The following is a 41,650-nucleotide window of genomic DNA, read 5'->3' on the forward strand; positions in this document are numbered from 1 at the left end:
GCCCCGAAAAGACCGCACCACACAAACGCAGAGTCCCCGTCAGCAAACCGACGAGGACTCATGAACGATCGAGGCTAAGGGGAAGATCAGCCGCCTTGAGAATGGTCACGTGCCGGTCCGCGCACCAGACCTGGACGCCCTTATGCGTGCATACAAGATCGAAGATCAGGAGACGCGCGATCGCCTCAATGCTCTGGCTCGAAAGGCCAATCGGCGCCGCCGAGACGGCTGGTGGCACCAATACGGTTCCGTGCTCGGTGACGCCTACCGGGATCAGATCGAGTTGGAAGCCATCTGCGAACGCGTTCGGACGTACGAAGTCCAGCTCGTTCCCGGGCTCTTGCAGACTGCCGAGTACGGGCGCGCAGTGACCGTCGCTTCACGTGCTTGGCGGACCGCCGAGGAGATTGATCAGTTCGTCGAGGTGCGGCTTGCCCGACAGCGACGGCTGACAGACACGGAACCCCTCGAATTCTGGGCGGTGCTGGCCGAAGGGGTTTTGCGCCAGCACGTTGGAGGCCCGTCGGTAATGTGTGCACAACTGGAGCACCTCCTCACGATGGCGGAGCTGCCCCACATCACCGTCCAAGTCATGCCGTACTCGCGCGGTGCGCACTCGGGTATGTTCGGTCCGTACCTGGTGCTGAGCTTCCCGCGGGTCGCCTCGCTCGATCTCGTACTCACAGAGACTCCGACGGGCAACATCTGGGTGGAGCGGGAACACGAAGTCGCTTACTACCGCGCCCTCTTCGACGACGCACGCACTGCTGCGATGCCGCCGACGGAATCGCTCGCGCTGATCGATCGCATCGCGAAGGAGTACCGACCTTGAGTTGTGAAGACCACATACCGACCGCCGTCGCGGAAGCAGTCTGGCGCGCGAGCAGCTACAGCGGTGGGCAGGGCAACTGCGTGGAGATCGCCGACGACTTCCCCGGAGCAGTCCCCGTACGCGACAGTAAGCGCCCAACCGGCCCCGTGCTCGCCTTCAGCCACCACGCTTGGAGCGCCTTTCTCAACCACCTGCGGTGACTCGACCGTACGCGACCACCGTCCCGATTCCGCCTGTCGGGATAACCGCCGATGCCGCCTGCAACGTGCGGATCGGCGAGCCCGGGGCGGGAGATGACTGTCGGCACCGAGAGTGCGTGGGACAGCATTTGGCGGTTGCCCCACCGTGGTTGCGGGTCAGGGGAAGCAAGCGGATTTCCCTGACCGATGAACGACCCGCAGGTACGAATCATGTCTTCTTACGGCTCGTCATCTTGCCCACCGGTCTATTGCATCAGGGAGATGTCGGCTTCGACGGAAACTGCGGAACGGCACTTCCGTCACGGTTATCCGCGCTCATCCGAAATCATCAATTATCGCCTGCGCAGCGGAACCGGAAACCGTGACCACCGAGTCGTGTTCCGCCCCCGCTGTTTCCGGGCTGGTGAACGTGAGGGTACGTGCCGTACCGAGCAGCACGCTACGGTAGTCGTCGGCGAGCTCGACCGCCGCCGTCACCAACTGCACGGTGATGATCGAAGAACTGCGGGTGTCCGGTATCGCCACTGTTCCCTGCCAGATCGTACCCTCCAAGGGTTCCTCCTGGCCTTCAGGAGGGACACCCGGGGCCACTGTCTTACGTACCCGCTCGAACAAGAACCCCGTCCCGATGGGTAGTTCAAAGGGCCGCATGCCGTTGTCGGCACTTCCTCCCGCACTGTCGGTCACCATTCCGGCAAGGGCGAGCTTGGGACTTGCTCCCAGAGACGGAATGGCTGAAATCGTGAGAACCGACAACGAAGGATTCCCACTGGCATCAGGGTGCATGCCGAGCGCGCACGTCGCCACCGGTTGCTTCTGCAGCATCATCACGACCGTGGCATGGAGACGGAATATTTGGTCGGCCCGGTCGCGAACATCATTGGGAAGTGCACTGATTTGTCGGGCTAGTTCTTCCAGTCCCTCAGGCGATGGATTGAGATCCAGTTCCAGATACCCGTGGGGGAGCCCGTACCAGAAAACCGGCTTCGACTCGGTGCTCGCATCGCCGAGGTTGTTGGTCACAGCCGGATACTCCCCGCGAGTTCAGCGATATCAGTGCCGAAGAGTCCAAGCGTGTCCTTCGCGCCGGACAGCGCCACTCCCGCCTTGGTGGACTCTGTGGAGTCGTGGCCGATGCCGTCATCGGGCAGCAACCCGAGAGTCTCTGCTGAGGAGACCGAGTTCGCGGCCGCGTTGACACCGTTGAGGGCCCAGTCGCGCATCTTGGTGGGGCTGGTGGCGACGTCCACGGCCCTGTCCCAGTTGACGGCCTTCACTTCGCTCGCGAAGGAACTGGCCTTGGCACCCAGCGACATGGTCTCACCACTCTCCCTGGCAACCGCAGCCGCCAGGCCCACTTCGCTTCCCGCCCTGGCCAGCACACCGACTCCCGGTACCACCCCGAGGGTGTCGCCGATAGCGGAACCCCAAGCAGTCAGACCTGCCTTCCACCCGTGCTCCCCCATCAGTGAATCTCTGAAGTCCTCACTCGCGAGGTTCTTTCCCAGTGCCGCGGCACTGGCAACGACTGCAATAGCAGCAAAAGCAGGGGCAAGCGGGGTGGGGAAGAGTGCCAGCAGGCCGGCGATGGCACCAATGGTTCCCGCATGGTCCAGCAGGAACTGGCCGACATTCTTGAGTGCGTTCCCGATTCCCTCAAGGGTCTTGCTGAACCACCCGGGTTCCTTTGGCGCGAGTTTGTCGTCTGCCTCGTCGAGCTTGTCGGCGATAGTGTCGGCCCGATCCTTGTGTTCCGTCTCCAGCGCGCGGGCCTTGGCGATGACGTCCTCGTACGCCTCGTTGGCCTTGTTCAGCTGGGTGGTCGCCTCATTCAGGGTGCGCTCGGCCGCGCGCAGGCGTGCCGTCGCGGCGTCGGCCTCATGCTGGCTGGGGAACTCCTGCCCGGCGAGTTGGAGGTCGGGGTGCCGGGCGGCTTCGTCATGCTGCTGCTTCGCCTTCTCCGCAGCGGTCTTCTTCTCCCCCGCGTCCTCGTCGTATTTCTTCGCCAGGTCGCGGTGGGAGGAGAGGTCTCCGTTCCAGACATCGAGCCACGCCGCGGCCTTCTGCAGCGAATGGGCCGCGTTCTTCATGTACTCCGGCAGTTCACCGTCCAGCGCCTCCCGGAAGGCATCCGCCGCGTCTCCCTCCCAGTGGGCGCTCTCACCGAGCAGCCTCTCGACCTGGCGGTGGGAGCTGTCCAGCGAGGCTGCCGCGGCCTTCACCTTCTGCTGCAGCGCGGCAACCTCACCGGGTAGGCCAGGCACCGGGTTCCAGCCGAGGCTCGGATACGGGTTCGCAGCCATCAGTCCTTCCCCCCGCCACCCGAAGTAGATGATTCCGCCATCTGCTTCAAGGTTCTTCCCAGATTCTCCTCGAATTCTTCGTAACTCAGCTTGTTGGCTTTCACGCCCTTACTGATTTCGCCGATCATTTCGCTCAACTGCTCGGAGCCGTACTTCCATCTCTCCTGGAATGTGTCGCACGCTTTATCCAACCGCGGCGTCCCGATCTCGGCGGCGCGGACATGTGAGAGCGCCTTACGGGCTTCGTCGAGGTCCTTCACCGCCTGTTCCAACGTTTTGACGAATCTGTCCAGTTGATCGAGGTCGACCTTGAAGTGGTCCGCCACCGAGCGCCCCCATAGCGACAGAAGAAGGGAAATTCAACGCAAGACGGGCAGATGGATCTTCCCAGGCACTGCCCACCGAGGCGGCAGCTTATATACGAGTAGAGTCTTGTGTCGATTACGCTCAGGCGGCGAGCTCCCGCGGACCCATGCGGCGTGATGTCAACATCCTGTGAGCTCTCGGAACCGTACTAGAGGAGAACCTGTGAACGAGAGCGGTACGGGCGTTCCCTTCGATAAGCGCGAGACGCCAGCGAATCAGGGTAGCGTCAACGTCCCGGCCCCTCCAGGTAAATGTGCCTTCGAACACCCTGGAACACGGGCTGCCTGGGAGAAGGCGTGGCGCAAAGGGAAGGGACGTCTCAGGATCTGGCACTTCTTGTACGCCCTGTCCTGGGTTGCGTACCTGGTGTATTTTCCCAATGCCTCAAGTGCAGACGAGGAGGGAAGGGCTGCCGGAGCAATCGTCCTGGCAACATTTTGCTATCTGGCGCTTGTCTACCTTCATCGCGACCGGACGGCATGCCTGAAGCGCATCCGGCGCGTGCTCGAGAATCATCCGTGGCAGCTCATCCCGGCAGCGCACAGGCCCTCCGGCATCAAGGACGTCATGGGTGTGCCCGTCCAACTGCGGTATCACGAGGGCGAGGAGCTGACCGGTCTTATGTCCGCGAGGAACCCGCTCCACCGACGCCGCTGGCCCGAAGAGCTGGAGCAAGGCGCCTGGTACGCCGGTGGTGTCTGGCAGGAACAGGGCGCCAGCACGAGGGGATTCGGTGTCCTCACCATCCCGGGCGGTGGCGAGCTCATGGAAGTATCGCGCCGGGCGGGGGTGCGGTAAGGCTTTTACGACAAGCTCAGGCCGGGATGGCGTCGTGGGCCGGTTGATCGACGCATGACCGGCGTTGGGCACTCCTGGTCGTATCGCCGCTGTGGTGGCCTGCCTCCGTGGAAAAGTCGCTCGGCGCCGCTGCACGATCGGACCGCTGATTCCGGCCGCCTGGATCGTCCAGAAGGCGCTGAAGGGGGCGACAGGGCTCGTGGTCGCTGTGCCACGCTGCCGTTGACGTTTGTACTGGCGTCCCTGGAGAGCTCGCAACGCGATCGGCTTGCCGTGCCAGGGCGCTGGCGGCTTCGGTCGGCCTGATGAGGGCGGGGTCTTTCGGTCGGCCCTCGCCGCGATGATCCCGGCAGGGCCCTCCGTCAGCGCGCTCTCCGACAGCATCCTGTTTTGGCGTCTTACGGCGTTTCGCCCTGTCCGCGTCCGCCTGATATGTATCGCTCGATGCCGCTCGAGGGCCCCGACTCACGCCCCGCTGCGAAGTACCACCAGCGCCGCGGTGCTCCCCAGAGCGCACGTCAGGGCGAGTGCCAAGAGTTTGCCGCTGCGGCTGCGATAGCTGCGCACGGCCGCCCATACTCCGGTGGCGCCGACGACAGCCAGGGCTCCGGTCGCCACACGCACGGCGACGTCGGAGCCCGGCAGGACGGTCGCTGCGATGCCGCCCAAGGCCACCATCGCGCTGAGGGTGCCGGCGAGCATTGCCGCGTTCCACCAGATGCGAGTTGACAGTCGCTCCCGGCTGCCGTCACCCATGTCATGCATCAGCATATGTGGCAGGCTACGCGACCGCCCGGATCGGCGTAGCCGGCGGGAGGCTCGCTCATTCGGTGCCCCCGCAGTATGCGGCTGGCAGGTTGTGCACCGGTCAGAGTTTCCAGTCGTGGCCACTGTGACGAGTCTGGCGTTGTGCCGTGCCCGAGCGCTCTGCTGCCTCTTGGCGTTCCTGTTCGATCCCGGCGTGCAGCCCTGCTTTCCGCTGAGGCACAGCGACTTGGGTCTCCGGACCGGCGCTCAGGCTACCGACCGGGCGCCAGGCGGTGGCCCGGACCGGCACCTGATGAGAAGTCAGACCTGACGGCGCTTGTTTCCGATGAGATAGGCGAGGCCCCACGCGGCGGCTGCGGCGAGCAGGAGGCCGAGCGGCGAGGACCAGTCGACTCCGCCGTCGATTTCGTTGTTCCACCAGGCCTTGGCCGGGATGAAGGGGTCGGCCTCCATCATGTCCCCGATGGCGCTGGGTGATTGGCTCTCGGCGATGATGAGCGGGACGGCGTTGGTGAAGCCGAAGAAGGCGCCGAGCGCGGCGATGACGGCCCCACCGATATGGGCGCCATTGCTGCGGTGCCCCATGAAGCCGACCAGGCAGCCGACTATGGCTCCGTTGACCAGTGCGTGGGCCAAGTAGAGGGTGTGGGCCGTGGTGAGCGACTGCTCTTTGTACGTGGCCAGGATGAGACCGCTGTAGAGCAGCGAGACGATGACCGAGCTGAAGAACCCGAGGAAGACCGCGCCGACCGGATGACCGCTTGCGTTCGGCTGCTGCCCGAAGGGGGGCGCCTGGAACGGTGGCGCGAGGTGCATCGGATGAATCGGTTGCGCCGGCGGCTGCCCGGGGGTGGGCGGCATTCCCGGGTACGCCGGGGGCTGGCCAGGCGCGGGCGGCGGTCCGAACCCCGGTGGCTGTCCAGGGGCAGGTGGCGGTCCGAACCCCGGTGGCTGTTGCGGCGGGGCGGGCTGGTTGTAGGGGTTGTAGGGGTTGTAGGGATTCTGCGGTGGCTGCGGTGGCTGCGGTGGCTGTGGCGGTTGGAACGGCGGTTGGCTCATTGATTTCCCACGGAGTGAACTGGTAAAGGCAGCAAGCTATCAGTGAGATCAGGAGGGGGCCGTCGGAGCTGGAGCGGGCCGCGTGAAGGGCGCTGAGGGTCATGTTTGGCAGGGCGCGGGCTGCGGTGAGACCCCGTGGCGCGTCGGGTTGTGTCCGGTACGACGCTGTCGCCGGGTGCGTCTAGTGCTGTGACCGCATAGGTTCGCCGGGTCGGCGGTCGTGGCGGTTGCATGTGCGGTGACATCCGATCCGACCGCTGGAGGCGCGGTGGCCGAGCCCGTCCGTGTGCGCAGACTGACCGACCACGAGGGGCAGAAGCTGCAGCAGATCGTGCGCCGGGGCAGCACGAGTTCGGTGCGCTACCGGCGGGCGATGATGCTGCTGGCCTCCGCTGGAGGAAAACGGGTGCCGGTGATCGCACAGCTGGTGCAGGCCGACGAGGACACCGTCCGGGATGTGATCCACGCGTTCAACGAGAAGGGCCTGGCCTGCCTGGACCCTCGGTGGGCGGGAGGCCGTCCCCGCCAACTCAAGTCTGACGAAGAGGACTTCGTCGTCCAGACGGCCACCACCCGCCCGGTCAAGCTCGGCCAGCCTTTTACTCGCTGGTCACTGCGCAAGCTCGTCGCCTACCTGCGCAAAGTCCACGGCCGGGTGATTCGCATCGGCCGTGAGGCGTTACGGTGCCTGCTCGCCCGCCGCGGCGTCACCTTCCAGCGCACCAAGACCTGGAAGGAGTCCCCGGACCCCGAACGGGAGACGAAGCTGGACCGTATCGAGCACGTCCTGGACCGCTTCCCGGACCGGGTATTCGCCTTCGATGAGTTCGGCCCACTCGGGATCCGGCCCATCGGCGGCAGCTGCTGGGCCGAACAGACCCGGCCCGACCGGCTGCCGGCCACCTACCATCGCACCCACGGCGTCCGGTACTTCCATGGCTGCTACTCGGTGGGCGACGACCGTCTGTGGGGCGTGAACCGCCGCAAGAAGGGTGCCGGGAACACGCTGGCCGCGCTGAAATCGATCCGCGCCGCCCGGCCCGACGGCGCACCGATCTACGTGATCCTGGACAACCTGTCCGCCCACAAGGGCGCCGACATCCGCCGCTGGGCAAAGAAGCACAAGGTCGAGCTGTGCTTCACCCCGACCTACGCCTCCTGGGCGAACCCGATCGAGGCGCACTTCGGACCACTGCGGCAGTTCACCATCGCCAACTCCCACCACCCCAACCACACCGTCCAGACCAGGGCCCTGCACTCCTACCTCCGCTGGCGCAACGCCAATGCCCGCCACTGCGACGTCCTGGCCGCCGAACGCAAGGAACGCGCCCGCATCCGCAGCGAGAAAGGCACCCGATGGGGCGGACGCCCCCTCACAACCGCAGCCTGATCCAACCCGGCGAACCTACGCGGTCACAGCACTAGATCGCTGCCGTTGCGGCTCCGTAGGGCGACACGGCGGTCGGCCCACCGGCCGGCCAGGGCGCGGTAACCGTCCCACTTCTGTTATGCGCTGTTGAGCTGTCCACGGACTATCGTCCAGCGTCATGTCGATCACCGGTTGGCGAGCACGGGAGTTCAGCTCCCTGTTGGCCGATCTCGGTGAGGGGTTGGATGATCTGGGGGGTGCCCGAGGGGCAGCCGTTCCTGATCAGTCCGGCGGGCGTGTACGACGTGGCGCTGAACCGGTATTTCTCGGTGTGGCTGGCGTCTTCGCCGTGGAACACCCAGGCCGCCCATGTCCGGGACCTGCGCACGTACTTCGACTTCCTGTGGTTCGCGCGAGGCAGGCGGGACTGGCGTGATGCGCCCATGGACGACCGGGCGGCGTTCGAGTGGTGGGGCGGTCACCTACGACTGCCATGTCTGCCGGCAGCCCTACGAGCGCCCCGACCTGGCCTCCTGCGCCACGCACGACGCGGTAGGACGGCATCATCGCGTCGAAGGCGCCCTTGAACTGCTGAATCGACCCACAAAGCCCTGACCGCACCACACGGGCCTCGACCCGGAATCCTGGGGACAGGGACTGTGCGACGGGGACTCGACGCCACGTAGGTGGGCAATTTCCGGAATCCCAGCAGCACGCGGTGGCGGTAGTCCTCCGGCCGGCCGCCCCACCCGTCCAGTCATGCCGGTATGGGTAGCAACGGCCGGATGACCTGCCATTTGGGGATTCGGGCCATGCTGCAGCCGAGGACTACCCGGATGGTCGCCTGGGCCTGAGGCTGGGGCCGCGCTTCAGCGAGGCAGCAGGACGTCGACCTGCCTGCGGATGTCCTGCACGATCTCCTCGACGCTCAAGGCGATGTTCACGCTCGCCGCCATGCTGAGGAACATCACGGCGGACACGATGTGTGCCAGCGTCGCGGCGTCGCCCTCTGCGACCCGTTCGTCTCGGCGCAGCACGGCGGCGACGGCCTCCTCGGTCTGCGCGACGATGGCGAGTGCTGCGCCGTGCCGGGGCTCCTCGGGGTCGCCGAAGACCATCTCTCGCAGGTAGGTGCGTCCGTTGTCGATCTGGGTGCGGTTGCACTCGACGATCGGCCGGACGATCGCCATCACCGCGTCCAGCACGCCTGGGACGGTCTCGGCGTCCGCCCGGCCCTGCTCAAGTGCTTCGACGTACTTGGCGTTCTGGACAAGGAGGAGGAGTTCGCCCTTGGTCTTGGCATAAAGGAACAGGGTCCCGGTGCCGATGTCGGCCTTGTCGGCGATCTGCTGGGTCGTGACCTCATCGACGCCGTGTTCGGCGAACAGCTCACTGGTGGCAGCGACGATGCGGTCGAGTTTTTCCTGCTTGTTCCGCTCGCGCCGTCCGACCGACTGGGAGGCGACAGACATGGGTGGTGTCCTCATGCGTTCTGTGTCGCCCGTCGCGGTTGCGGCGGGTCAGCTGTGGCCGATGACGGCCTTGCCGCGGATGCCACCCTGGGACAGGGACTGCAGCGCCTGCGGGGTCTGGTCGAAGCCGACCACCTTTCCCACGACCGGACGCACCACGCCCTGGTCGATGAGAGTGGTGATCTGGCGGAGCTGGTCGCCGCTGGCGCGCATGAACAGGAACTCATACGTCACGCCGAGCTTCTTGGCCTGCCTGCGGATCTTGCCGCTCATGCCTGCGACCGCCAGGCGCAGCAGCGGGTTCAGGCCGGCCTCGCGGGCGAACGCGGGGTCCGGGGGGCCGGCGATCCCGATGGCTTTGCCGCCGGGCTTGAGCACCCGCAGGGACTTCTCGAGAGTCTCCCCACCGAGGCTGTCCAGCACCAGGTCGTAGCCGGTCAGAAGCTGCTCGAAGTCCTGGGTGCGGTAGTCGATCACCGTGTCCGCGCCGAGCGCGCGCACGAAGTCCGCGTTGGAACCGCTGGCGGTCGTGGCGACGCTCGCGCCGAGGTGCGCGGCGAGCTGGATCGCGATCGAACCGACCCCGCCGGCCCCGGCGTGGATGAGGACCTTCTGCCCGGGCCGCACCTTTCCGCGCTCCACCAGCGCCTGCCAGGCCGTGAGCGCCGCCAGCGGCAGCGAGCCGGCCTCTTCCATGCTGATCGAGGCGGGCTTGAGCGCCAGGTCGCCCTCCGCGACGGCGATGCGCTCGGCGAACGTGCCGATGCGGTCCTGGTCGGGCCGGGCGTAGACCTCGTCTCCGGGCCTGAAGCCGCGAACCGCCGTCCCGACGCTGATGACGGTGCCCGCGACGTCGTTGCCCAGGATCAGCGGCAGCTTGTAGGGCAGGATCTGCTTGAACTCACCGGCGCGGATCTTCTCATCCAGCGGGTTCAGCCCGGCGGCCTCCACCCGCACAAGCACGTCATGCTCCCCCACGGTGGGCTCGGGGACGTCCGCCTCCTGCAGCGGCTCCTTGTACTTGGTGACGACGAACGCTCGCATGGGGCGCCTCTCCTTGTCTTCATCCTATTTATCCAGGCGTGAGGCCAGATCAGAATCGGTCGGTCCCGGGGCTCCAGTCCCGCTCCACCTGCCCGCAGCCGACCCGGCCGGGGCGGCCGGGGCGGCCGGCGTCAGGCGACGCTCAGGACGATCTTCCCGGTGGTGCGGCCCTGCTCGCCGATCTCGTGCGCCTTCGCGGCCTCGGCCAGCGGGACGACGGTCTCGACCACGGGCGTGAGCGCGCCCCGCTCGGCCAGGGCGGCGATCTCGCGCAGACCCAGGTGGTCGGGCTCGACCAGCATCCACACCGCCCGCACGTGGCCGGGGACGTCGGCGGGGACGTCGTCGGGGCCGGGCAGGGTGATCAGCCGGCCGCCCGGGCGCAGCACCGTCAGGGACCGCTCGGCGTTCTGGCCGCCGAGCCCGTCCAGCACCACGTCCACGTCCCCGACGGCGTCCTCGAAGCGGACCGTGCGGTAGTCGATCACCTCGTCGGCGCCCAGCTGCCGCAGCAGGTCGTGCTTGCCGGCGCTGGCCGTGCCGATGACGTACGCGCCGCGGGCCTTGGCGATCTGCACGGCCAGGTGGCCGACCCCGCCGGCCGCCGCGTGCACCAGCACCCGCTCACCGGCGCGCACCCCGGCGGTGTCCACCAGGGCCTGCCAGGCGGTCAGCGCGGCCAGCGGCAGCGCCGCCGCCTGCACGTGGGTGAGGTTCGCCGGCTTGGGCGCGAGGTGGCGGGCCGGGGCGACGACGTACTCGGCGTAGGCGCCGGCCTGCCGCGGGAACAGCGGCATGCCGTACACCTCGTCCCCGGGGCGGAACATCCCCACGCCCGGTCCGACGGCCTCCACGGTGCCGGAGACGTCCCAGCCGACCGCCGGGACCTCGCCCCACTCGATCAGGGCCCCGCTGGCCCGGGTCTTGAAGTCCACCGGGTTCACACCGGCCGCGTGGACCCGCACCAGGACCTCGTTCAGTCCCGGCTCGGGCCGGGCGACCTCACGCTCCACGAGCACCTCCGGTCCGCCCCACTGCTCCACGACCACCGCACGCATGCTGTCCGCCTCACTCTTTTCCGTCTTGATCGGATACCGGCCGCCCGGGCCCTTCCCGGCGCGACGCAGTCCACGATCCGGCACCCGCCCCCACCATGGTGTTGGCCGTCTGGCCACTATGTGACAGGATCTGGCCATGAGTGAGATGCAGTGGCCGTGCACCGACCCCCGCCCCGACCCGAGCGCCGACGCGGCCGGGCGGCACCGCATCGCCGTCCTCGCCCTGCCCGGCGTCCCGCCCTTCGAACTCGGCATCCCCTCCCGCGTCTTCGGCAGCGTCCTGGACGCCAGCTCACGCCCGCTGTACGAGGTCACCGTCTGCACCGCCGACGGCGCCCCGGTCCTCAGCGACGCCGGGTTCACCGTGCAGCCCGCGGCCGGTCCCGAGGCCCTGGCCGCCGCGGACACCGTGATCGTCCCGCCCACGCACGCCATGCCCGAGCTGGGCCGCGGCGGCCCGCTGCCGCCCGAGGTCACCGCGGCCATCGCCGGCATCCGGCCCGGCACCCGCCTGGTGTCCATCTGCACCGGCTCCTACGTCCTGGCCGCCGCGGGCCTCCTCGACGGCCGGCCCGCCACCACCCACTGGCACCTCGCCCCCGAGTTCCGCCGCGCCTACCCCCGCGTCAAGGTCGACGAGGAGGTCCTTTTCGTCGACGACGGCGACGTCCTGACCTCCGCGGGCGTCGCCGCCGGCGTCGACCTGTGCCTGCACATGATCCGCCGCGACCACGGCGCCGCCGCCGCCAACCGCGCCGCCCGCATGTGCGTCGTCCCGCCCTGGCGGGACGGCGGCCAGGCCCAGTACATCGACCGCCCGGTGCCCGAACCCACCGTCGCCACCACCACCGCCACCCGCGCCTGGGCCCTGGAACACCTCGGCGAACCCCTCTCCCTGAACCGCCTGGCCGAACACGCCCGGATGAGCCTGCGCTCCTTCACCCGCCGCTTCCGCGACGAGGTCGGCATGACCCCCGTGCAGTGGCTCACCGCGCAACGCCTGGAACTGGCCAAGCAGTTGCTGGAGACCACCGACCTGTCCATCGACCTGGTCGCCCACCGCTGTGGCTTCGGCTCCGCCAACTCCCTGCGCGCCCACATGCGCACCGCCTTCGGTGTCTCACCCGCCTCCTACCGCCGCACCTTCCATACCGACGACCTGGTGGAAGCGGGCGTCTGAGGACACATCAGCGCCGCACATACCCGCTCCGCGGGCCGGCCGGGATCCGCCTGATCATCCGCTGCCGGTGCCCCCTCCAGCGGAGGCCAGCAGCATCATCGCCCGCCGGTAGCGCACCGAACTCGTGCTGCCCCGGCGCACGATCTGCTGCAGCTTCTGCCCCTCGTGGTCGGTCAGTCTGCGCACACGGACGGGCTCGGCCACCGCGCCTCCAGCGGTCGGATCGGATGTCACCGCACATGCAACCGCCACGACCGCCGACCCGGCGAACCTATGCGGTCACAGCACTAGCGGATGCGGAGAGCTTTCGCTCCGCGCTCGGTGGCGACGAGGAGGATGCCGTAGGGGGAGAGGTCGGCGGCGGTGAAGGGTGTGTCGGACAGCAGCGTGGCCACGACTACCTCGCTCGCCCGGTCCCAGACGCGCAGGTAGTCGGCGCCGCGGCTCAGTTCCAGTGGGGCGGCAGCGCGCTCGTCCTCGGAGGGGCGCAGGACCTGCGTCAGGTCGGGGACGGTGTCGGTGCCGCCTGCGAGGCTGTGGACGAGCACCGCGGAACGATCCCCCGCGCCGGGCTCGCCGACCGGGTGCGCGCCGGGCGTGCCCGCAGGTACGACGAGGACGGCGACGGGGGTGGCCGGACCCTCAGGACGGGGCAGGCTGCCGACGGTTACGGCGGTGATACCGGGGACGGGCAGGCTCCACACGGTCTGCCAGGGCAGGTTGAGGCCGAGCCGGTGGATGGCGTCGGCGTAGTCGGGCAGGCCGTCCTCGACGAACGCGGTCTCCAGGAGGGCGGCGCGCAGCATGGCGGGTGCCTGGGTGCGGGTCAGCAGGGGGGCCGTACGCAGGTATGTGCGGGCCGGGGCGCCGAGCTCAGCGATCGGGATGGCTTCGACGGCGGCGCGTAGCGGCACCGGGTCGGCGTGTACGAACAGCCCTGGGTCCGTGAGGAGTTGGGGCAGCAGGCCCGCTTCCAGGGTGTGGCCCGCGATGTGGTCGCGTACGTAGGGGTCGGCCTTGCTCCAGGCCTGCTCCGGCACCGCCTCCAGCAGGGCCATCGCGATCTGGGTCTGAGCCGCGCGGACGTTCGGCAGACCGGCACGGATCTCGTCACCGATGGCCGGGTGCAGGAGCTGGAGCAGCGTACGTGTGCCGCCGTCCCCGTCCGACTGAAGCGATTGGACGAACGGTCCTGTCAGCGCGCTGCTGCCCGCGATGACTCCGCTCATGTCCTTGCCCGCAACGGCGTTGACGAGCCGCGCCCAGATGTCGACGGGTAGACCGTCGCCCTCCGCGAGGGCCAGGGGCGCCAGGAGGTGACGCAGTGTCTGCGGGTCGGCTCCGAGGCGGCGGGCGTGCAGGTCGAGTGCCTGGCCGATGGACGAGGGGAGGAGGGCATCGTCGCGCGGGGCGACGGTACCCGGACTCGTCAGGATGCTCTGCACGGCGAGTTCCACGGTGAGCGGACTGGTTCCGGCTCGGCGTCCGACTGCCTCGGCGAGAGACCGTCTCGTCGCGGTGTCGGTGGTGAACGGCATGTCCGGCGCGCCGAGTTGAGGGTTGAGCAGCGCCTCGGCCTGCAGCACCAGGCTCTGCGGGTCTGCCCACTGCGGTGCATCGAGATCGATGACCTGCACGGTGCCGACAGGGAGGCCGGCTGCGAACTCGTCTGCGAGCCGGCGAGGCATCTCCGTGAGCAGGTGGACCGTCTCGATGGCGGCGAGAGGCTTGAGTACCTCTTGCGTGAGCCGGGCCGGTTCGCCCGTAGTGCGTACTGGTCCGGCCCGGTCGACGTCCGGCACTACCACGGTCACGGGGCCCGCGAGGGCGGCCAGCTCGGTGAATACGCTCGATACGTCGTCGGCCTCCAGGCCGAAATGATCGGCGAGAAGCCAGATGACCTGGGCCGCGGTCATCCCGGCCGCCCCCGGCACGGCGGGGGCTGGCCGCTCGGGCGGCACGGTCGACGGGTGGAGGTCGTCCAGGGGGAGCCGCTTGCGGTACTCCGGGTCGCAGAGCATCAGGAACCCGGTGATCAGATGCGATCGACCGCTGCCCGGGTTCCCCGTCAGGACCAGGACGCGCGGGATGCTCGGCCACTCCGCCCGCCAGGCGGCGAGGGCGCGCAGCACTGCCGTGCGGCCGCCTATGTAGGGGTGCGGTGCGTAGCCATCGGGTGCGCCGGCCATGGGTATCAGTCCTGGTTGGGGTGGTGGGGCGGTCGAGGGAGAGCGGTGCGGAGGGGCTTGCCCGGGTGGGCCTGCCCGGCCGTCACGTGTTGCGCGTGCGGTTCTTCCGGTACAGCGCGATGGCCTGCTCGATCGGGTAGTTGGGGACGGTGACGGTTTCACCGGTCTCCTTCGACACCACGATCTTGGCTCCGCCGGGTGGGGCGGGTTGGGGGCGGCCGGTGGGGTCGGTGCGGGGTGGGAAGACTGCGTACACCAGGTAGCCGATGTCGAACTCGTGGACCTGGAGCTCGGCAGGGGTGCCGTCGGGGAGTTTGGGTTGGGCGTAGCGGGTGCGGACGATTTCGATGGCCTGGTCCGGGGTGGTCGGTGGGCCTTGCGGTGCTGGGGCTGGGATGTCCGGAGCCATGTGCTGCCTTTCTGCTGCTTGGCGTGTGTGGCTGGGGCTACGTGCAGAATTCGTTGATCCGCGCGCCGGCGATGAGGTGCTTGGGGAGGTATTCGGACTCGACGGTGATGGTGAAGCCGGCCTGAGCGGCGAGGCAGGTGACGGCCAGTGGGCCCAGGGCGATGAGGCCTTGGGCGGTCAATTCGCGGTCCTCGTTGCGGGTCCAGTAGTCCTTGTGCCATTCCAGGGCCTTGGCCAGTTCGGCGTTGAACTTGTCCTGGTCGCCGCGGGCGAGTTGGGTGAGGAGGTTCATTGGTGGATACATGATTTGGAGGACGCCGTCGCGCGGTGCGTGTCGCAGGGCGGCGGGGTCGGTTCCGTCGACCGCGGCCACCAGTTTGTCGCCGAATTCGGGGCGCTTGAGCCAGTAGGCCTGCAGTGCTTCCGCCCAGTGGTAGATGTACTCGTCGAAGACGCCGTCGGCTTGCCGAAGTTGTGAGGCCGGGAACTGGCACAGTTCGGTCATTCGCTTTTTCTCGCGGCAGACGCAGGCGAGCCAGAAGGCGTTGAGCCAGTTGCCGGCGTGAGCGCGGGGCAGGGCGCCGGCGCGGATGGTCCGCATCTCGTGACCGATGCGGCACTCGATGCTGTCGGTTGTGGCCTGGGCCGACGCGAATAGGGCGGAGCCGACCTGCATGGCGGTGACGCAGGCTTCCCAGGTCTCGAGCTTGTCGGCCTCCGGGTCCAGGACGCAACGCAGGCCGAGGAGGTTTATGGCGTCAGCCAGAACATTTGAGAACCACGAAGGTTCTTTGTGTAGGCCTTCAACGTCCTCCCAGAAGTCCTCGGTATGGGATTCGAGAATCCTCGGAACATTTCGCGTCGGGAATTCATGTCGCGGAATTCGCATCGCTTTCCTTCTCCAACCTCCTTTCTGATGTTGAACTCGTAGACGTTCAGTTCGGCAGGGTGCCGTGGGGGAGCTTGGGCTGAGGACTACGTTGGGAATTCGTTGATCCACGCGCCGGCGATGAGGTGCTTGGGGAGGTATTCGGACTCGACGGTGATGGTGAAGCCGGCCTGGATGGCGAGGCAGGTGAGGGCCAGCGGGCCCAGGGCGATGAGGCCTTGGGCGGTCAATTCGCGGTCCTCGTCGCGGGTCCAGTAGTCCTTGTGCCACTCGATGGCCTTGGCCAGTTCGGCGTTGAACTTGTCCTGGTCGCCGCGTGCCAGCTGGGTCAGGAGATTCATGGGTGGATACATGATCTGGAGGACGCCGTCGCGCGGTGCGTGCTGTAGGACGGCGGGGTCGGTTCCGTCGACCGCGGCGACCAGTTTGTCGCCGAATTCGGGGCGCTTGAGCCAGTAGGCCTGCAGTGCTTCCACCCAGTGGTAGATGTACTCGTCGAAGACGCCGTCGGCTTGCCTGAGTCGTGCGACGGGGAACTGGCACAGTTCCGTCATGCGCTTCTTTTCGCGGCAGACGCAGGCGAGCCAGAAGGCGTTGAGCCAGTTGCCGGCGTGAGCGCGGGGTAGGGCGCCGGCGCGGATGGTCCGCATCTTGTGGTCGATGCGGCATTCGATGCTGTCAGTTGTGGCCTGGGCTGACTCGAAGAGGGCGGAGCCGACCTGCATGGCAGTGACGCAGGCTTCCCAGGTCTCCAGCTTGTCGGCCTCCGGGTCCACGGCGCAATGCGTGCCGAAGATCTGGATAGCAGAAGCCAGAACGTTCGAGAACCCCGACGGTTCGTCCTGTAGATACTGAACCTTGCGCCAGAACCTATTGGCACTGGATTCGAGGACCGACGGGACATTTCGTGTCGGGAATTCATGCCGCGGAATCTGCATCGCTTCTCTTCTCTGCTTCCGTTCTGATGTCGAACTGCTTCATCTCGTAACCCTGGTGCTCGCCTCCGGAGGAGTTTCCCTTGACGAGTATGTACTTGATCCGCGGTGGGTTCGCGTTCAGGGCCTCGTCGAGGGCGTCTGCCAGTTGCCCCTCTGCCTTGGCGGCCGCCAATTCGTCATCTGTCTTGGCACTGAACTCGTTCCGGAGGGCGCGAGTCTCCATCTCATGCAGGATCGTCTCAAAGTACGCGCGAGTGCCCTGACGGACCTTCGGTACGCCAGGACTCGGCGCATCCTGCCCGGCCTGGTCCTCGTTCTGCGCACCGTCACCCTGCTCCTGGCTGGGATCGCCCGGGGCAGCGGTCTGGTCCGAACTCTGCTCCGGCGCGAGCCCTCGCCGGTCGCCGAGCCCGGCTTCCAGTGAGCCCTTGGCCTCCACAACGACGAACTGGGGTGGGTCGGTGCTTGGATCCATCCAGACCTGGTCGAACCGGTTGTTGCCCATGGCTCGATCGTCGACGCGGTGGTAGTCCTCGAAGTGCCGGGGCATCACGTGGAACTCAGCGACCGCCTCGCCGTAGTCCTCACTGGCTCGCGTCATCTTTCCGTGCAGAGGGCTGTGCTTTGCGTCGGCTTCCTCGAACTTCTTCAGGTTCTCGGGCGTCTTGTTCGCTTCATAGGCGTCCTTGGCCGCCTTCCGGTCCTTGTGGGGCTGGCTGTCCGCGTTGATCGCGTCCTGGCGGGCCTTGGCGGCCTCGTCGAGCCGCTCCAGGTTCTCCTTGGAGATCTCCGTGTCCCGCTCACCCGAATCCGCGCCCTCGTCGATGTACGACTCCGGATCGGCGTCCGGTGCGTCGTTGGCCAGCATCCAGGGGGTGTTGGGATCGTTCGTGGGATGCAGCTGGGGGACTGGACGGCCGTCCTCGGCAGGCGCTGTCACACTCCGGCGGTAGCCGCTCCTCGGGTGGTAGTACTTCTCGAACCAGGCTTTGTTCTTCGGGTCGTCCGAATTGGCGCGCGCGAGCATGTCCAGATCGCGCTGCCGACGGCTTTCCTGGTCGTTGGCGTCGGGGGTGCTGCCCGCGGGCTCCGCAGGACCGGAAGGGCGATCCGGGCTCGCCGACTGGGAATTCCGCGTTGGGTTCTCGGCCGCGATGTCGCCGTACAGCGGCTTCTTCCCGTTGACGGAGTCCTTGACATAGCCGGCCGCATCCGCGTTCTTGCCGTCCGGCAGGCTCTCGCGTGTGGGGACCGCGGAGTCCCTGGTCATGTCGGTCGGGCGGTCGCGACGGTCGTCGGCCGGCGACTGATTCGGGTCGTCGGGACGTGTCTGGTCCGGGGTCTCGGACCGGTCCTTGTCCGGCGAATCCGACCGCGGATCATCGACATGACCGGAGTGCGTCTCGTCCGGTCGCGGCGGGGTGTTCGGGCGCTGGCTGTCTGGGCGCTCGTTGGTCTCCGGCCTCTTCTGCGCAGGAGTGTCCCGATGCGGATCCGAGGTGCGGGGATCGGACGTACGCGGATCCGCAGTGCGCGGGTCGGTGGTCCGGGGGTCCGCGGTCTGCTGGTGCGGAGTGGACGTGCGCGGGTCCGTGGGTGTGGTGGTCTGCTGAGGCGCGTCCCGGTTGGTGGTGGGGTCGTTCGGGGTGTCCGTCGCAGTCCGGGTCGGGGGCTTGACCTTGTCCGGCGTGCCGTTGTCGGCGTTGTCGGGTGTGGTGTGGGTGGGCGGCTGCCGGTGTTCCGAGGGGGTCTCGGAGGAGGGCGACTGCTGAGGTTGCGGCTGCTGCCGCGGATCAGCGTTGCTGTCGTCCGGGGAAGGCTGTCGGCTTTCCGGAGTGCCTTGGGAGGGCTCCCGGCCATCAGGCGTGCTGTCCGGTTCGGACGGGTTGTTGGTCTCGGTTCGGGGTCGGCCGTTCTCGTTTGCAGGCTCGCCGTTCGTCGGGTCCGGCGTCGTATTTGTCGGGTCTGGCGACGTGCTCGGGTCGGCCGTCGACGGCTGTGCGGGGTCCGCATTGTTCGGTGCGTCTGGGGTTGCCGGGTCCGCAGACTTGGGGGAGTTGGTTCCCGTGTCCGTGTCGTCGCCCGAGACGTCGCTCTGCGGGTTCTGGTTGTTCTCCGGCTGCGCGTTGTTGTCGGAGTTCTCCGGCTGGGACTCGTCGTTCTGCTGGTTCTGCGACTCGTCGTTCTGGCTCTCGGAGTCGGTGGCGTCCGGCTGGGTGAGGTCTATCGGGTTGCGGTTGGCGTCCAGCGGGATGTGCCAGACGTGTTCCGCGTTGTCGATGTGGAGCGGCTCGTTGCTGACCTCGCCGCTCTGGGTGTCGATCCAGACGATGTTGCCGTCGTGGTTGACGACGTTGAAGGCGTGGCCGCCCCCGCCGGGCCAGTCGACCTGGACGATGGCCGCCGAGCCGGGGCCCGCTTGCTGGAGGACCGACGCGATGTTGTTGGCGGTGTCGGGGTCGTTGCCGGGGCCGGCGTAGGTGTGTGCGGCGCCCGTCCAGCGGATCTGGTTCTCGTTGGCGTTGTCCTCGGGGGACCAGGGGTCGGGGTTGCCGTGTTCGTCGGTGTCGAGGGTGCGGGGGGCGGAGACCTGGGGGTTGCCGTACCAGGTCTCCAGGAAGGAACGGGAGCAGTCGGCGCAGTTGTTGCTGCGGCCGGGGACTTCGTTGCCGCCGTCGTTCTGGAGCTGGGTCCAGGGGCCGAAGGGGTCGGGGAAGCGCTCCGGGGTGCCGTCTTCGTTGTGCGGGACCGCGTCGGCCAGTGCCTGCTGGTCGTCGGGGTCTGGTTCGGAGAGGCCTCCCGGGTAGTGGTCCAGGTCGCCGCGGATGTCCTCCAGACTGTCCTGCTGCGGGTGTTGCTGGTTCTCGGGGGACCCGGTGTCGGCCTGGGGCGAGCCCGGCGGCTGCGGCGTGGCCGGGGTCGCGTGTGACGGTGGCGTCGAGGAACTCGGTGTGGTGATGACGGTGTGGATCGGGACCGCTGTCACCTGCTGTTGCTGTTGATGCTGCGGGTTGGGCGGTGTGTTCTGCGGCGGCGTGTTGGGCTGCGCGGCCGGCTGCTGCGGGGTGTTGGGGGTGTTAGGGGTGTTGGGCGTGCTGCCCGCGGGCTGGTGAGGCGGCCTTGCGGGGGTGGAGCCGGTGCCCGGCTGGTTCTGGGTGCCCGGTGTGCCGGGGGTGCTCGTGACGGCGGTGGGGCCGGGCTGTGTTGAAGCGTTCGGGGTGTTGCTGCTCGGCGTCGAGGCGCGCTCCGGTCCGGCGCTGGACGACGTCGAGGGCGTCGTCGTCGGGGTGCTCGTGGACGGGGTGCTCGTGGACGGTGATGCGGTCCTGGAGGGAGTCGACTGGGCCGGGTTCTGGCTCGGGCTGCTCGTACTCGGGGTCTGGCCCGGGGTGTGGGTACGGGTGCCGCCGGTCGGGTCCGGCGTGTTGCGGGTCGGGGTGCCGTCGCCCGGCGTTGTACCAGGGGTGTTCCGGGGCGGAGTGCGGTCCCCCGGCGTTGTACCAGGAGTGTTCCGGGGCGGAGTGCCGTCGCTCGGGGTCGTACCCGGGGTCCGCTGGGTCGGTATTCGACCGTCCGGCGTGCCAGGCGTACGACCGTCCGCCGGACCGGGAGTGCGGCCGTCCGGCGTCGGGGTCGGGGTGCTCCGGGGCGTCGTAGGCGACGTGGGGCTCGGGGTGGAGGCAGGTCCGGTTCCCGTGGGGGAGGGCGTACCGGCGGAAGGGTTCCTCGCCGCGCCCGAGTTGGGGGTCGGGCCGGTCGGGCTCGTGGCGGAGGGCGTGCTGCCGGACGTACTCCCGGTGTGGTGCGAGCCGGCCGTGCCACCCGCGGTGGAGGACGCCACGGGCGACGTCGGTATGGCCGAGCCGCCATCCGCGCGGCCCCCGGTACCCGCGGGGGACGGGTCGCTCGTCGTCGGCGTGGGAGCCGCGTTGGACTGGGTGGGGACGCTGGCGGCCAGGCTGTCGATCGAGGTGCCGATCGTGCCGCCCCCTGGCGAGGACGACGTAGCGCCGGATGATGCGGGGGTGGGCGCGGACTGGGCGGTCGGTGAGGAGAGGCCGGAGACGGAAGAGCCGCCGCTGCTTCCCGATGGGCCGGACGTGCTCGGACTGCCGGAGGAGCTGTTGGTGTCCGGAGCGCTGGGCGAGGCTCCGCCGGGCGTGGGGTCGTCGAAGTCCGACAAAGACGGCCCTGACAGTGACGGCGTCGGCCTCGAGTACGGCGTGTCCGAGGAAGACGGACTCTCCCCGGAACCGGAACCGGAACCGGAACCCGAGCCGGAGTTGGGGCCGGCACCCACATCCGGTGTGCCGGTGCCTGCGCCGCCGGCGTCGGCGGATATCCCGCCGCCTATGTTCGAGCCGACATCGGTGCCTGTGCTCGTACGCGTAGAGGTGGAGGAGTCCGATCCCGACGAGCTTGAATCCGAAGAGGAGTCGGAACTCCCCGAGTCGGAGTCGCCGCTGTCCCGGCTCCCGCTGCCACCGTCTCCGCCATCGCCATTGCTGCCCGGCATCCCCGACGACCCGTTGTACCCGTCAATGCGGCTGTCGATCGCGTGGTGGGCGCGGTCGCCCGCCTTCTTGCCGAGGCTGTCGCGCACCCCCTCGGCCAGGGTCTGCGGGGTCTGCTTGAGGGCGTCCAGGCCGCCCTGGGCGCCGGCCTTGGCGGTGTGGGCGAGGTCGTACCCCTGCTGGGCGCCGAAGCCGACGTTCACCGTCTGCCGGACGAGGTCGGTGATGATCGCCTCGATCGCCGAGACCGCGGGCTCCTTCATCGCCTCCACGATCGCCTCGACCAAGGCCTGTTTGAGCTCGTCGAGGAGGCGGCGCACGATCAGGCGGGCGGCCTGGGTGGCGCCGAGCGCGCCGACCTCGGACAGGCCGAAGGTGAAGGGCGCGGCGGCCTGGGCGGCGATGATCTGGATGGCCAGGGCGATCAGTTGGGCTATCACCGCCCATTTGGCGAACTCGACGAGGTACGCGCAGGCCTCCATCACGTTCGCGATGATGTGGGCGGCCTGGGCGGCGTTCGCGAGGTAGCCGTCGGAGCCGCCTCCGCCGTCGAACTTGGCGTACGTCTTGCTGAACGCGTCGATCGACTGGCCGGCGTTGTGGGCGGTCACCGTGCGGGCGCTGGCGTTCGCCGAAGTGTGCAGTCCGGTGACGTCGTCGCCGAACTTCCGCCACAGGGCGGCCGAGTCTCTGAGCTTGTCCTCGTCTGCCGTCGGCCAGTTGTAGCCGAGCATCTGGAGAACCCATTCGAGCTCGTCCGGCAGCATCATCGACACAGCAGAAAGCACCCCCGTCAGACAACACGGCCGTACAACTCCCTCACTCATCAAGGGAAACCACATAGCTGTACAGCCGTGCGCACAGCTTACGGACTCACCCGCAGGCAACTTCAGAGGGTTGCTGTCACAAATCTGTTGCAGGTCACCGCTGTTGCCCGGAGCGGCAGCCCGCGGCACGGCTGCCGATGCGGTTGCCGATGTGATGACGTCACGGCGTACGGCCCTGAGTGCGCTGCCGGTGTCTCCAGCGTCGGTTCGGCCAGTGGCCCGCCGCGCGCTCGGAGGCCGACTCCGGCGAGGCTCTGCCAGGGGACGACGTTTTGAATGTTTCCGTTTGCGACCCACAGGCCGGTGTGGTCGACGAGGAGCCTGGTGCGGCGATTCGCCCAGTTGGCGATGAACAGGAACACGCCGAGAAACACCGAGCGCCAACATGAATACGAGGCCCGCGTACGCCGCGACGCTGCGCGAAGTTGACGGGGTGCAGGCCATTCTCCGGCGTCAGCCGGGTCGCCGCCCGGGTCAGACGAATTAGCTGACCAGGAACCCGGGTCAGACGTAGTAATCGACCAGGAACCCGGGGCAGACGAAGTAACTGACCAGGAACCCGGCTCAGACGAAGTAACTGACCAGGAACGACACCCCGGCCCCCACAAGCCCCACCCCGATCATCCCGATCACGACCGGCCGCGTCACTCCCCGCCCCGCCGCCTCCCACGCCGCGTCGAACGAGATACGGCTCCGGCCGAACGGAGCGAAACCGGTGAGGAGACAGAAGGCGCCGAGGCCCGTGAGGAGCCAGCCGCCGAAGAAGGCGCCGAACCAGCGCCATGCCCGGTCCATTCCGGTCTGGACGTAGTCGGCATCCGTCGCGGTGTCCGTCGACGGCGGGTCCGTCTGCTGGACCGACAGTTCGGTGCCCTGCGCAAAGCGTTGCCTGACCTGCACCGCGGCGTTGGCGTCCGTGCTCTTGCCGTCATCGGAGGCGAAGGTGCCCTCGCAGCGGACGGGGCGGCGATTCTTGCGGCTGCTACGGGAGGCGTTGTTCGGGTAGCTCACGTCGCAACGTTCCACCGTCAGGGTGCCGTGCGTGCCCGCCCAACCCGCCGCGTACGCCCCCTCGTACGCGCCGAATCCGCTCAGGGCGAGACCCGCGAGAAGGAAGACCAGCCCGCCCGCGCGCCCGAGGCGGCCGAAGGCCCGTCCGACGAGGCCGGCGAGGGAACGGTCGGTTCCGGTGCCTTTTCCTGTGCCTTGCGTTCGAGCCATGACGATGCGGTCCTTCTCCTCTTCGGCAGTGGGGGTCAGCATGGCATCTGTGCGTGACAGGAGATACTGCGAGTGCCGAGAGGTAACGAGCAGCGAGGAGAAGCGAGATGGCCAGGCAACCCGAGAACTCACCGAACCCGCAGGGCTCTTCGCCGGACCGCGGTGTGCTGGACGAGGCACTCGAACCGGAGCAGATACGTTCTCTGAACTCCGCCCTGCGCAAGCTGTCCGGGACCGACGGCGTCGGCAAGGACATGCAGGAGGCGGCGAAGAAGCTGCTCTCCGGCCGCCTTGCCCTGCGCGACGCCCTGGACGACCCGGCGGTGGCACGCGCCCTGGGTGGAGGCATGGAGTCTCTGCGGGGTAAGTGGGAGGCCCTGTCCGAGGAGGAGCGCGACCAGATCAGGCATGGGGAGACGCCTGCGAGCGGTGGCCCCTCCTCGGGGTCGTCCGAGCCGAGGAACTCGGAGGGGCAGGGCTCGCAGACGGCGAAGAAGAGCCAAGGGCGCCACAGCGGCGGGTTCTCGCTGTACTGACCACGGAGCGCGGCGTACGGACTTTTTCGCGTACGACGCTGATGGCCGGGCCGGCCCGGTACTGGTCGGGTACTAGTCGGCCGACACACCACCGTTGTGCGGCGCAGGTTCCAGGTCGAACTCCCCGTCCCGCGCCCCGAGTACGAACGCCCGCCACTCCGCTTCGGTGTACCGCAGCACGGTGTCGGGATCGAGGGACGAGCGCATGGCCACCGCGCCCTGAGGCAAGTACGCGATCTCGACTCGCTCCTCGTGCGACTCGGTACCGGGCGCGGAGTGCCACTCGACCCCCGAGATGTCGAGGGCATACAGCTCGTCCCGCTCCCGTTCCTTGCGTGCCTTGATGTCCTCGACCTGAGTCTCGACCTCGTTGTCCCGTGCCTCGGTCATGCTGCTGAGCCTCTTCCTGACGTGCGAACGAAGGGTGTGCCTCACCCTACTTGCGCGGGTGGCGCTCACGCTGCGGAAGGGGCAGGTCACTCACAGCCCGCAGACTCGGGTCACCCAACAGCCCCACGGACTCAGATCACCCACAGCCCACGGACTCGGCTCAGGGCTCTTGCCGACGACGCTCATGGTGCACGCCCGTCACCATCTCCACCTGGCCGTCGTACTTGGTCGTCAGGTCCCGCCAGGCGGCGTCCTCGTCGCCCTCGTTCTGCTCGTGCCGCACGCCCATCTCTGTGAAGGCCAGCCCAATCCCCGCGAGTCGTTCCGCCAGGCTGCCCATCGACTGGTACATGCCGTCACGCAGGCCCTCGTAGACGACCCCGAACTTCTCGCCGATGTCGTCGTCGCCCCAGGGCGGAGTGGCACCGCTGCCGCCCTCCAGCGCGGTCAGGCCGGTCTGCAGGGCCTGCACCGCCTTGCTGAAGTCCTGGCCGACCGTGAACATGTTGAAGCCCTCGGTCTTGAGGACCTCAGAATCGGCGCGCAGCCCATCGTTGGCCACAACTGCCCCCCGTGACTCGGCTCTTCTGAAGCAACGTCACCCTAACGGGCGTACGGTGGCCAGAACCAGACCCACCCTCCCTGCACGCACAGCAGAGGGGCGGCACCCACCCGGGTGCCGCCCCTCTCGGCGCTCAACCATGCAGAGATCAGTGCCGCGCAGGCATCCATCCCGTCTGGATCAACTGCCCACCCCGTCGCCGGGTGTGGAAGTGCCCCCGCCCGGGCGGCAGTTGCGACGCCGTGATGTTGCCCAGCAGCGCCCCCTCGGTCCGGTCGCCGGAGAGCACGATGCCCTGGGCGCCGAGCTCACGCAGACGCTGCATCACCGGCTCGTACAGCGACCGGCTGGCACCGCCCGAGGCGCGCGCGATGATGATGCGCAGGCCGACGTCACGGGCGAAGGGCAGGTACTCGAGCAGCGGAGCCAGCGGGTTCATGCCGGTCGCCACCAGGTCGTAGTCGTCGATGATGACGAACGCGTCCGGGCTGTTGTACCAGCTGCGGTTGCGCAGCTGTTCCGGCGTCACGTCCGGGCCCGGCATCCGGCGGCCGAGCGAACCGGCCAGGCCTTCCAGCGTCTCCGTCAGAGCGGGCGCCGACGCGCAGTACCGCGACAGGTGCGACTCGGGCACGCCCTCGAGGTGGGCGCGTCGGTAGTCGCCCATGACGATCTTCGCCTGCTGCGGCGTGTAGCGCTCGGTGATCTGCTTGATGAGCAGTCTCAGCACCGCGGACTTACCGGACTCGCTCTCACCGAACACGATGAAGTGCGGGTCCGTCTCGAAGTCGACGAAGACCGGCGCGAGCGACGACTCGTCGATGCCGATGGCGACACCGCGTTCCGGGTGCTCGAAGCCCTTGGGCAGCCGGTCCCAGGGCAGGAGCGTCGGCAGCAGCCGTACGGACGGAGCGGGGTTGCCCTGCCAGTTCTCGTTGATGCCCCGGACGAGGATCCCCGTCGCCTCCGACAGGTCCTCCGTCTCCGAGGAGCCGTCGACCCGGGGCAGCGCGGTCATGAAGTGCAGCCGGTCCGTCGTCAGACCACGGCCCGGCACGGTGGCGGGCACGTTCTGCGCGACCTTGCGGTCGATCTCCGACTCGGTCGGGTCACCGAGCCGCAGCTCGATGCGGTTCTGCAGCATGTCCTTGAGCGCGGGCCGCACTTCGGTGTAGCGGCTCGCGGTCAGGATCACGTGCACACCGAAGCCGAGGCCACGCGTGGCGATCTCGGTGACGGTGGACTCGAGCAACTCGTAGTCCGTCTTGAAGGTGGCCCAGCCGTCGATGACGAGGAAGACGTCTCCCCAGGGCTGGTCGGGCAGCTGGCCCGCGTTCCGGCGCTGACGGTAGGTCTGGATCGAGTCGACGTTGTTCGTGCGGAAGTACTCCTCGCGGGCGTTGAGGATTCCCTCGACCTCGCTGACCGTACGGCGCACCTTCTCGGCGTCGAGCCGGTTGGCGACCCCGCCGACGTGGGCCAGGTCCTCCATCGCGATCAGACTGCCACCGCCGAAGTCCAGGCAGTAGAACTGTACTTCGGCAGGGGTGTGGGTGAGCGCGAACGACGAGATGAGCGTGCGCAGCAGCGTCGACTTGCCGGACTGCGGACCGCCGATGAACAGACCGTGGCCCGCACCACCCGAGAAGTCCCGGTACAGCACGTCGCGCCGCTGCTCGAACGGCTTGTCGACCAGTCCGACGGGCACGTTGAGCCGCCCGAGTGCCGTGTACTCGGGCGCGGTGAGGCCGCGCTCCGGTGCGACGGCGAGCTGGGGGAGCAGCTGCTCCAGCGAGGGCGCCTCTTCGAGCGGGGGCAGCCATACCTGGTGGGCGGGCGGTCCCTGGTTGACCATCCTGCCGACGAGGACGTCCAGGACGGTGTCGGCGAGCGCGTCGTCGACCCTGTTGTCGACCTCCGGCTCGTCGATCACCGGCTGCGGGGGCAGCGCCACGTGCTGCGCGGTGAAGAGCGCGGGCCGCAGCTGGGTGGAGCGGTGTACTCGGGACGGGCCCTCGCCGTGGTACGGCCCCGACACGTACGCGGCCTTGAAGCGGACCATGGTGTCGGTGTCGTACCGCAGATAGCCGGAGCCGGGGATCGACGGCAGGTGGTAGGCGTCCGGCACACCGATCGCCGTACGGGACTCGGCGGCGGAGAAGGTCCGCAGACCGATCCGGTACGACAGATAGGTGTCCAGGCCGCGGAGCTTGCCCTCCTCCAGGCGCTGCGACGCCAGCAGCAGGTGCACACCCAGCGAACGGCCGATGCGGCCGATCTGGATGAACATGTCGATGAAGTCGGGCTTGGCGGTGAGGAGTTCGGAGAACTCGTCGAGCACGATCACCAGCGAGGCCATCGGCTCGAGCGCGGCGCCCGCGGCCCTGGCCTTCTCGTAGTCGTGCAGGTTGGCGTAGTTACCGGCCGTGCGCAGCAGCTCCTGACGGCGCTGCGTCTCACCCATGATCGAGTCACGCATACGGTCGACGAGGGTGAGGTCGTCGGCGAGGTTGGTGATCACGGCCGCGGTGTGCGGCATGTCCGCCATACCGGCGAAGGTCGCACCGCCCTTGAAGTCCGCGAGGATGAAGTTCAGCGTCTCCGAGGAGTGCGTCACCGCGAGACCGAGCACCAGCGTGCGCAGTACCTCGGACTTGCCGGAGCCGGTCGCGCCGACGCACAGGCCGTGCGGGCCCATGCCCTCCTGCGAGGCCTCCTTGAGGTCCAGCATGACCGGCTCGCCGGCCTCGCCGACACCGATCGGCACGCGCAGCCGTTCGTGCAGGGTGCGTGGACGCCAGGTGCGGGAGACGTCGACGGCACCCGCGTCGCCGATGCCCATGAGATCCGTGAAGTCCAGGTTGGACAGGAGAGGTTCGCCCTCCTCCGCGGAGCCGACCCGGAAGGGGGCCAGCTGCCGGGCCAGGGACTCGGCCTGCGCCGCGCTCAGCACGTCGGGCTTGCCGGTGTACGCGGTCTCGTGGCCGACGAACAGCCGCATCCGGTCCGGCTTGGCGTAGATCGTGAGGCCCGCGCGCAGCTCGTCCTCCAGCTCGCCGGGGGCGATTTCGAGGAAGGTGACACCCTGGAGGCCTTCGGAGCTGGCGAGTTCGGAGTCCGGCGGCACGGTGCCGCCGTCGAGCACCACGATCAGGTGGGGCTGGTCGTAGACCGGGTTGGCTTCCCGGTTCCAGCGCGGCCGGTCGTCCAGCTGGTCCGCCAGAGCCTCTTCCAGCTCTCCGAGGTCGTCGAAGAGGAGTCGGGTCGAGCCCGCTCCGTCCTTGACCTTCGGGTGCTGGCTGTGCGGCAGCCACTTGATCCAGTCCCAATCCGCCGTCGCGGAGGGATGCGCCACCACGGCGACCATCAGGTCCTCGGGCGAATGCAGCGTCGCCAACTGGCACAGGGCCGCACGGGCGTTGGCGTAGACACTGTCGGTCTCTCCGCACACCGTCACGTGGTAGAAGGCGCGCAGCGAGACGGAGACGGGCAGGTCGGACAGACTGCCGTGCGCGTCGAGGAAGGCCTTCATGGCCGCCGCTGTCAGAGGCTCCAGCTCGTCCTTGGGCGCCGTCTCCGGGGCGACGAGCGGAGTGTTCAACTGCTGGATGCCGCGACCGATTCGTACGGAGGCGAAGTCCGCGTCGGTCGGGCGCCGCTCCCACAGCCGCTTGCCGTCGGCCGCCACCGCCCACAGCTGCTCCGGGTCGGGATGCTGGAAGAGCTGGCTCCACCGCTGCAGCTCCGCGGTCTTGTGCACGTCCTTGCGGACCTGTTCGAGATAGCGGAAGTAGTCACGCCGGTCCTGCGCCATCCCCGCGCCGCCGCCCTGCCGGGACTTGGCGAACTGGGCGATGGCCATGGCCAGCGTCGATGCCAGCATCAGCCCGCCGACCACCCTCATGTAGGAGGGCAGGCCCGGCATGAAGAAGAAGCCGACGGAACCCAGCATGCCGAACATCGGCAGCAGGTTCATCAGCATGCCGTCGTCGCCCTCACGTGGGATCTCGGGCGGCGTCTCCAGCTTGACCTCGCCGTCCGGGACAACCGGGGGCACTATCCGCGGTGGCCGTTTGATGATGACGACGCTCACCGATGCACTCATCCTTCGCGATTTGATACGTCTGTTACGTCCTGGCGTCGACGCCCCCGTGTGCTGCGACGTGTACTCGTTCGCTTAGGCGTCAGTGTGTGAGCGTCGATCCTACTGATGCGCCAAGTGCGCCAGCGAGTCAGGAGGATGGAGATGCCGAGGGGGCACGGGGAGGAAACGGGGGAGGTGGGCATCGCGCCCCCCGTTGTCATGGATATGGTGGCGCTCCGCGTTGTACGAACGGCGCGAGGAAGCGTTGTCCAGCAGGGGGAAGTACCAGGTGAGCACGGGGACATCGACGGGTTTCTGCCGAATCACGATCGCAGCGCCGGACAGTCGGGTCGATGTGGCGCTGCCGGAGGATCTGCCGATCCAGGACCTCTTTCCTGAGATCGTCAGGCTCTCGGGCCTGGTCCAGCCGGACACCGATCCCGCCGGCTACCACCTCGTACGCCGCGAGGGCCAAGTCCTCGACGCGAGCCGCTCGTTGCTCGAGCACCGGGTCAGGGACGGCGAGGTGCTGCTGCTGCGCACCTTCGCCGATTCGCTGCCTCCGGCCGTTCACGACGACGTGGTGGACGCGATCGCCGCCGCGGTCAAGCAGGACATCCGCAGCTGGAACGACAACCTGATGCGGGTGGCCGGTCTCGTCTCCGGTGCGCTGCTGCTGACCATGCTCGGCTTCGTCTTCTGGTTCGCGGATCCGGTACGGCACGACATGCACGGCCTTCAGGGCATCCTCGCCGGCGTGGTCGCACTGGCCCTGACAGCACTCGCCGGTGTACGAGCCCGGGTGTACGACGACCGTGGTTCCGCCGTCGCGCTCGGCGTCTCGGCCCTGCCGCACGCGCTCATCGCGGGCTCCGGCGTCATTCCCCAGGACGCGGGCGAAGGCCCCGGCCGGCTCCAGTTCCTCGTCGGCTGTGTCGCCGTACTGCTCCTCTCCGTCGTGCTGATCATGCTGCTGCCGCAGGGAGACGCTCCGTTCGTGGCCGCCGCGCTGGCCGCCGCGATCGGCACGCTCGCCGTGTTCTGCGGTGTGCTCACCGAAGCGAAGCCGCGGGAGATCGCCGCCGGCACCTCGGTCGTCGCCCTGGCAGTCGTCGGTTTCCTGCCCGGCTGGTCGTCCCGCTTCGCCAAGCTGCCGATCGGCTTCCGCAACCCGGAGGACCTGGCCAGGGCCCGCCGCGAGGGCCAGGAGGGCGACCTCGAAGCCGTCGACGTCCAGCGCATCGTCGCCCAGACCAGCCGGGGCCACGAACTGCTGCTCGGACTGGTCGGCGGCTGTGCCGCCGTCATCATCGGCGCGGGTGGCGCGGTGCTCGGTTTCAGCGACGGGGGCTGGGCCCAGCTGCTGGCCCTGTGCACCGGCCTCGCCGCGATGCTGCGGGCGCGTCTCTTCCGGTACACCGCCCAGGTCACCTGCCTGTTCGTGGCCGGCGTCGTCACGCTGGGTCTGCTGATCCTCGGTCTCGCGATTTCACCGCCGGCCGACATCATCATCGAACTGCTTCAGGGCAACTCCGGTCCGGTCGACGTACGGACCCTGTGGCTCGCCGCCTCGGTCGGGGGCGGAGTTCTGGTCCTGATCGCGATCGCTCTGATCGTGCCGCAGAAGGGGCTCTCCCCCTTCTGGGGCCGCATGCTGGATCTCGCGGACTCGCTGGTGCTGCTCTCCCTGATCCCGATCTGCCTGGCCGTCCTCGACGTCTACAGCAAGGTCCGCGGCGGCGTCTGACCGGCGAAGGGCGCCCGTCAAGAGCGCGCTCGTGTGCTGGTACGCTGTGTGACGGCCGTTTGTGTACGCGCCCCCGGAGCAATCTCTCTGGAGGCCGCGCTCAGCGGACCCCGCCTACCGAGTAACGGAAGCTCCCCCGAGACACAGACCGGGGGCACTCGGTGGCCACTCACAGACTACGAGGAGTACGCGTGTCGCTCGACGCCGCTACGAAGAAGCAGATCATCACCGAGTTCGGTCAGAAGGAGGGCGACACCGGCTCCCCCGAGGTCCAGGTCGCCATGCTCTCGCGCCGGATCTCGGACCTGACCGAGCACCTCAAGACCCACAAGCACGACCACCACTCCCGTCGTGGTCTGCTGATCCTGGTCGGTCAGCGTCGCCGCCTGCTGCAGTACCTGGCCAAGAAGGACATCCAGCGCTTCCGTGCGCTGGTCGACCGCCTGGGCATCCGCCGCGGTGCGGCGGGCGCCAAGTAAGACGCCGTGAAGGGAGCGGTTCCCACATCTTGGGGGCCGCTCCTTTTGCTGTACGTGCTGCCGCACCTGCTCGGTATGAGCTCTGTACGTGCGGAGTGTCACTGACGCTTTGTAGTGTGGTAGCACAACGCAAACGCAATACGCATGACACAGCACGTACGACACAGCGTGATGGCGACCTGCCCGCCGGGTAGGGCGCCTCACGACAACGAACGAGGAGAAGCGCACCTCGCCGCCGCCGGTCCTCGGTAGTGGCCCCCGGGGGAATGTGAGCCCGGGTGCTTCGATCGAAGACCGGCCCGCACCAGAAGGAGCGCCTCTCCGCCACCGTCCCCCTGCCACACGGGCAGGACGGGACGAAGACGAGGAGAAAACGCTAGTGGAGAACGAGACCCACTACGCCGAGGCCGTTATCGACAACGGTTCCTTCGGTACCCGCACCATCCGCTTCGAGACGGGCCGCCTGGCCAAGCAGGCCGCCGGCTCCGCCGTGGCGTACCTGGACGACGACACCATGGTGCTGTCGGCCACCAGTGCTTCCAAGAAGCCCAAGGACCAGCTCGACTTCTTCCCCCTCACGGTGGACGTCGAGGAGCGGATGTACGCCGCCGGTAAGATCCCCGGCAGCTTCTTCCGCCGTGAGGGCCGTCCCTCCGAGGACGCCGTTCTCACCTGTCGTCTGATCGACCGCCCGCTGCGCCCGTCCTTCAAGAAGGGCCTGCGCAACGAGATCCAGGTCGTCGCCACGATCATGGCCCTCAACCCCGACCACCTGTACGACGTCGTGGCGATCAACGCCGCCTCCGCGTCCACGCAGCTGGCCGGTCTGCCCTTCTCCGGCCCGGTCGGCGGCGTTCGCGTCGCGCTGATCAACGGCCAGTGGGTCGCGTTCCCGACGCACACCGAGCTCGAGGACGCCGTCTTCGACATGGTCGTCGCCGGTCGTGTCCTGGAGGACGGCGACGTCGCGATCATGATGGTCGAGGCCGAGGCCACCGACAAGACCATCCAGCTGGTCAAGGGCGGCGCCGAGGCGCCCACCGAGGAGGTCGTCGCCGCCGGTCTCGACGCCGCGAAGCCCTTCATCAAGGTCCTGTGCAAGGCGCAGTCGGACCTCGCCGCGAAGGCCGCCAAGCCCACCGCCGAGTTCCCGATCTTCCTCGACTACCAGGACGACGTCCTGGAGGCCCTGACCGCCGCGGTCAAGAGCGAGCTCGCGCAGGCGCTCACCATCGCCGGCAAGCAGGACCGCGAGGCCGAGCTGGACCGCGTCAAGGAGATCGCCGCCGAGAAGCTGCTCCCGCAGTTCGAGGGCCGCGAGAAGGAGATCTCCGCCGCGTACCGCGCGCTGACCAAGAAGCTGGTCCGCGAGCGCGTCATCAAGGACAAGGTCCGCATCGACGGCCGCGGCGTCACGGACATCCGTACGCTCGCCGCCGAGGTCGAGGCCATCCCGCGCGTGCACGGCTCGGCGCTGTTCGAGCGTGGCGAGACCCAGATCCTGGGCGTCACCACCCTCAACATGCTCCGCATGGAGCAGCAGCTGGACACCCTTTCCCCGGTGACCCGCAAGCGCTACATGCACAACTACAACTTCCCGCCGTACTCCGTCGGTGAGACCGGCCGCGTCGGCTCCCCGAAGCGCCGCGAGATCGGCCACGGCGCGCTCGCCGAGCGCGCGATCGTGCCGGTCCTGCCGACCCGCGAGGAGTTCCCCTACGCGATCCGTCAGGTGTCCGAGGCCCTCGGCTCCAACGGCTCGACGTCCATGGGTTCCGTCTGCGCGTCCACCATGTCGCTGCTGAACGCCGGTGTGCCGCTGAAGGCCCCCGTCGCCGGTATCGCCATGGGCCTGATCTCCCAGGAGATCGACGGCCAGACGCACTACGTCGCCCTCACCGACATCCTCGGTGCGGAGGACGCCTTCGGCGACATGGACTTCAAGGTCGCCGGCACCAAGGAGTTCGTGACCGCCCTCCAGCTCGACACCAAGCTGGACGGCATCCCGGCCTCCGTCCTGGCCGCGGCCCTCAAGCAGGCCCGCGACGCCCGCCTCCACATCCTCGACGTGATGATGGAAGCGATCGACACGCCGGACGAGATGTCCCCGAACGCCCCGCGGATCATCACCGTCAAGATCCCCGTGGACAAGATCGGTGAGGTCATCGGCCCCAAGGGCAAGATGATCAACCAGATCCAGGAGGACACCGGCGCCGAGATCACGATCGAGGACGACGGCACCATCTACATCGGTGCCGCCCAGGGCTCGCAGGCCGAGGCCGCCCGCGCCACGATCAACGGCATCGCCAACCCGACCATGCCGGAGGTCGGCGAGCGCTACCTGGGCACCGTCGTGAAGACGACGACCTTCGGCGCGTTCGTGTCGCTGCTCCCGGGCAAGGACGGTCTGCTGCACATCTCGCAGATCCGCAAGCTCGCCGGCGGCAAGCGCGTGGAGAACGTCGAGGACGTGCTCGCCGTGGGTGCCAAGGTCCAGGTCGAGATCGCCGAGATCGACTCCCGCGGCAAGCTCTCCCTGATCCCCGTGGTCGAGGGCGAAGAGGGCACCGCATCTGACAGCGGCTCCGCCGCGGGCGACAAGAAGGACGACACCGACAAGTGACGTCTCGTAGCTCCACGGCGACGGCCCGCACCTCTTCGGAGGCGCGGGCCGTCGCCCGTACCCAAACCCTCATCAAGGGCCAGAACGGCATCGGTACGGTCCGTAAGACCACCCTCCCCGGCGGTCTGCGCATCGTCACCGAGACCCTTCCCTCCGTCCGTTCCGCCACCTTCGGCATCTGGTCGCACGTCGGCTCCCGCGACGAGACCCCGACGTTGAACGGCGCCACGCACTACCTGGAGCACCTGCTCTTCAAGGGCACGTCGCGTCGTAGCGCGCTGGACATCTCCTCGGCGATCGACGCGGTCGGCGGCGAGATGAACGCGTTCACGGCCAAGGAGTACACGTGCTACTACGCGCGCGTGCTCGACACCGACCTCCCGCTCGCCATCGACGTCGTGTGCGACATGCTCACCGGCTCGCTGATCGAGCAGGCCGACGTGGACGCAGAGCGCGGGGTGATCCTCGAAGAGATCGCGATGACCGAGGACGACCCGGGCGACTGCGTGCACGACCTGTTCGCGCACACCATGCTCGGCGACACCCCCCTGGGCCGCCCGGTCCTCGGCACGGTCGACACGGTCAACGCCCTCAGCGCCGACCGCATCCGCCGCTTCTACAAGAAGCACTACGACCCGACGCACCTCGTCGTGACCTGCGCGGGCAACGTCGACCACAACAAGGTCGTACGCCAGGTCCGCGCCGCCTTCGAGAAGGCGGGCGCCCTCAGGGAGACCGCCGTTGAGCCGATAGCCCCGCGCGAGGGCCGCCGCGCCATCCGCACCGCGGGCCGCGTCGAACTGCTCGGCCGCAAGACCGAGCAGGCCCATGTCGTTCTCGGGATGCCGGGCCTGGCCCGCACCGACGAGCGCCGCTGGGCTCTCAGCGTCCTGAACACCGCCCTCGGCGGGGGTATGTCATCCCGCCTGTTCCAGGAGGTCCGCGAGAAGCGCGGCCTGGCCTACAGCGTGTACTCGTACACCTCGGGCTTCGCCGACTGCGGCCTCTTCGGCGTGTACGCGGGCTGCAGGCCGAGCCAGGTCCACGACGTGCTCAAGATCTGCCGCGACGAACTCGACCATGTCGCCGAGCACGGTCTCACGGACGAGGAGATCGGCCGCGCCATCGGCCAGCTCCAGGGCTCCACCGTGCTCGGCCTGGAGGACACCGGCGCGCTGATGAACCGTATCGGCAAGAGCGAACTGTGCTGGGGCGAGCAGTTGTCCGTCGACGACATGCTGGCCCAGATAGCGTCGGTCACCCCGGACGAGGTCCGTTCGGTCGCGGACGACATCCTGGGCGAGCGGCCCTCGTTGTCGGTCATCGGCCCGCTCAAGGACAAGCAGGCGTCCCGTCTGCACGAAGCGGTCGCGTAACACCCGTCTCCTGTTAGGAACCAAGCAATGAGCAAGCTGCGCGTGGCGGTCCTCGGTGCCAAGGGCCGGATCGGAGCCGAGGCGGTACGAGCCGTCGAGGCCGCCGAGGACATGGAGCTGGTGGCCGCGCTGGGCCGGGGCGACAAACTGGAAACGCTGGCCGAGACCGGCGCCCAGGTCGCGGTCGAGCTGACCACGCCGGCCTCGGTGATGGGCAACCTCGACTTCTGCGTCCGGCACGGCATCCACGCCGTCGTCGGCACGACGGGCTGGACCGACGAGCGCCTCGCCCAGCTGAGGAGCTGGCTGGCGCAGTTCCCGGAAACGGGTGTGCTCATCGCTCCGAACTTCTCCATCGGCGCCGTACTGACGATGAAGTTCGCCGAGGTGGCGGCCCCGTACTTCGAGTCCGTCGAGGTCGTCGAACTGCACCACCCGAACAAGGTGGACGCTCCCAGTGGCACCGCCACGCGCACCGCTCAGCTCATCGCCGCGGCCCGGGAGCGCGCGGGCAGCGCCCCGCAGCCCGACGCCACCGTCACCGCGCTGGACGGCGCCCGCGGCGCGAACGTCGACGGTGTCCCGGTGCACGCGGTCCGCCTGCGTGGCCTGCTCGCCCACCAGGAGGTCCTGCTCGGCGGCGAGGGCGAGACCCTCACCATCCGCCACGACTCCCTCCACCACAGCAGCTTCATGCCGGGCATCCTGCTCGGCGCCCGCCGCGTGGTCACGACTCCGGGCCTCACCTTCGGCCTGGAACACTTCCTGGACCTGAACTAAGAGCTATGCGCGCGAAGATCACATACGCCATCACGGCAGCCGTCCTGGTCGCCTACTTCGTGCTGGTCGGCTGGCGCGGAGTCCTGCTCATCCAGACCGGCACGGTCCTCACGATCACCTTCGGCGTCTCCGTCCTCATCCTGCCGGTGATCGGTGTCTGGTTCCTCTGGAAGAACACCCAGTTCGTCCGGAAGGCCAACCGGCTCGCCGCCGAGCTCGAGGCCGAAGGCGGCCTGCCCGTCGACGAGTTGAAGCGCACCCCGGGCGGCCGCATCGACCGCGACTCGGCCGACGAGGTCTTCGTCAGGCGCAAGGCCGAGACCGAGGACGCGCCGGGCGACTGGCGCAGCTGGTTCCGCCTCGCGGTCGCCTACCACGACGCCCGCGACACCCCGCGCGCCCGCAAGGCGATGCAGCGGGCGATCGCTCTGCACGAGGGCAGGTCTCCCGCGGAGGCCTGATACGGCGATACACCGAAGGGGCCGGTCCGCACAGTGCGGACCGGCCCCTTCGGCTTTGACGACCGACGACCGCTGCGGCTCAGCCGCGCCGGTACTCGTCGGCCCACACCTCGATGGAGTCCGCCGCCCGGTCGAAAGCCTCCATGCGCGCCAGGAAGTCGGAGTTGTGTGTGGTGAGCAGCGGCGGCAGGCCGTCCGCCGCACGATCCTTGCGTACGAGGATCAGCGCCTGCCCCTGTACGGTGCGCGGCAGCCCGAGCCAGCGCACCGGCTGTTGGACGGTGCGCACGGCGACGACCTGCTCCCAGGGAGCCGTACTCGAGTAGAAGAAGCTGACGCGGCGCAGCCCCTGCGCGCTCACCCAGACGCCCATCCGCAGCAGGCGTAGCGCGCACAGTATGACGGCCAGGGCCCCGACCAGAAACGCCACGGCGGCGGAGCGGCTCCCGGCGACCGCGGTGACCACGGCCGCGACGAGCACATACGACGCGAGCAACAGAATGAGCGCGGCGAGGGCCACCCGCCAGGGCCCGGGACGGTACGGGCGCCGCCAGCGAACGCGGTCGTCGAACGGCAGCGCGAGGTCGTCCGTCGCCTCGTCAAAAGCACGGTCCGCCGTCAGGAAGGGCAGGGGCACGACTGATCCTCACTCAATCCACGCATGGGCTATGCCCGGTGAGGCTACCTAGCCGGGTCCCGGCTCACCACCCTTGGGGGTCCGGAAGGGTCAGCGGTCGTCCGACGCTTCGGAATGCTGCGTCTTCGCGGGTGACTGATCCCCCGACAGGGCGGGCATCCCCAGGATCAGGGACCCGACGAGCCCGGCGACCAGGGTGAGCCCTATGAGCCACTGTCCGGCTACCTGTCCGGCGGACGCGCGGCGGCGGGGTGGGGGAGAGACATTGCTGCGAAACTTGTCGGCTTCGGCGATGAAGGCGAACGGTACGGGCTCGCGCCGACGGACCATGAGGTGCGCTTCTCCTTTGGAGGTTCGTAGGGATCCCAGTCACCAAAACAGACGTACGAGGATCGCAAATGGTGCCCAGTTTCACCAAATTCACAGAAGTTCGCCGGTGAATGTCGTGGCACGGTACTGAACGACCCGTTGTCAGTGTCGGGCCGTAGAGTGGACGCCGCCCGAGAGATGTGATCGGAAGGACCCTCCGCACCGTGACCGACACCCCCGCCGACGACCTCAAGCCCAGCTTTCGCAGCGATGTCACCGTCGAGCTGGTCAAGCACACCGCGTCCGACTCGGACGTGCTGTTCGCCGCCCGCGTCTCGACCGTCGGAGAGCAGTCTCTCGACGAGCTGAACAAGGACCCGGAGCGTTCCAAGGGCCTGCTGAACTACCTGATGCGGGACCGGCACGGCAGCCCCTTCGAGCACAACTCGATGACGTTCTTCATCAGCGCCCCGATCTTCGTCTTCCGTGAGTTCATGCGGCACCGCGTGGGCTGGTCGTACAACGAGGAGTCGGGCCGGTACCGGGAGCTGCAGCCGGTCTTCTACGTCCCGGACGAGTCCCGCAAGCTGGTCCAGGAGGGTCGCCCCGGCAAGTACGTCTTCGTCGAGGGCACCCAGGCCCAGCAGGAGCTCACGGGCCGTGTGATGGAGGACTCGTACCGGCAGGCGTACGAGGCGTATCAGGAGATGCTCGCCGCCGGCGTCGCCCGCGAGGTGGCCCGCGCCGTCCTCCCGGTCGGCCTCTTCTCCTCGATGTACGCCACGTGCAACGCACGCTCCCTGATGCACTTCCTCGGCCTGCGCACCCAGCACGAGCTCGCCAAGGTCCCGTCCTTCCCGCAGCGGGAGATCGAGATGGTCGGCGAGAAGATGGAGGCGGAGTGGGCCAAGCTCATGCCGCTCACGCACGCGGCCTTCAACGCCAACGGGCGCGTGGCGCCGTAGCGCGCTTCTGCACGCCTTCCGGCACAGGTGTACGGATCATCCGAGCGAAGTGTCCGTATTGCGGCACTTCGAGAAGTTCATCTAGCCTGATCAAACGGACCCGGCACTGCTTGAACCCCCGAGCAGGCAGTGCCGGGCTCCGCATTTATCCCGCTTTGTCGTGTCCCCTGAGGGCAGACCACGCGTTGAGCAGCGAGTAGCGTGTTACCCATGGCTCCGACCTCCACTCCGCAGACCCCCTTCGGGCGGGTCCTCACCGCCATGGTCACGCCCTTCACGGCGGACGGCGCACTCGACCTCGACGGCGCGCAGCGGCTCGCTACCCACCTGGTGGACGCAGGCAACGACGGCCTGATCGTCAACGGCACCACCGGTGAGTCCCCGACCACCAGCGACGCGGAGAAATCGGATCTCGTACGAGCCGTACTGGCCGCGGTCGGCGACCGCGCCCACATCGTCGCCGGCGTCGGCACGAACGACACCCACCACAGCATCGAGCTCGCCCGCGCCGCCGAGAAGGCCGGGGCGCACGGCCTGCTGACCGTGACGCCGTACTACAACAAGCCCCCGCAGGAGGGCCTGTACCGGCACTTCTCGGCCATCGCCGACGCCACCGAGCTGCCGGTGATGCTCTACGACATCCCGGGTCGCAGCGGTGTACCGATCAGCACCGAAACCATGGTGCGGCTCGCCGAGCACCCACGTATCGTCGCCAACAAGGACGCCAAGGGAGACCTCGGCCGGGCCAGCTGGGCCATCGCCCGCTCCGGCCTCGCCTGGTACTCCGGCGACGACATGCTCAACCTGCCGCTGCTCTCCGTGGGCGCGGTCGGTTTCGTCTCCGTGGTCGGCCACGTCGTCACCCCGGAGCTGCGGGCCATGCTCGACGCGTACGTCTCGGGCGACGTCCAGAAGGCCACCGAGATCCACCAGAAGCTGCTCCCGGTGTTCACCGGCATGTTCCGCACTCAGGGCGTCATCACGACCAAGGCCGCGCTGACCCTCCAGGGCCTGCCCGCAGGACCGCTGCGCGCCCCGATGGTCGAGCTGTCGCCCGAGGAGACCGCCCAGCTCAAGATCGATCTTGCCGCCGGCGGGGTACAGCTCTAATCACAGACTTCACAACTGAATACGCACGACCACGCAGGCCACCGGGCCTGCAACCCACCAGACAACTGCTACTGCACGAACGTCACGCGCGCCACGTGCCTTGCCAGGTACGTGGCGCGCGTGGTGAGGAGAGTCTTTTGAGTCATCCGCATCCTGAACTCGGCGCTCCGCCGAAGCTCCCGAAGGGTGGCCTGCGCGTCACCCCGCTCGGCGGCCTCGGCGAAATCGGCCGGAACATGACCGTCTTCGAATACGACGGCCGCCTGTTGATCGTCGACTGCGGAGTGCTCTTCCCTGAAGAGGAGCAGCCCGGAATCGACCTGATCCTGCCGGACTTCACGTCCATCAGGGACCGTCTCGACGACATCGACGGCATCGTCCTCACGCACGGCCACGAGGACCACATCGGCGGTGTCCCGTTCCTCCTGCGCGAGAAGCCGGACATCCCGCTGATCGGCTCCAAGCTGACCCTCGCTCTCATCGAGGCGAAGCTCCAGGAGCACCGCATCCGCCCCTACACGCTCGAAGTCGCGGAGGGCCACCGCGAGCGCATCGGCCCCTTCGACTGCGAGTTCGTGGCGGTCAACCACTCCATCCCGGACGCCCTCGCGGTCGCCATCCGCACCCCCGCGGGCATGGCGGTCCACACCGGCGACTTCAAGATGGACCAGCTCCCGCTGGATGGTCGGCTCACGGATCTACACGCGTTCGCACGGCTGAGCGAGGAGGGCATCGACCTCCTTCTCTCGGACTCCACGAACGCCGAGGTTCCGGGCTTCGTGCCGCCCGAGCGCGACATCTCGAACGTGCTGCGCCAGGTCTTCGCCGGCGCCAGCAAGCGGATCATCGTGGCGAGCTTCGCCAGCCACGTGCACCGCATCCAGCAGATTCTGGACGCGGCCCACGAGTACGGCCGCAGGGTCGCCTTCGTCGGCCGCTCGATGGTCCGGAACATGGGCATCGCACGGGATCTGGGCTACCTGAAGGTCCCGCCGGGCCTGGTAGTGGACGTCAAGACGCTGGACGACCTCCCGGAACACGAGATCGTGCTCGTCTGTACCGGATCGCAGGGTGAGCCGATGGCGGCCCTCTCCCGGATGGCGAACCGCGACCACCAGATCCGCATCGTCCAGGGCGACACGGTGATCCTGGCCTCCTCGCTCATCCCGGGCAACGAGAACGCGGTCTACCGCGTCATCAACGGCCTGACCCGCTGGGGCGCCAATGTCGTCCACAAGGGCAACGCCAAGGTGCACGTCTCGGGCCACGCCTCCGCGGGCGAACTGCTGTACTTCTACAACATCTGCAGGCCGCGGAACCTGATGCCGGTGCACGGCGAATGGCGCCACCTGCGCGCCAACGCCGAGCTCGGCGCCCTGACCAACATCCCGCACGACCGCATCGTCATCGCCGAGGACGGCGTTGTCGTCGACCTCGTCGGAGGCAAGGCCAAGATCACAGGCAAGGTTCAGGCGGGTTACGTGTACGTCGACGGCCTCTCGGTCGGCGATGTCGGCGAGCCCGCGCTCAAGGACCGCAAGATCCTCGGCGACGAGGGCATCATCTCGGTCTTCTTGGTGATCGACTCCAGTACGGGCAAGATCACCGGCGGTCCGCACGTCCACGCGCGTGGTTCGGGCATCGATGACTCCGCCTTCGGGGATGTCATCCCGAGGATCACGGAGGTCCTTGAACGCTCGGCGCAGGACGGCGTGGTCGAGCCCCACCAGATGCAGCAGCTCATCCGCCGCACGCTCGGCAAGTGGGTCTCGGACAACTACCGCCGACGTCCGATGATCCTCCCGGTCGTCGTCGAGGTCTGACCCCATCCCACGCGCCAACCCGGAGCGGGGCGCCTCGATTTGCATCGAGGCGCCCCGCTCCAGTAGGTTTACGGCTCCGCCTGAGGGGAACCCGGCATGACTGAGTGCCAGGAACCACCTCGAGCGGGACGGAAATTCCGACTCAGAATCTCTGATAAAGTCGGAACCGCCGGAAAGGGAAACGCGAAAGCGGAAACCTGGAAAGCGCCGAGGAAATCGGATCGGGAAACGGTCTGATAGAGTCGGAAACGCAAGACCGAAGGGAAGCGCCCGGAGGAAAGCCTGAGAGAGTCTCTCGGGTGAGTACAAAGGAAGCGTCCGTTCCTTGAGAA

The 41,650-nt window shown here is 68.2% G+C and carries 34 protein-coding genes and 1 pseudogene; 15 read left to right on the top strand and 20 right to left on the bottom strand.

Features of this window, described 5'->3' with window-relative positions; genetic code table 11:
• The first annotated feature begins 142 nt into the window (after positions 1-142).
• Together ACX28W_RS38090 and ACX28W_RS38095 are read left to right on the top strand one after the other, a co-directional pair.
• A complete protein-coding gene (locus tag ACX28W_RS38090) occupies positions 143-832 on the top strand; it encodes a DUF5753 domain-containing protein (RefSeq protein ID WP_459004684.1) in 690 nt (229 codons plus the stop codon).
• The gene (locus ACX28W_RS38095; protein WP_459004685.1) at positions 829-1,032 is read left to right on the top strand and encodes a DUF397 domain-containing protein; all 204 of its coding nucleotides are present in this window, start codon (positions 829-831) and stop codon (positions 1,030-1,032) included. The genes ACX28W_RS38090 and ACX28W_RS38095 overlap by 4 nt, the downstream gene beginning before the upstream one ends.
• Positions 1,033-1,347: 315 nt before the next feature.
• Here ACX28W_RS38095 and ACX28W_RS38100 read toward each other — a convergent pair whose 3' ends face one another.
• Genes ACX28W_RS38100 through ACX28W_RS38110 form a run of 3 tightly spaced genes read right to left on the bottom strand, consistent with a single transcriptional unit; the run spans position 1,348 to position 3,661 of the window.
• Positions 1,348-2,055 carry a hypothetical protein gene (locus ACX28W_RS38100; RefSeq protein ID WP_459004686.1) on the bottom strand — a complete coding sequence of 236 codons (708 nt, stop codon included), beginning with the start codon at positions 2,053-2,055 and terminating at the stop codon, positions 1,348-1,350.
• Positions 2,052-3,335, bottom strand: a complete 1,284-nt coding sequence (locus ACX28W_RS38105) for a putative T7SS-secreted protein (RefSeq protein WP_459004687.1) — start codon at positions 3,333-3,335, stop codon at positions 2,052-2,054. The genes ACX28W_RS38100 and ACX28W_RS38105 overlap by 4 nt, the downstream gene beginning before the upstream one ends.
• Positions 3,335-3,661 carry a hypothetical protein gene (locus ACX28W_RS38110; protein ID WP_459004688.1) on the bottom strand — a complete coding sequence of 109 codons (327 nt, stop codon included), beginning with the start codon at positions 3,659-3,661 and terminating at the stop codon, positions 3,335-3,337. The genes ACX28W_RS38105 and ACX28W_RS38110 overlap by 1 nt, the downstream gene beginning before the upstream one ends.
• Before the next feature lie 541 nt (positions 3,662-4,202).
• Between ACX28W_RS38110 and ACX28W_RS38115 the strand changes: the two genes are divergently transcribed.
• Complete coding sequence (locus tag ACX28W_RS38115) at positions 4,203-4,499, top strand: hypothetical protein (RefSeq protein WP_459004689.1); 297 nt, start codon at positions 4,203-4,205, stop codon at positions 4,497-4,499.
• A 465-nt stretch (positions 4,500-4,964) separates the two neighbouring features.
• On the opposite strand, the gene ACX28W_RS38120 is transcribed toward ACX28W_RS38115, so the two are convergent.
• Positions 4,965-5,270, bottom strand: a complete 306-nt coding sequence (locus tag ACX28W_RS38120) for a hypothetical protein (RefSeq protein ID WP_459004690.1) — start codon at positions 5,268-5,270, stop codon at positions 4,965-4,967.
• A gap of 297 nt (positions 5,271-5,567) precedes the next feature.
• Positions 5,568-6,083 (bottom strand): hypothetical protein, encoded by a 516-nt coding sequence (locus ACX28W_RS38125; protein ID WP_459004691.1) that lies wholly within the window; start codon positions 6,081-6,083, stop codon positions 5,568-5,570.
• 511 nt (positions 6,084-6,594) lie between these two features.
• Here ACX28W_RS38125 and ACX28W_RS38130 point away from each other — a divergent pair.
• Complete coding sequence (locus ACX28W_RS38130) at positions 6,595-7,716, top strand: IS630 family transposase (RefSeq protein ID WP_404749088.1); 1,122 nt, start codon at positions 6,595-6,597, stop codon at positions 7,714-7,716.
• 848 nt (positions 7,717-8,564) lie between these two features.
• On the opposite strand, the gene ACX28W_RS38135 is transcribed toward ACX28W_RS38130, so the two are convergent.
• The 3 genes from ACX28W_RS38135 to ACX28W_RS38145 form a co-directional block, all read right to left on the bottom strand.
• Positions 8,565-9,167: a TetR/AcrR family transcriptional regulator gene (locus ACX28W_RS38135; protein ID WP_459004692.1), complete on the bottom strand. Its 603-nt coding sequence runs from the start codon at positions 9,165-9,167 to the stop codon at positions 8,565-8,567.
• A gap of 48 nt (positions 9,168-9,215) precedes the next feature.
• Entirely contained in the window at positions 9,216-10,211 is a 996-nt protein-coding gene (locus tag ACX28W_RS38140) for an NADP-dependent oxidoreductase (protein WP_459004693.1), read from the bottom strand.
• A gap of 131 nt (positions 10,212-10,342) precedes the next feature.
• Positions 10,343-11,269, bottom strand: a complete 927-nt coding sequence (locus ACX28W_RS38145) for an NADP-dependent oxidoreductase (RefSeq protein ID WP_010982638.1) — start codon at positions 11,267-11,269, stop codon at positions 10,343-10,345.
• A 136-nt stretch (positions 11,270-11,405) separates the two neighbouring features.
• Between ACX28W_RS38145 and ACX28W_RS38150 the strand changes: the two genes are divergently transcribed.
• A complete protein-coding gene (locus ACX28W_RS38150; protein WP_459004694.1) occupies positions 11,406-12,449 on the top strand; it encodes a GlxA family transcriptional regulator in 1,044 nt (347 codons plus the stop codon).
• Positions 12,450-12,521: 72 nt separating this feature from the next.
• On the opposite strand, the pseudogene ACX28W_RS38155 reads toward ACX28W_RS38150, so the two are convergent.
• From ACX28W_RS38155 to ACX28W_RS38185, 7 genes and pseudogenes are all read right to left on the bottom strand, one after another.
• Positions 12,522-12,653: pseudogene (locus tag ACX28W_RS38155) on the bottom strand (IS630 family transposase); the annotation flags it as partial.
• 83 nt (positions 12,654-12,736) lie between these two features.
• Entirely contained in the window at positions 12,737-14,638 is a 1,902-nt protein-coding gene (locus tag ACX28W_RS38160; RefSeq protein ID WP_459004695.1) for an ATP-binding protein, read from the bottom strand.
• Between the two features lie 82 nt (positions 14,639-14,720).
• Positions 14,721-15,047, bottom strand: a complete 327-nt coding sequence (locus ACX28W_RS38165) for a hypothetical protein (protein WP_362074750.1) — start codon at positions 15,045-15,047, stop codon at positions 14,721-14,723.
• Between the two features lie 37 nt (positions 15,048-15,084).
• Positions 15,085-15,936 carry an immunity 49 family protein gene (locus ACX28W_RS38170; protein WP_459004696.1) on the bottom strand — a complete coding sequence of 284 codons (852 nt, stop codon included), beginning with the start codon at positions 15,934-15,936 and terminating at the stop codon, positions 15,085-15,087.
• 86 nt (positions 15,937-16,022) lie between these two features.
• On the bottom strand, positions 16,023-16,874 hold the full coding sequence (locus ACX28W_RS38175; RefSeq protein WP_459004697.1) for an immunity 49 family protein: 852 nt from the start codon (positions 16,872-16,874) through the stop codon (positions 16,023-16,025).
• A complete protein-coding gene (locus ACX28W_RS38180) occupies positions 16,855-22,158 on the bottom strand; it encodes a toxin glutamine deamidase domain-containing protein (protein ID WP_459004698.1) in 5,304 nt (1,767 codons plus the stop codon). The genes ACX28W_RS38175 and ACX28W_RS38180 overlap by 20 nt, the downstream gene beginning before the upstream one ends.
• Positions 22,159-22,779: 621 nt before the next feature.
• Positions 22,780-23,436, bottom strand: coding sequence for a hypothetical protein (locus ACX28W_RS38185; RefSeq protein ID WP_459004699.1), 657 nt, complete (start codon positions 23,434-23,436; stop codon positions 22,780-22,782).
• A 107-nt stretch (positions 23,437-23,543) separates the two neighbouring features.
• Here ACX28W_RS38185 and ACX28W_RS38190 point away from each other — a divergent pair, with 107 nt between their 5' ends.
• Positions 23,544-23,972, top strand: a complete 429-nt coding sequence (locus ACX28W_RS38190; protein WP_459004700.1) for a hypothetical protein — start codon at positions 23,544-23,546, stop codon at positions 23,970-23,972.
• A 72-nt stretch (positions 23,973-24,044) separates the two neighbouring features.
• Here the strand turns inward: ACX28W_RS38190 and ACX28W_RS38195 are convergent, their stop codons facing one another.
• From ACX28W_RS38195 to eccCa, 3 genes are all read right to left on the bottom strand, one after another.
• The gene (locus tag ACX28W_RS38195) at positions 24,045-24,362 is read right to left on the bottom strand and encodes a DUF397 domain-containing protein (RefSeq protein ID WP_459004701.1); all 318 of its coding nucleotides are present in this window, start codon (positions 24,360-24,362) and stop codon (positions 24,045-24,047) included.
• Positions 24,363-24,522: 160 nt separating this feature from the next.
• Positions 24,523-24,924 carry a hypothetical protein gene (locus ACX28W_RS38200; RefSeq protein ID WP_459004702.1) on the bottom strand — a complete coding sequence of 134 codons (402 nt, stop codon included), beginning with the start codon at positions 24,922-24,924 and terminating at the stop codon, positions 24,523-24,525.
• A 148-nt stretch (positions 24,925-25,072) separates the two neighbouring features.
• Positions 25,073-29,017: a type VII secretion protein EccCa gene (eccCa, locus tag ACX28W_RS38205; RefSeq protein WP_459004703.1), complete on the bottom strand. Its 3,945-nt coding sequence runs from the start codon at positions 29,015-29,017 to the stop codon at positions 25,073-25,075.
• A 280-nt stretch (positions 29,018-29,297) separates the two neighbouring features.
• Here eccCa and eccD point away from each other — a divergent pair, with 280 nt between their 5' ends.
• From eccD to ACX28W_RS38235, 6 genes are all read left to right on the top strand, one after another.
• Complete coding sequence (gene eccD, locus ACX28W_RS38210; RefSeq protein WP_459004705.1) at positions 29,298-30,755, top strand: type VII secretion integral membrane protein EccD; 1,458 nt, start codon at positions 29,298-29,300, stop codon at positions 30,753-30,755.
• Between the two features lie 191 nt (positions 30,756-30,946).
• Positions 30,947-31,234, top strand: coding sequence for a 30S ribosomal protein S15 (gene rpsO / locus ACX28W_RS38215; protein WP_030945091.1), 288 nt, complete (start codon positions 30,947-30,949; stop codon positions 31,232-31,234).
• A gap of 379 nt (positions 31,235-31,613) precedes the next feature.
• Entirely contained in the window at positions 31,614-33,857 is a 2,244-nt protein-coding gene (locus ACX28W_RS38220; RefSeq protein ID WP_459004707.1) for a polyribonucleotide nucleotidyltransferase, read from the top strand.
• Positions 33,854-35,233 (top strand): M16 family metallopeptidase, encoded by a 1,380-nt coding sequence (locus ACX28W_RS38225; protein ID WP_459004709.1) that lies wholly within the window; start codon positions 33,854-33,856, stop codon positions 35,231-35,233. The genes ACX28W_RS38220 and ACX28W_RS38225 overlap by 4 nt, the downstream gene beginning before the upstream one ends.
• 27 nt (positions 35,234-35,260) lie before the next feature.
• Positions 35,261-36,013, top strand: coding sequence for a 4-hydroxy-tetrahydrodipicolinate reductase (dapB, locus tag ACX28W_RS38230; RefSeq protein ID WP_362074790.1), 753 nt, complete (start codon positions 35,261-35,263; stop codon positions 36,011-36,013).
• A 5-nt stretch (positions 36,014-36,018) separates the two neighbouring features.
• Positions 36,019-36,474 carry a hypothetical protein gene (locus tag ACX28W_RS38235; protein ID WP_459004710.1) on the top strand — a complete coding sequence of 152 codons (456 nt, stop codon included), beginning with the start codon at positions 36,019-36,021 and terminating at the stop codon, positions 36,472-36,474.
• Positions 36,475-36,553: 79 nt separating this feature from the next.
• Here the strand turns inward: ACX28W_RS38235 and ACX28W_RS38240 are convergent, their stop codons facing one another.
• Both ACX28W_RS38240 and ACX28W_RS38245 read right to left on the bottom strand, forming a co-directional pair.
• Positions 36,554-37,111, bottom strand: coding sequence for a hypothetical protein (locus tag ACX28W_RS38240; protein ID WP_459004711.1), 558 nt, complete (start codon positions 37,109-37,111; stop codon positions 36,554-36,556).
• Between the two features lie 90 nt (positions 37,112-37,201).
• Positions 37,202-37,441 (bottom strand): hypothetical protein, encoded by a 240-nt coding sequence (locus tag ACX28W_RS38245; protein ID WP_459004712.1) that lies wholly within the window; start codon positions 37,439-37,441, stop codon positions 37,202-37,204.
• 203 nt (positions 37,442-37,644) lie between these two features.
• Between ACX28W_RS38245 and thyX the strand changes: the two genes are divergently transcribed.
• The 3 genes from thyX to ACX28W_RS38260 all read left to right on the top strand — a co-directional run bounded on the left by thyX (position 37,645) and on the right by ACX28W_RS38260 (position 41,318).
• Positions 37,645-38,385 carry an FAD-dependent thymidylate synthase gene (thyX, locus tag ACX28W_RS38250; protein ID WP_459004713.1) on the top strand — a complete coding sequence of 247 codons (741 nt, stop codon included), beginning with the start codon at positions 37,645-37,647 and terminating at the stop codon, positions 38,383-38,385.
• 210 nt (positions 38,386-38,595) lie between these two features.
• Positions 38,596-39,495 carry a 4-hydroxy-tetrahydrodipicolinate synthase gene (dapA, locus tag ACX28W_RS38255; RefSeq protein WP_459004714.1) on the top strand — a complete coding sequence of 300 codons (900 nt, stop codon included), beginning with the start codon at positions 38,596-38,598 and terminating at the stop codon, positions 39,493-39,495.
• 137 nt (positions 39,496-39,632) lie between these two features.
• On the top strand, positions 39,633-41,318 hold the full coding sequence (locus ACX28W_RS38260) for a ribonuclease J (protein ID WP_362074808.1): 1,686 nt from the start codon (positions 39,633-39,635) through the stop codon (positions 41,316-41,318).
• Positions 41,319-41,650: the final 332 nt, after the last annotated feature.

The sequence above is a fragment of the Streptomyces sp. SD15 genome (assembly GCF_054462255.1).

Bases quoted from the DNA above. Each gene is read 5' to 3' on its own strand.
- ACX28W_RS38090 (WP_459004684.1), top strand. From the start codon at position 143: ATGCGTGCATACAAGATCGAAGATCAGGAGACGCGCGATCGCCTCAAT.
- ACX28W_RS38105 (WP_459004687.1), bottom strand. From the start codon at position 3,335: ATGGCTGCGAACCCGTATCCGAGCCTCGGCTGGAACCCGGTGCCTGGC.
- ACX28W_RS38120 (WP_459004690.1), bottom strand. From the start codon at position 5,270: ATGCTGATGCATGACATGGGTGACGGCAGCCGGGAGCGACTGTCAACT.
- ACX28W_RS38125 (WP_459004691.1), bottom strand. From the start codon at position 6,083: ATGCACCTCGCGCCACCGTTCCAGGCGCCCCCCTTCGGGCAGCAGCCG.
- ACX28W_RS38135 (WP_459004692.1), bottom strand. From the start codon at position 9,167: ATGTCTGTCGCCTCCCAGTCGGTCGGACGGCGCGAGCGGAACAAGCAG.
- ACX28W_RS38140 (WP_459004693.1), bottom strand. From the start codon at position 10,211: ATGCGAGCGTTCGTCGTCACCAAGTACAAGGAGCCGCTGCAGGAGGCG.
- ACX28W_RS38145 (WP_010982638.1), bottom strand. From the start codon at position 11,269: ATGCGTGCGGTGGTCGTGGAGCAGTGGGGCGGACCGGAGGTGCTCGTG.
- ACX28W_RS38150 (WP_459004694.1), top strand. From the start codon at position 11,406: ATGAGTGAGATGCAGTGGCCGTGCACCGACCCCCGCCCCGACCCGAGC.
- ACX28W_RS38160 (WP_459004695.1), bottom strand. From the start codon at position 14,638: ATGGCCGGCGCACCCGATGGCTACGCACCGCACCCCTACATAGGCGGC.
- ACX28W_RS38165 (WP_362074750.1), bottom strand. From the start codon at position 15,047: ATGGCTCCGGACATCCCAGCCCCAGCACCGCAAGGCCCACCGACCACC.
- ACX28W_RS38170 (WP_459004696.1), bottom strand. From the start codon at position 15,936: ATGCGAATTCCGCGACATGAATTCCCGACGCGAAATGTTCCGAGGATT.
- ACX28W_RS38175 (WP_459004697.1), bottom strand. From the start codon at position 16,874: ATGCAGATTCCGCGGCATGAATTCCCGACACGAAATGTCCCGTCGGTC.
- ACX28W_RS38180 (WP_459004698.1), bottom strand. From the start codon at position 22,158: ATGATGCTGCCGGACGAGCTCGAATGGGTTCTCCAGATGCTCGGCTAC.
- ACX28W_RS38185 (WP_459004699.1), bottom strand. From the start codon at position 23,436: ATGGCTCGAACGCAAGGCACAGGAAAAGGCACCGGAACCGACCGTTCC.
- ACX28W_RS38190 (WP_459004700.1), top strand. From the start codon at position 23,544: ATGGCCAGGCAACCCGAGAACTCACCGAACCCGCAGGGCTCTTCGCCG.
- ACX28W_RS38195 (WP_459004701.1), bottom strand. From the start codon at position 24,362: ATGACCGAGGCACGGGACAACGAGGTCGAGACTCAGGTCGAGGACATC.
- dapB (WP_362074790.1), top strand. From the start codon at position 35,261: ATGAGCAAGCTGCGCGTGGCGGTCCTCGGTGCCAAGGGCCGGATCGGA.
- ACX28W_RS38235 (WP_459004710.1), top strand. From the start codon at position 36,019: ATGCGCGCGAAGATCACATACGCCATCACGGCAGCCGTCCTGGTCGCC.
- ACX28W_RS38245 (WP_459004712.1), bottom strand. From the start codon at position 37,441: ATGGTCCGTCGGCGCGAGCCCGTACCGTTCGCCTTCATCGCCGAAGCC.
- dapA (WP_459004714.1), top strand. From the start codon at position 38,596: ATGGCTCCGACCTCCACTCCGCAGACCCCCTTCGGGCGGGTCCTCACC.